The sequence below is a fragment of the Bradyrhizobium sp. CCBAU 11386 genome (assembly GCF_028128955.1).
Classification (GTDB): Bacteria; Pseudomonadota; Alphaproteobacteria; order Rhizobiales; family Xanthobacteraceae; genus Bradyrhizobium.
In genome coordinates, this window is record NZ_LBKA01000260.1 from 57,392 (window position 1) to 115,062 (window position 57,671).

The window sequence follows — 57,671 nt, forward strand, 5'->3', positions numbered from 1 at the left end:
GCTTGCCGGCTTCGCGGATATAGGGCCGGTCGAGGCGCTGGGTGCGCAGGCCGTCGACGATGTGACGGGTCTTGTCCGAGATCCACTCCTCGTTCACGGCCTCGTTGATGCGCGGCAGCACGCGCATCACCTCGCGGCCGCGGGTATCGACGCGGATCGCCGAGCCAATGCCGTCCATGACGTCGATCGACTGGGTCTTGCCGAGCTCCCACGGACGGGCCGCAAAAGCATAGGGCTTCGAGGTCAGCGCGCCGACCGGGCAGATGTCGACGAGGTTGCCCTGCAATTCCGACGTCAGCGCATGCTCCAGATAGGTCGTGATCTCCATGTCCTCGCCGCGACCGGTCGCACCCATCTCAGGCGCGCCGGCGACTTCCGCCGAGAAGCGGACGCAGCGTGTGCACTGGATGCAACGGTTCATCGAGGTCTTGACCAGCGCGCCGAGATACTTGTCCTCGACCGCGCGCTTGTTTTCGGCGAAGCGGCTGGTGTCCACACCATAGCCCATCGCCTGATCCTGGAGGTCGCACTCGCCGCCCTGGTCGCAGATCGGGCAGTCCAGCGGATGGTTGATCAGAAGGAATTCCATCACGCCTTCGCGCGCCTTCTTCACCATCGGCGAACGGGTGGAGATTTCCGGCGGCTCGCCCTTGGGACCCGGACGGCAGTCGCGCACGCCCCAGGCGCAGCTTGCGACCGGCTTCGGGCCGCCCTTCACCTCGACGAGGCACATCCGGCAATTGCCGGCGATCGACAGCCGCTCATGATAGCAGAAGCGCGGAATCTCGGCGCCGGCGGCCTCGCACGCCTGAAGCAGCGTGTACTCGGCCGGAACATCGATCTCTTTGCCGTCGATGATGAGCTTGGTCATGTCTCTTACTCCGCCGCGACCATGTTCACGGGATCGCGGACGCCGATATCGTCAACGTCGGCCTTGTGCGAATACTGGTCGATGCGCGCTTCGATCTCGTGACGGAAATGCGCGATCAGGCCCTGGATCGGCCAGGCGGCTGCGTCGCCGAGCGCGCAGATGGTGTGGCCTTCGACCTGCTTTGTGACTTCGAGCAGCATGTCGATCTCGCGCTTGTGGGCGCGGCCTTCGGCCATGCGGGTCAGGACGCGCCACATCCACCCCGTGCCCTCGCGGCACGGCGTGCACTGGCCGCAGCTCTCGTGCTTGTAGAAGTACGAGATGCGGGCGATGGCGCGGATCAAATCGGTCGACTTGTCCATCACGATCACGGCCGCGGTGCCGAGGCCCGAGCGCAGCTTGCTCAAGCTGTCGAAATCCATCGGCGTGTCGATGATCTGCTCGGCCGGCACCATGCGCACCGACGAGCCGCCGGGGATCACGGCCTTCAGATTGTCCCAGCCGCCGCGGATGCCGCCGCAATGCTTGTCGATCAGCTCACGGAACGGAATGCCCATGGCTTCTTCGACGTTGCAGGGCCGCTCGACATGGCCGGAGATGCAGAACAACTTGGTGCCGACATTGTTCGGACGGCCGATGCCGGCGAACCACGCCGCGCCACGGCGCAGGATGTCCGGCGCCACCGCGATCGACTCGACGTTGTTGACGGTGGTCGGGCAGCCGAACAGGCCGACATTGGCCGGGAACGGCGGCTTCAGGCGCGGCTGGCCCTTCTTGCCCTCGAGGCTTTCGAGCAGCGCGGTCTCCTCGCCGCAGATATAGGCGCCGGCGCCGTGCGCGACGTAGATGTCGAACGGCCAGCCGTTGACGTTGTCCTTGCCGACCAGCTTGGCCTCATAGGCCTGGTCGATCGCGGCCTGGAGATGCTCGCGCTCGCGGATGAACTCGCCGCGGACATAGATGTAGCAGGCATGCGCGTTCATGGCGCAGCTGGCGATCAGGCAGCCCTCGATCAGGAGATGCGGATCGTGCCGCATGATCTCGCGATCCTTGCAGGTGCCGGGCTCGGATTCGTCGGCGTTGACGACGAGATAGCTCGGCCGGCCGTCGGTCGATTCCTTCGGCATGAACGACCATTTCAGGCCGGTCGGGAAGCCGGCGCCGCCGCGGCCGCGCAGGCCCGACGCCTTCATCTCGTTGATGATCCAGTCGCGGCCCTTGTCGATGATATTCTTCGTACCATCCCAGGCGCCGCGGCGCCGCGCACCCTCGAGCCCCCAGTCATGGAGGCCGTAGAGGTTCTTGAAGATGCGGTCCTTGTCCTCGAGCATATCAGTGCTTTCCGATCAACGATTGGACTGCTTGTAGGCAAGTCCGGCGGCGCAGACGGCGAAGGTCAGCGCCCAGAGCAGGCTGGATTCCAGCGACGCGTTCAGGCTGAAACGCTGAAGCAGGAAGATGAAAATGGCCGCCACGGCGGCATGCATCGCGATGAAGCCCCACTTCTTCAAGGCACCGCTCCCCTGCACGGCCGGCGACGAGAGATCCCGCATCAGGTGATCTCCTTCAGCGTGGTCGGCCCGGTGATCGGCGCCGAGAACTGGCGGCCGTTCTGCGGACCGGGTTTTGGCGGATTGCCGGAGGCGAAGCCATCGAGCACCTTGCCAAAGCTCTCCTTGGTCAGGTCCTCATAGGTGTCCTTGCCGATCAGCACCATCGGTGCGTTCACGCAGGCGCCGAGACACTCGACCTCTTCCCAGCTGAAATTGCCGTCCTTGGAGAGATGGAAGGGCTCGTGGTGGATGCGGTGCTCGCAGACGTGGATCAGGTCCTCGGCGCCGCGCAGGCGGCACGGCGTGGTGCCGCAGACCTGGACGTGGGCCTTCTTGCCGACGGGGGCGAGCTGGAACATCGTGTAGAAGGTCGCGACCTCGAGCACGCGGATGTAGGGCATGTCGAGCAAGTCGGCGACGGCGCGGATCGCGGCTTCCGACACCCAGCCTTCGTGCTGTTCCTGGACGCGCCAAAGGATGGCGATGACAGCGGAGGCCTGGCGCCCGGCCGGATATTTCGCGATCTGCTGCTTGGCGAACGCGAGGTTCTCCTCCGTGAACGCAAAGCTCGCGGGCTGGACTTCCTTCGGTGCTAATCGGCGGACGGACATCTCTCAATCTCTCACTGCATGCGGCGCGCGGTCTTGGCATTCAGGGTCTTGGCATTCAGGGCATCGATCCTGTCCTGCCAGAATGCGCTTGCGGTGCCGAAAACGTTGTAGCCGACGTGGGTCGAGACCTTGATGCGGTCGAGGATCGACAGCTCCTTCACGGTCTCCATCCGGTTGCTGCGCGGATCGAACACGATCAGCTTCAGCGGGGTCTGTTCGAGGATGAAGCGCGACACCGCGTGGGTCGGATCGCTGCCGTGCTCCTCGCACATGATGACGCTGTCGGTCTCAAGCAGCCGGGCGCCGCCCTTGATCGCCTCGATCTCGACGCCCTCGACGTCGAGCTTGATCAGGTATTTGCCGCTCGCCGCAACCTTGCCGTCGTCGATGAGGTTGTCCAGCGCGATGACCGGAACCTCCTCGCCGCCCGACGACGGATCGCCGGCGATGCTGAAGGCCTCGTGCTTGGTGCCGGACAGCCGCGCGGTACCGCGAGCGGCGCCGATCGCGCATTTCAGGATCTCGAAGCGGCCAGCGTTGACGCGCGCGTTGTTGGCGAGCTTCGGATAGTTCTGCCCCGACGGCTCGATCGCGATCGCCTTGTGCGAGCCGAACGGCCTGCTCGACACCAGCACCGACCAGTAGCCGTAATTGGCGCCGCAATCGAGCAGCGTGTAATCGACGTCGATGGAGTCGGCGAACAGGAGCTCCAGCTCGTCCTCATAATTATAGGAGCGGTTGAGCAGCTTGCTCCAATAGCCGTCGCCATACGGGAATTCGAACACGGCGTCGGGATTGAGCCTGATCGCGATGTTGCGCTCGGGCAGCGTTTTCCGCAGCAGGTTCGCGCAGGCGATGTAGCCCATATGCGAGAAGTGCGACGAGATCTTCGACCCCGTCACCAGCGCCAAGGCAGCCGTCCGCTCCCACAGGTTGGCCCCTTCAAGGGCCCCCGAGGCACGGTCAAACTGGATTGGCGCTTGCGCCATCACCGATCGACCTCTCCGAACACGATGTCGAGCGAACCCAGGATCGCCGAGACGTCGGCGAGCAGATGCCCGCGGCAGATGTGGTCCATCGCCTGGAGATGGGCGAAGCCCGGCGCGCGGATCTTGCACTTGTAGGGCTTGTTGGTGCCGTCGGCGACGAGATAGACGCCGAACTCGCCCTTGGGCGCCTCGACCGCGGCGTAGACCTCGCCGGCCGGCACGTGGACGCCTTCGGTGTAGAGCTTGAAGTGGTGGATGAGCGCTTCCATCGAGCGCTTCATCTCGCCACGGCGCGGCGGCGCGACCTTGTTGTCCTCGACGACGACGGGGCCCTTGCCCTCAGGCGCGTTCAGCTTCTCGATGCACTGCTTCATGATGCGCACCGACTGGCGCATCTCTTCCATGCGGATCAGGTAGCGGTCGTAGCAGTCGCCGTTCTTGCCGATCGGAATGTCGAAATCCATCTCGGCGTAGCATTCATAGGGCTGCGACTTGCGCAGGTCCCAGGCCGCGCCCGAGCCGCGCACCATCACGCCGGAGAAGCCCCACTCCCAGGCTTCCTTCAGCGGCACCACGCCGATGTCGACGTTGCGCTGCTTGAAGATGCGGTTGGCGGTGAGCAGGCGGTCGAGGTCGTCAACCACTTTGAGGAACGGATCGCACCAGGCCTCGATGTCGTCGACCAGCTTCTGTGGCAGGTCCTGATGCACGCCGCCGACGCGGAAGAAGGCCGCATGCATGCGGCTGCCCGAGGCGCGCTCGTAGAACACCATCAGCTTCTCGCGCTCTTCGAAGCCCCACAGCGGCGGGGTGAGCGCGCCGACGTCCATCGCCTGCGTGGTGACGTTGAGCAGATGCGACAGGATGCGGCCGATCTCGCAATAGAGCACGCGGATCAGCTGGCCGCGGCGCGGCACCTCGATGCCGAGCAGCTTCTCCGCGGCGAGGCAGAAGGCGTGCTCCTGGTTCATCGGCGCGACGTAGTCGAGGCGGTCGAAATAAGGGATCGCCTGGAGATAGGTCTTCTGCTCGATCAGCTTCTCGGTGCCGCGGTGAAGCAGGCCGATATGCGGGTCGACGCGCGCGACCACCTCACCGTCCAGCTCCAGCACCAGGCGCAACACGCCGTGCGCCGCCGGATGCTGCGGGCCGAAATTGATGGTGAAGTTGCGGAGGTTTTCGGGTTGCTCGTTCATGACGCAGCTCCTGCTGCGAGGCGAATGGCGAATAGTGAGTGGCGAATGGTCATTTCGTGGACTTGTCCTGCAGAGAACGTATCAACGCGCGAAGCATTTTGCCCAAGCTCTCGCATCGACCTAAGACGGGCTCCAGATCGGAAGCAGTCAAAATCCCGACACGCTCCGCCAAGAGCAGATGAGTTTCCAGCTCCTTCAACGATCCCTGCGAAATTCGCAGCGATTGCACGAAACTGCCGGTGTTTTCGCGCCCATGTCCTTCCGCGACGTTTGCCGGAATGGACGTTGCCGCGCGCCTGATCTGCGAGGTCAGTCCGAACATTTCGTCGCGAGGGAATTGAGCCGTCAACCGATAGCAGGACGCCGCCAGAGACATGGCATCCTGCCATACCCTCAGGTCCCGATACGAATTGATCGACTGGTCGCTCAACTAACATCCCTATTCGCCACTCGCTATTCGCTACTCACTGCTTCGCCTTCTCGTCACCGGGAAGCGGATAGTCCGCCCCTTCCCACGGCGAGAGGAAATCGAACTTGCGGAATTCCTGGTTGAGCCTGACAGGCTCGTACACCACCCGCTTCTCCTGGTCGTCGTAGCGGACCTCGACGAAGCCGGTGGTCGGGAAATCCTTGCGCAGCGGATGGCCCTCGAAACCGTAATCGGTGAGGATGCGCCGCATGTCGGGATGGCCGACGAAGAACACGCCATAGAGGTCGTAGGCCTCGCGCTCGAACCAGTCGGCGCCGGGGAACACATCGATCAGCGACGGCACCTGGGTGGTCTCGTCGGCCTGGGCCTTGAGCCGGATCCGCGCGTTCAGGGTCGGCGACATCAGATGATAGACGACGTCGAAACGCTTCTCGCGCGACGGATAGTCCACCGCCGTGATGTCGGTGAAGTTGACGAAGCGGCAGCTCGGATCGTCGCGAAGGTACTTGACCACCTCGACGATCCTGGCGGCCTCGACATCCACCGTGAGCTGGTTGAAGGCCACCGAATGACCGGTGGCCGCGCCCGGAAGCGCGCTAACGATCGTTTGCCCAAGGGCGTCGAGCTTGCCATCGTCCATGACGTAAAACCTTAGCGTTCGATGGTGCCGGTGCGCCGGATCTTCTTCTGAAGCAGCAGCACGCCGTAGAGCAGCGCTTCCGCCGTGGGCGGGCAGCCCGGCACATAGATGTCGATCGGCACGATGCGGTCGCAGCCGCGCACGACCGAATAGGAATAGTGATAGTAGCCGCCGCCATTGGCGCAGGAGCCCATCGAGATGACGTAGCGCGGCTCGGGCATCTGGTCGTAGACCTTGCGCAGCGCCGGGGCCATCTTGTTGGTGAGCGTACCCGCGACGATCATCACGTCGGACTGGCGCGGCGAGGCACGCGGCGCGAAGCCGAAACGCTCGACGTCGTAGCGCGGCATCGACACCTGCATCATCTCGACCGCGCAGCAGGCGAGACCGAAGGTCATCCACATCAATGAGCCGGTGCGCGCCCAGGTGATGAGGTCGTCGGTCGCGGCCACGAAGAAGCCCTTGTCGGACAGCTCCGAATTGACCTCGAGGAAGAACGGATCATTGGCCCCGACCGGCTTGCCGGTCGACGGATCCAAAATGCCCTTAGGGGCCGGCGCGAGAACCGGACCAACGGACGGTACAGGCTGGTTCAATCCCATTCCAGTGCCCCTTTCTTCCATTCATAGGCGAACCCGACCGTCAGCACGGCGAGGAACACCACCATGGACCAGAAGCCGGTCGCGCCAAGCTTGCCGAACGCCACCGCCCACGGAAACAGGAACGCCACCTCGAGATCGAAGATGATGAAGAGGATGGCGACCAGGTAGAAGCGGACGTCGAACTTCATGCGGGCGTCGTCGAAGGCGTTGAAACCGCACTCATACGCCGACAGCTTTTCCGGGTCCGGCTGCTGGAACGCCACGATGAAAGGCGCGATCAGCAGCACGAGGCCGATGAGGCCCGCTACCCCTATGAAGACGACGAGTGGAAGATAGTTCTGTAGAATGCCGCTCATGGCGAGCCCTTTTTCCCGCGACGTCGGGGGAGCCGCGGATTCGTCCCGATTTGGAATTATTCTGAGCCTTAGCGCAGTGCACCAATGGGCGCAAGACACGCTCTTTTTAGGCCCTTTGCCGCCCCAGAACGGTGGAAATCCCGGAATCACCCCGCGGCTGGTATGGAGCAGATCGACCGCCCCAGCAAGGGCGATCCCGATCAGTCCATGTGCGCTCGGCGGTGAGATCCGCTGTTGGGGAAGCTCACTTTATCTAAGCCGCGCGGCAAAATCTACAACGAGGACAGGCGCCCAGCGTCACCCGGGTGACATACTGGCTGCGCCTTCCTCGGAGCAGCACAGCCAGGGGAGCCGGTGATGGTCGCGCCCGCGGTGCAAGAAAGACACGTATCCACAGGCGCGGATGGTCGGACGAGCCATGCATCACGACGGGACCGGGGCTCGTCCGGCGAATGCGTCGGCTGGCGCACCCGGACGGGCCGCGAGCGCGGCGTCGGCGACTTGCCGGGGCGTCGCACGCGCCGCGCTCGCATGAGCTCCGGGCCGGGGGCATCGCCCGCGAGCTCATCAATCTCCCGATGGAAGATCAGCGGTAACCGTCAGCGAAGCAGACAGACCGGTCGAGATCAGGCTGGTCCGAGGCCCGACAGGCACAGCTTCACGATGGCCTGCCCTCGCCCGTCCTCGTCATTTGCCTCACCATTTGTAGGAGACGCTGGCGGTGATGCGCCGGCGGTCGCCGTAGAAGCAGGACGAGGCCGAGGCGCAGCTCGCGACATAGACCTTGTCGGTCAGGTTGATCACGTTGAGCGCCGTGCGCCAGTTCTGCCATTCGTAGTGGAGCGCGAGGTCGCCGAGCACCACTGCGGGAACCTCGAGGGTGTTCGCCGTGTCCGCCCAGGACGAGCCGACGTAGCGGACGCCGCCGCCGAAGCCGAACCCCGTCAGCGGTCCTTCCTTGAAGGTGTAGTCGGCCCAGCCTGAGACCAGCATCTCAGGCGTGTTGGTCGGGGTCTTGCCGATCAGCGTCTGATCGAGATCCCTGCTGGTGAAGATGTGATAGCTGGTGAAGGCGCCAATCAGCTTCAGCTCCTTCGTAACATTGGCCACCGCTTCAAGCTCGATGCCGCGCGAGGTCACCTCACCGGTCTGGTTCTGCAGCAATGAATTCGACGGATCGGTCGTCAGCGCGTTCTGGCGCTTCAGGTCGAAAGCCGAAACCGTGAAATAGCCATCGAAGCCCTTGGGCTGCACTTTCAAGCCGACTTCGGCCTGCTTGCCGGTTTCCGGCAAGAGCAATTGGTTGCTGGCATTCAAGCCAATGACCGGGTTGTAGCTCGTCGAATAGGAGACGTAGGGCGCGATGCCGTTGTCGAAATTGTAGATGAGGCCTGCGCGTCCGCTGAACCTGCTGTCGTCGCGGCTGGCAACCGTGGCGCCCGTAAAGCGGTTGTCCTGGGTGGTCTCGACCCAATCATTGCGGCCGCTCAGCACCAGCGTGAAATTGCCGAGCTTGATCTGGTCCTGGAGATAGGTGCCGGCCTGCTTCTGCGTGATCCGGAAGTTTCGGAACGGATCGCCCGCGAACGGAATGTCGCTCAATCCGTAGGTGGGATTGAAGACGTTGATCGAGGGCACGCCGCCCCCGAAGAGCTGGTAATCGTCGATCTGGTAGCCCTTCAGGTCGACGCCGAACAGCATCGTGTGCTTCACCGGGCCGGTGTCGAAGCGATACTCCAGTTGGTTGTCGAGATCGGCCTGGTTGGCAGTGTTCTTCGCATACCAATTGTAGCGGTTGAGCGTGGCCGTGTTGACGTCGGCCCAACCATTGCCGACGTAACCGCGATAGGTCACGTCGACATGGGCGAAGCGCGCATTCTGCCGGAACGTCAGATCGTCGGTGAGATTGCGCTCGAACTGGTAGCCGAGCATCTTCTGCTCGCGCGTGAACTTGTCGACGCTGGGATCGCCGGCGAAGAAGCTGGTCGGGATCTTGCCGAAGGGGGCGTTGGTCACCGTGCCCTGGTAAGGCAGGAAGTTGATGCCGCGGGTTTCCTGCCGGGAAGCGGAGGCGAGCACCGTGAAGGTGGTGTCGGCATCGGGCTTCCAGGTCACCGACGGCGCGATGAAGTAGTTGTTGTCCGGCGTGAAGTTGACCTGGGTCGGGCCGTTCTGGACCTGGCCGACGACGCGATAGAACAGCTTGCCGTTCTCGGCTAGCGTCGCGACCGGCCCGCCGACATCGAAGCCGACATAGGCGTTGCCGAAATTGTTGACACCGGTCTCGACGTAGCGGATCGGCTCGGCCGGCGGCATCTTGCTGATGACGTTGACGATGCCGCTCGGGCTCGATCCGCCATAGAGCACCGCCGACGGGCCGCGCAGCACCTCGACGCGCTCCATGTTGGGCGTCTGGAGCTTCCAGCTCGCATAGGACGTGTAGAACAGCTGCATGCCGTCGAGGAACAGCCCGACGTCGTCGGACTTGAAGCCGCGGATCAGCCACCAGTCGTTGCGCGTATCCGCGCCGAAGGTCCCTGCCCGCACGCCGGCGGTGTAGCGCAACACCTCGTCGAGCTTGTTCGGCTTCTGGTCGCGAATCTGCTCCGCGCCGATCACCGAGACCGCCTGCGGCGTCTCCATGATCGGCGTGTTGGTTTTCGTGCCTGACGAACTGCGACCGGCGACGTAGCCATTCACCGGCCCGCGCGGCGTCTCGACGAAGCCGACATTGCGCTGCGGTTGCGGCTTGTTGCGATTGGCGGCCTGCACCGCCCGCCGCGGCGCGCTACGCACGGCCGAAGCGGGTGCGCGGCGGCGCGCCTCCGGCGCCGTGACGGTCACCGACGGCAGGCTCTGTGCGCCACTCTGCGTAGACGATTGTGCGAGCGATGCCTGCGGCACCAAGACCCAAGCCGACGCGGTCGCCAACACGGCGGACCGCAGCATTCCAAGACTGTTCAACGCGCCACCCCAAAGCTGCATGTTTGATGCATCATGCCGCCTGTCCCGGGACGGCATGCGCTTAAAGGTGACGCTTATGTGAGGGCGTGCGATTTCCCTAATTGAAAGCTTCTTAGAGAGACTCTTAGAAACGATCCATTATTTCCAGGGATTTCCGAGACATCAGCGCGAATTCTTTTCGGCCTCGAGCATCTCGGCGGCAATCGCGCTGAGCTGATCGATCTGCCGCAGCAGCGCGTCGAGCTCGGCTTCGCTCAGCTGTTCCAGCAGGCGCCGGTTGCGCTCCTGCGCGCCTTCGACGATCGCATCATGCGCGGCAAGGCCCGTTGCGGTCAGCGAGACCAGCACTTCGCGGCTGTCCTTCGGATTTGCCGATTTCGCGATCAGCTTGCGCGAGACCAGATTGGCCAGCGCGCGGCTGATCTGTCCCTTGTCCTGGCCGACGGCCTCGGCGAGCCGCGCCACGCTCATCGGCGGGCGCCGGCCGAGCGAGGCGACGAGACCGAACTCGACGGAGGACAATCCGGTGAGGCGCTTGTAGCGCAGGATGGCGCCGCGCTTGAGCAGATTGGCGAGCACCATCAGCCGCGACGACAGCATGACGGTGATCGGCGCCGGCTCGCTCTCGTCCGCCTCGGGCGTCGTCCACCCATCCCTCGGTGTCTGGTTCATGATCCACCTGTGCCAAGAAAGCGGTGGCCTGCCAAGCCCAAGTCCAAGCCCAAGCCCGAAGCAAGTCCCAAGCTCAAGGCAAGCCGCCTCCCACCTCATCCGAATGCGACTAAGAGGCATTCGGATGATCGTTGACATTGTCATCGAACTATTTTTCACTGGGGGCAAGGCATCAAAAAGGCCAGCCAGCACGGCCCACAGCGGGAGGACCAGCATGACCATCACCCAGCGGGATCGCGATCTCGGCACGGCCTATGCGATGAAGCCGGCGCAGACGCGCACGGAACTCACCTCGGTCGCGCGCGGCACGCCGATGGGCGAACTGCTCCGCCGCTTCTGGCACCCGGTCGGGCTCGTCGGTGATGCCACCGACACCCCGAAGAAGGTGCGCGCGCTGGGCGAGGATCTGGTGCTGTTCCGCGACAAGCATCGCCACGCCGGCCTGCTGCACGCACGCTGCTGCCATCGCGGCACCACGCTCTACTATGGCAAGGTCGAGGAGGACGGCATCCGCTGCTGCTATCACGGCTGGAAGTTCGACACCGAGGGCCACTGCCTGGAGCAGCCCTGCGAGCCCGACGGCGGCCAGTTCAAGGACAAGGTGCGCCAGCCCTGGTATCCGGTCGAGGAACGCTACGGGCTGATCTTCGCCTATATGGGCCCGGCCGAGAAACGCCCGGTGCTGCCGCGCTATGAGTGCCTCGAAAACATGGACGACGGCGAGTTCGTCGAGGCGGACGATTCCTCGATCGGCGGCGGCGGACCGGCAGTGATCCCCTGCAACTGGCTCCAGCATTTCGAGAACGTGGTCGATCCCTACCACGTGCCGGTGCTGCACGGCTCGTTCTCGGGCCCGCAATTCACTGACATGATGGCCTCGATGCCGGAGGTGAAGTTCGACAAGACGCCGCGCGGGATTGCCGTGCGCTCGATCCGCAAGCAAGATGACGGCAAGGTGTTTTATCGCGTCACCGAAGCCGCCCTCCCCACCTTGCGCGTCGTGCCCAATCCGCGCGTGGCGCAGTTCGCCCGCGTCGAGTCGATCGGCTGGACGCTGCCGATCGACGATACCTCCTTCCGCATCTACGTCGCCGGCCGCGTCAAGACATCAGGCGACATCGGCCGCATGCGCTCGAAGTTCAACGGAAAATTCTGGTGGGACATGACCGAGGCCGAGCACCAGCAATTCCCGGGCGACTACGAAGCCCAGGTCGGCCAGGGCGGGGTGACCGTTCACTCCGAGGAGCATTTCGGCCAGAGCGACCGCGGCATCCTGATGATCCGGCGCATGCTGAGCGAGCAACTGGAGGCGATGGAGGCAGATCGCGACCCGATCGGCGTGTCGTTCGATGCAAACGCGGCGCCGGTCGAATTCGAAGCGGGGAATTACATCCGCGACGCGTGAAGCTGCCAGCTCCAATCAGGGCTGGACCGACAACGATAACAAAGACAAATTGGGGGAAGCGATGGTCGATGTGACGTCACAAGTGTCGGTGCAAACGACTGCTGCGGCAACGCCGTCGGCGCGGCGTTATTACGTGCTGGGGCTGCTCACCATCATCTACGCGCTGAACTTCCTCGACCGCACGATCTTCAACGTCCTGATCGAGCCGATCAAGAAGGAGTTTCAGCTCAGCGACACCATGATGGGCCTGCTCGCCGGCTTCGGCTTCGCGCTGTTCTACTCCCTGCTCGGTATCCCCATCGCGCGCGTCGCCGACCGGCTCAACCGGCGCAACATCGTGGCCGTGGCCTTCGCGTTCTGGAGCGCGATGACGGCGCTGTGCGGCGCAGCCTCGAGCGTGACCTCGTTGGCGCTGGCCCGCATCGGCGTCGGCATCGGCGAATCCGCGGGCTCGCCCGCCTCGCAGTCGATCGTCGCCGATCTCTTTGCCAAGAACGAGCGCCCGCGCGCGCTCGGCATCTACGCCATCGGCACCTATCTCGGCGTCTTCCTCGGCTATTTCGTCGGCGGCTACGTCAACCAGCACTATGGCTGGCGGATGGCGTTCTATGTCGCGGGCTTGCCGGGCATCCTGCTCGCATTGGTCCTGTGGCTGACGATCTCCGAGCCGAAGCGCGGCGCCATGCAGGAAAGCTTCGTGCCCGAACCGCTCGGACCGACGCTGCGGTTCCTGGCCTCGCAGCGGAGCTTCGTCATCGTGCTGATCGGCTTCTGCCTCACCACCTACACGAACTATGCGACCGCGGCGTGGATCCCGCCGTTCCTGGCCCGGGTGCACAATCTGTCGAGCGCCGAGATCGGCACCTATGCCGGCACCTTCAAGGGACTGGCCGGCATGGCCGGCACCCTGCTCGGCGGCTTCGTGGTGGCGCTAGTGAGCCGCAGCGACGACCGCTGGAAGCTGTGGGCGCCCGCGATCACCTCGGGTCTCGCCGGCCCGGTGTTCGCGCTGTGCATGCTGACGCAAGATTTCGCGATGATGGTGGCGATGCTGGCGCTGACCTCGTTCCTGGTCGGCTTCCACCTCGGGCCGATCTTCGCGATCGCCCAGACCGTGGCAAAGCCGAGCATGCGGGCGCTGGCCTCCGCGCTGATCGCGCTCACCGCGACCTGCTTCGGCCAGGGCGTCGGCCCGCTCGCCGTCGGCATGGTCAACGATGCCCTGAAGGGGAGTTACGGCGCTGACGCCGTGCGTTACTCCCTGCTCTCGGCGGCGGTCACGACCATGCTGGGCGCCCTGCTGTTCGTCTGGGCCGCCCGCGCGATCCGGGACGATATCGGCCGGGCCGCGGCCTGAGGCCGGCCCGCATCCCGCCGCCCGGTGAAACCAGCCGGGCGGGCAGATGAAACCATTTTGCGGAACCCGCGAAACCATCCGGAAACAGACGGTCCTTAGAAGAAGAGCCATAGACGGCGGCAAAGCCCGTCGGGAGGCTCAGATGAACCACTCAATTCACTCTGCTGATCGTGCGACGCACCTGAAGATCGTGGTGGTGGCGCTGGTGGCCGGCATTGCGGTGGCCGGTTTCGGGATCGCAGCCCGCACCAACGCCGATTACAGCCAGACCGCCCAGTCGACCCACGTGATCAAGGCCGGCAAGCCGGTGGTGGTGACGAGCGTGGGCACGTCCGAGATTCGCTGACTGCGAAAAGGTCCGATTTGGTACCAAACGGCCGCCCTCCGGGCGGCCTTTTTGGTTTGAAGCCTGCGGGAAGATGGCCTCCGAGAAGTCGTCCAACGATTTAACATACGCAAGACGACCGCAAAAAAAGATGCCCGCCTGCGAGGCGGACATCTGTCTCCAACATCCCAAACCGCGTTACCAGGTGTAACGAAGCCCCGCCTGCGTACCCGCGATCGAGGTTCCAGCGCCGCCAGTCACTGGGAAGCCTGTCTTGGGCTGGGTGATGCTGCTGCCGTGCACTTCGAGGTAAGATGAAAGTTGCGGCGTCCAGAGCACGTTGATCTTGCCCGAACCACGCACGCCATACGTGCCTACGGTACCACCTACCAAGGCGCCTCCGACCAGAACCCCGCCAGCGGCGCCGCTCGCGTCAACGATCTCATAGTATTGAGCGGACACGGAGGGCTGGACCGTGAAGCCGATCCACTTCGTCTCGAAACCAGCGCGAGCACCTCCGTGAACTTCCGTCGAGTCGCCGGTCTTGGTACCGAAGTTCGCCGTGTAAGTCTCCGAGAAGGTCACACCGGCCGTCGGTTCGAACCACACCGTGTAGGGGAAGTCGAAGCGGTATTGGCCATTGACGGTGTATGCCACGCCGCTGGTGTCAGCTATCGCGCCGATGGCATTGCTCGTGTTGTGAGTCCAACTTGCGAGGGCCGTGAAGTCCGCCGAGAAGCCGCCATTGATGTAAGAGAGAGTGCCGGAGGTCGATGGAATCGAGCCGTCGGTCGCCAAAGGCCCCGCAAAGACAGAGCCTGCCGTGAAGCTGTGCACCCACGAGTGGGATCCCGTACCGATGAAGCTTAGCGCGTCGGAGGTCGTAAAGATGCCGATCTTGGTCACGTCGAATGCGCCGGTCACGGTCGCGACACTGACGTCAGTGCCGGTCGTCTGCGCCCTGTCGCCGCTGCCGACCAGGTTCACGCCATAGAGCCAGGCCGCCACGGGTGGTGCCGCAAGCGGTGGAGCCTTGGCATAGGCCAGCGCGCTGAACGGATTGCTGACACCCTTCGAAGCAAAGGGATCGCGGCCATCGAGGTCCGACGTCTCGCCGCTGAAGCGCAACGCTCCAGGCGAAGGGACGACCCTGCGGTGTTGAATCTGGTCACGAACATTCTGGATGATGTTCTGGATGACGTTGGTGGTGACTTCCTGCGGAATATTGGGTCCCGACTGGGCCGATGCAGGCCGCACCGAAAACAAACAAAGAACAACAAGCAAAGCGACGGCAAAGCCGCGACGGAGAAATCCAAGCTTCATGATATTCAGTTAGCCCCCAATCCTTTGGCCCCAGTATCGTCGCGGAGGAATTACTCCCGCGGAACGACATGCTGCAAACTATTAGCGCCGAAGCTCAAGCGTCTTCACCCGATTGGGTGATTCAGAGTGCATGTTCGCGAAACACTCCACCTGATGCCTGTTTGCAACACCCCCCTGAGCTTGAATAACAGACAATGCATGCTACGCACTCGGCGCCTGGAAACACCTAGACAACTTCCATTATTCAAATTTATCGTCCAAGTAGATTTTGAAAAACGAATTTGCAATGCCGAAATCGGACTTGCGCACAATTGAGAGCGCCTTCGGAGAAGCGGCTGTCGACTCGAGCAGATGGACGCGCGCTGAACATCTCGAAGGAGACGTCGAGGACACAGCTCAAGAGCGCCTTTGCGAAACTGGGGTCCATCGACAGGCTGAGCTTGTCGCCGTGCTTTCGACCCTCTTGAACGGTATCGTCTAGAGGCTGCACCATTCACCCGGTTGGGTGACGACGGCTGTCGCCGAACCGGCTAATTTAACAGGAGGGACCGACCTCAATTCGCGATCGACTGGTCCGCACCTACTTTCGCTTCTTCGCAGCACGACGAGTGATGGCTTGGCTGACCTCGGCTCGTCGAGAGCGCGCAGCTTCTTCGCGCATTGCCTGCTCGCGAATGTGCCGCCGCACGTCGTCCCGAACGCCTTGAATGATCGACTCCCGCGACGCTTCAGCGGGATCGTCGCAGCGGGCTGCGCCGCACAGCGTCAAAAGCAGTCCAAGGGCCAGAATAGGCGTGCGAAAAGACCGAGATATTCGCGTCAATTGGGGGTCTCCGAAACATTCGTCTGGCCGAGGCCACTCACGTCAACCCGGCCGCGGTGCTATTGGTTTCACCGCTCACCGCCCGCAGCCTTTCGTCAAGGCGAGACCGGTGTCGGTTCACGGAATCGTTGAGGGACGGGCTTTGATGTCGTCACCCACCTCATATTGAGGTAGAAAGAGCTGCCAATTTTGCTTCGTGCGCCGATCGGTATTTTTCGACTTTCGAGATCTTTCTGATGTTTGAAATTGGTTGTTTCGGAATCCACGCCCGACGAAAACGGCGCGACATTTCCCATTCCCTGACCTTTGTGCGACGCATCATCCTTTTTGGCTTCGCAACGCTGACGATCCTCCTTGCAGTGCAGCCGCAAGCCTCGGCCGGCGAGAAGATCGCGCTGGTGATCGGTAACAACGACTACCGCAAGGTGCCGAAACTGATCAATCCTGCCAACGACGCCGCCGACATGGCCACGTCGCTTGGGCGGCTCGGATACACCGTCAGGCACCTCGCCGACCTCGACTACAACCATTTCCGGCAGGCCTTGATCGAGTTTGGCAACGCCGCGAGGACGGCCGACAAGGCCGTGGTCTTCTTCGCCGGCCATGGCGTCGAGATCGACGGAAAGAATTGGCTGATTCCAGTGGACGCCGAGATCAAATCCGAGATCGATGTCTATGCCGAGGCGATCAATCTCGAGACCCTGATCGATATTTCGGTGATGCCGAAGATCATCGGCCTCGTGGTCCTGGACGCCTGCCGTAACGATCCTTTCGAGACGACCAAGGTCGCCGCCGCAGGGCGTGCGCTTTCTTCGCGAACGGCGCCGCCGAAGGGAGCGGGCGAGCCGACGTCCCGTACGCCGAGCTCCTCAACATCGACAGCCGGCGCACGCGGGCTCGCACCTGTCGAAGTCAACGACAACGTGCTCGTTGCCTTCTCGGCCGCCGCAGGCACCACGGCCAGCGACGGCTCAGGACGCAACAGCCCCTACTCCGGTTCACTGTTGCGCCACGTCGAAGCGCCTCAGCTCGAAATCAACTACCTTTTCCGGATCGTTCACGACGAAGTCTGGAAGGAGACCGGGACGCAGGAGCCCGCGATCTACGGGACCCTGCCAAAGGGGGACATCTATCTGAACGGCGACGCCACGACTGCAACGAGCGATGGCGGAGCAGATGCCGAACAGGTCGCCTGGGAATTCGTCCGCTCGACCACCGAGATCGCGACGTTGCGACGTTTCGCCGACCAGTTTCCAGCCGGCTCGCATACGGTCGAGATCAACGAGCGCATTGCGCAGTTGAAGGCCGCGGAAGAAAATGCATGGAAGATCGTCGAGCGACAGAAGTCGCTTGCGGCCTACCGCGCCTATCTGGATCTCTATCCGTACGGCGAGCATGTCGAGAACGCAAAGGTCACGCTGGCCTCACTCCAGAAATCAGCGAAGCCCGGGCAGGCCGGTGGACAGATCGATATGCCCGGGCCCCCGCCGGCGAGCTATCAACTCGCTTCGGCCGACACGACCACCAGCAGTTCGGACTCGGTCGAGAAGGCATGGGATGTCTTGAAGGAGGCGCACGATCAGAGCGTGGTCGGCCAATTTGCCGAACGCTATCCGAGCGCGCGCCGCAACCGCCCGGCTCCGGGAAGCGACCTCGCGCTACGCCCCGTCAATTCCACCGAATTGATGCTGCGCACGGCACAGGACAGCGACGTGAACGCCTGCTTCGACGGCGATGCCGGGGCATGCGCGACGTCGATCAAGAAATACCCTGACTACGTCCAGCTTCAGTTCCAGCTCTGCCGGTCCAAGGGAAATCCCAGGGGATGCATGGTCAACGCGGTGACAGAGGCACGCAAGCGAGGCTTATTGGTCTCGGCTTACACCCGCTCGGAAGAGGAGAAGGCTCGCAACCGCGAATATCGACGCGTCGTCGCGCGCGTGAACCAGAACGTCGGCAATGTGGTCAGTGGCGTTGTCAGCAACGTGGTCGGCAACGTTGTCAGCAATGCCGTTAGCGCCAGCGTTTCGGCCGCAGCCAGTAATGCTGCGGCCACCGCAGCGGCCAACGCGGCATCAGGTGCCGCGAGCCGGGCGGCATCGAGCGCGGCGAGTGCGTCTGCGTCGCACGCAGCCTCAAACGCGGCCAGCAGGGCCGCCTCCTCCGCAGCTTCAAACGCCGCGAGCAAGTCGGCCTCAAGTGCGGCGTCAAGCGCGGCCAGCAGAGCGGCGTCCGCGGCCGCTTCGAATGCGGTGGGCCGCATCCCAATTCCTTCCGACGTCCGCCTCAAGGAGGACGTCATCGCACTCGGCCAGACCGGCAGCGGTCTTCGTCTCTATCGCTACCGATACAAGGGGGACGCGACGTTGTATGTCGGCGTGATGGCGCAGGAAGTCGCGCAGCGGGTACCGGCGGCGGTTTCGCCAGGACTGGACGGGTATCTACAGGTTGACTATGGCTTGCTCGGTCTCGAATTCCTCACCTATCGCGACTGGATTGCGCGAAATCCCGTTTCGGAACTCAACTAAGGGACGCGACTTCGCCTTGCGCTTTCTGGGTCTGTTCATCGCCGTCGCCACAGGCCTTCTCTTCGGCGCGGATGCAAGAGCCGCCGGTGGTCGCGTCGCCCTCATCGTCGGAAACTCCAACTACAGGGATGCGCTGCGGCTCGCCTCTCCTGTCAACGATGCCGACGACATCGCGACCACCCTTGCCGGCCTCGGTTTCGACGTCGATCTGCGGAAGGATGCGACCTTCGAAGATCTGCGAACGGGGATCCGCTCCTTCACCGAGAAGTCCGCCAACGCCGACATTTCGATCTTCTATTTTGCCGGATACAGCGCGGCCGCCGGCGTCGGCGGCTATTTGATCCCGGTCGACGCGCGGCTCCCGACACTGCCGTCGTCCCGTGCCGACACGATTCCGTTGCCCGCGGCGATCGCAGGAGCCGCCCGCGCCCACAGGCTCGGGCTGGTGATCCTGGATGCCATGAGGGAAAACCCCTTCCCAGCCAGATCCGACGGCCGCAGCAGTGGCGATTCCGTCGCCGCTGCCAGAGGTGCGCCGACCCGCAATACGCTGGTGTTCTTTCCCACCGAGCCGGGCCGGATCGCTGAAGAAGGCAAAGGCCGCAACAGTGTGTTCGCGGCGGCGCTGCTGAAATATCTCCCTCAGGCCGATCTCGAGATCAACTTCGTGTTTCGCAACGTCCGCGACGACGTGCGGGAGGCAACGCAGCAGAGACAAACCCCGTACATGTATGGCCAGCTCTCCAGGGACAGAATCTATCTCAATCCCGTCAAGCAGGCCGCCGTCATGCAGGCAGATCCCGCTGTGGCGCGGCGCTGCGACAACCTCGCCGCCGCGTTGGAGGGTGCAAGAAAAGACACCGCCGGCCAGGGTGACGCGCGCGAGGATACAAAGGCGGCGGACGCGGTTGCGGCGTGCTCGGATGCGGTTAAGCAGTCCCCCGGCGCCGATCAGTTGCACTATCAGCTCGGGCGCTCGCTGTTCGCCACGCGCGACTTCACGGGGGCCGTGGCAAGCTACAAGACGGCATCCGAGCTCGGCAACGCGCGCGCGATCTACGAACTGGGGTGGATGTACGACAACGGCAACGGCGTGGTGAAGGACCCTGCCCTTGCACGATTCTATTACGAGATGGCGGCCGAGAAGAACATCGCCCCTGCGATCGTCAGTCTCGGCGTGCAGCAAGAGCGTGGAATAGGTGCGGCCAGTGATCCCGCGAAGGCCTATCTGCTCTACCAGCGCGCCGCCGGTCTCGGCGATCCGACCGCCATCAACAAGATGGGAGAACTCGCCGAGAAGGGACTGGGGGTCCCGCAGAACCTGAAACAGGCCCGCGCCCTCTACGAAAAGAGCGCGGCCATGGGCGCGCTGGAGGCGATGGTCAATCTCGCCCGATGCAACGCCAGCGGTATCGGCGGACGGCAAGACATCCCCGAGGCAAGGCGCCTCCTGGCCAAGGCGGCGCAGGCAGGAAGCGCAGACGCAAGGCGCATCCTTGCCCATATCGGGGATGCCAAGCCAAAATAGGACGGTTCAGGCTGAACAGGTGCGACGGCTTTGGGATCGGCCGCCCTCCGGGGCGGCCTTTTTCGTTTTCCAGAGCAATGCTTAGCCGATGCGTCCTGACGAAGCGCAACGTCCTTGACTTCACCAGGTCCCGCCTTTAAGTCCCCCCTCGTTCCGCGCGCTTTCAGCGAACCACGCGGGAGTAGCTCAGTTGGTTAGAGCGCCGGCCTGTCACGCCGGAGGTCGCGGGTTCGAGCCCCGTCTCTCGCGCCATTTTGGCAATCCCTTCATAGTCTTAGCCCGAACTCCTCGATGCCTTTCGCGGCCGTGCCGGCGGTCGGCTGGAACCGGGGCATAGTCAGCCTGCGCCCGAATCGTCTAGGCCTGCCAGGACTTTGAGGGATCCCCAGCATTTCCCCGACTTTTCCGGGGTTTCCCTGTCGATGGACATCCCAGGAGGCCAGACATGGCGAAGAAGGCAGCCGCTCCCGCCACCATCACCCTCAAGCACCTCGCCGCCGAGATCGCGGAAAGCCAGGACCTGTCGAAGAAGCACGCCGAGGCCGTCCTCACCGACATGATCGACCTGATCACCAGGCACCTGAAGAAGGGCGACCGCGTCCGGATCGTGGGGCTGGGTATCCTTCAGGTCCGCAAGCGCGCCGCCCGCACCGGCCGCAATCCCGCCACCGGCGAGCCCATCCACATCAAGGCCAGCAAGAAGGTCGCGTTCCGCCCGGTCAAGGAACTGAAAGAGGCGATCTAGAGCCATTTCCGTTCCGATGGAATCGGAACGGGCTCCAGATTCTTGTTTTGACGCGTTTTCCTCACGCGAACCGGTGTCCACTTCGCTCGAAAACGCTCTGGCCGCTCACGTTTCGTTAAACCTGATCCGCATCGTTCCGGCCGCATCAAAGCCCCGCTTTTCTGATATACCCGCCTGCATCCCCAAAAGACCCGGCGGTTTGACCAGAAATGTCCTCCCTCACCTTCACGCATACCGTGACCGAGCGCTTCCTGCGCTACGTCACCATCGACACCCAGTCCGATCCGGAATCCCCTAGCTCACCTTCGACCGAGAAGCAGAAGGACCTCGGCCACGTCCTCGTCACCGAGCTGAAGGCCATGGGCGTCGCGGATGCCCATCTCGACGACTACGGCTACGTTTACGGAACGATCCCGGCCAACACCGACAAGAAGGTGCCGGTGATCTGCTTCTGCTCGCACATGGACACTTCGCCCGACGTCACCGGCAAGGACGTGAAGCCGCAAATGGTGAAGAACTATCGCGGCGGCGACATCACTCTGCCGGGCGATACCAGCCAGGTGATCCGCTTCACTGAGCATCCCGCGCTGAAGAACCAGATCGGCAACGACATCATCACCACCGACGGCACCACGCTGCTGGGGGCCGACAACAAGGCCGGTGTCGCCGAGATCATGGATGCCGCGTATTTCTTCATCAACAATCCTGAGGTGAAGCACGGCACCATCAAGATCCTGTTCACGCCGGATGAAGAGATCGGCCGCGGCGTCGACAACGTCGACATCAGGAAGCTGGGAGCCGATTTCGGCTACACCATGGACGGCGAGAGCGCGGGCTCTGTCGAGGACGAGACCTTCTCGGCCGACGGCGCCACCATCACCATCAACGGTGTCAGCGCCCATCCCGGCTACGCCAAGGGCAAGATGGAGCACGCGATCAAGATCGCGGCCGCCATCGTCGAGCGGCTCCCGAAGGAAGGCTGTTCGCCCGAGACGACGTCAGGCAAGCAGGGCTTCCTGCATCCGATCAGCATCGACGGCGCGCTCGAGCAGGCGACGCTCTCCTTCATCGTCCGCGACTTCACCGAGGAAGGCCTGAAGGAGAAGGAGGTCCTGCTCGAGAACATCGTCAAGGACGTGATGAAGGACTATCCGCGCTCGACCTACACGTTCGAGGTCAGGGAGCAGTACCGCAACATGAAGCAGGTGATCGACCGTCACCCGCACATCCTCGAATACGCCATCGAGGCGATCCGCCGCGCCGGCTTGCGGCCGATGCGCACCGCGATCCGCGGCGGCACTGACGGCTCGCGCCTGTCCTTCATGGGCCTGCCCTGCCCCAACATCTTCGCCGGCGAGCACGCATTCCACTCGCGCCTGGAATGGGTCAGCCGGCAGGACATGGAGAAGGCGGTGCAGACAATCGTCCATCTCGCCATGATCTGGGAGGAGAAGGCGTAGGCACGCCGCCAATCCCGGCAACGGGCGCAAAAGCCTCCACGACGTCATGGCCGGGCTTGTCTCGCCGAAGCGGCTTTGGCCGCGCAGGCGGGACAAGCCCGGGCATGACGACCTCTGTGCGACTGCCCGGATGACGGGCGCAAAATAATTCCAAGCCCACGGAACGAGCCGGCGCGGGGCGCGTTAGTGATGCAAGTCCCAAGGATGAAGATTGTGAGCACAAAAGGCCTCAGCCGGTCAGCCCCGGGCTGGGGCCTTTCCGCGTTTGGCATGCCCCGTCCAGCGAGGCATCGCACAGTAGCATCGTACTCCGCGATCGTTCGAGACAGTTAACCACCCACGCGCCCTGCTCGCACACTCGTGAACCACCGGACTTTCCAATGTTGTTCCCGTGTGAGAGTGTCGCGCCATGACTGCTCGTCGCATCCTCAGGCTCGTGCTCGCGGTCCTCGTGACCGCGGGGCTGATGGTTGCGCCGCTGGTGACGCCAGCGGCGGCGGGACATCCGATGGCCAGCGACCTGCAGGTGACCGACGCGCAAGACATGTCGGCCGACATGCCTTGCTGTCCCGATCAGCAAGACAGCAAGCAATGCCAGGACTGCCCTCTCCTCGCGATCTGCATGTTGAAGGTGTTGCAGGCTGGGCCGGCGGTCGTGACGGCAACTCTCGATCCGCGTGCGCTCGAGCTGCTCCGGCCGCTCGATGATGCCATTGCCGACGGCCTTACCCGCCCACCTCCGGATCATCCACCTCGATCGATCGTCTGACCGGCGCCCCAGCGCCCGGTGAACATGCGTGCCGGAAGCGGCACGCATCGCTGCCTGCCGTCTGGCCGCGCGTCACGTCGTTGCGCGTGGTCCCGGCGGCTCCATCAGACCCATCGAGGAATTGACATCATGACAACGTCCAATGTTGCGCGCGCCGCCATCGCTGCGCTGATCGCCGCCGCGTTTGCGACTTCCGCACGCGCCGAAATCAAGAACTACGAATTCCAGCTCATGCAGCCGACCGTCAAGGCCGGCGCCGATCGCATCGTGACGGTGCGACTGGTCAACAAGGCCTCCGGCAAGTCCGTGCCGGATGCCGTGGTCTTCGCCAGCCGGCTCGACATGGCGCCCGACGGCATGCAGGAGATGGCCACCAAGGTCACGCCGGTGCCGGGCAGCGAGCCCGGTACCTACCGTTTCAAGGCCACCTTCGGCATGGCCGGGCGCTGGCAGCTTTCGCTCGGCGCCAAGGTGCAGGGCGAAACCGGCACGGTCGAAAACAAGCTCGTCGTCACGGCCGAGCAATGAGCAAGAACCGCCTCACCGGCCCTGCCGCTGCGCTTCTCGCAGCGGCGGGCGCCGCGCTGTTAGCCGGCAGCTTCTTGCCGGCGGATGGCGATCCGATCCTGTCTGCGGCGATTGCAGCGGATGCGGCCGCCCCGCTCTATTATCAGGACCCGGACGGCAAGCCGCTCTATTCGCCGACGCCGAAGAAGACCGAGGACGGCCGCGACTATGTCGCCGTGCCGGCGACGTCCGATGCTGACGAACCCAAAGGCGAGCACAAGGCTGATCGCAAGATCAAATATTACCGCAACCCGATGGGCCTGCCCGACACCTCGCCGGTGCCGAAGAAGGATTCGATGGGGATGGATTACATCCCCGTCTATGACGGCGACGACAGCGACGACGGCTCGGTCAAGCTCTCGCCCGGCAAGATCCAGCGCAGCGGCGTCAAATCCGAACCGGCCGAACTGCGCCGGCTGCGGACGCTGGTCCGCGCGCCCGGTACCATTCAGCTGGACGAACGCCGCGTCTCGGTGATCGCGATGCGCGCCGAGAGCTACGTGCAGAGGGTTGCCGACGTCACCACCGGAAGCCGCGTGACCAAGGCGCAGCCGCTGATGGAGATCTACAGTCCAGCGGTGTCGTCGGCCGCGGCCGAATATCTCGCGACCATCACGTCGAAGGCGACCGCGGGCATCGAACCCTACGGCCGCGGCTCGCGGCAGCGACTGGTCAATCTCGACGTTCCCGAGCCCGCCATCGCCGAGATGGAGCGAAGCCGCGCGGTCCCGATCACCATTCAATGGTCGTCGCCGCGCGACGGCATCGTGCTCCAGCGTAACGCGGTCGACGGCATGCGCGCGCAGCCCGGCGACATCCTGTTTCGCATCGCCGACATCTCGCTGGTGTGGGCCATCGTCGACGTCGCCGAGCGCGACCTCGGCGGCATTGCCGTCGGCCAGCCCGTGACGGTGCGGGCGCGCAGCTATCCCGGCCGGGATTTTGGCGGCCGGATCAGCGTCATCTATCCGCAGGTGAACAAGGAGACGCGTACGGCCCGGATACGGATCGAACTCGCCAACGCCGATCTCGCGCTGCTTCCCGACATGTATGTCGATGCCGAGATCGATACCGGCAATCCGGCGCCGGTGCTGGTGGTCGCCGAAAGCGCAGTGCTGGACACCGGCAGCCGCCAGGCCGTTCTGGTCGACAAGGGACAGGGCCGCTTCGAGCCGCGCGAGGTGAAGCTCGGACGCCGGGGTGACGGCTATGTCGAAATCCGCGACGGGCTTGCCGAGGGCGATACGATCGTCACCTCCGCCAACTTCCTGATCGACGCCGAGAGCAATTTGAAGGCGGCCCTCAAGGGGCTTGCCGAAGGCGGCAACGCCCAAGGCACAAACGTCCAAGGCACTAACGCGCAAGGCACTGACGCGCACGGCAGCCACGCCATGGGAGGCAAGCCATGATCGCGCGCATCATCGCCTGGTCGGCCCGCAACCTGCTGCTGGTGCTGTTCGGCACCGGCTTTGCCACTGCTGCCGGCCTCTATGCCTTGCTCCATCTGCCGCTGGACGCCATTCCTGATCTCTCCGACACCCAGGTCATCGTCTACACCGAATATCAGGGTCAGGCGCCCCAGGTGATCGAGGACCAGGTCACCTATCCCCTCACCACCGCCATGCTGACGGTGCCGAAGTCGAAGGTGGTGCGCGGCTTCTCCTTCTTCGGCGTCTCCTTCGTCTACGTCATCTTCGAGGACGGTACCGACATCTACTGGGCCCGTTCGCGCGTGCTCGAATTCCTCAACGGCGCCGCGGCACGGCTGCCGGCCGGCGTCGCGCCCACGATCGGCCCTGACGCCACCGGCGTCGGCTGGGTCTACCAATACGCGGTGATGTCCAAGGAGCTGAACCTCGCCGAGACCCGGACGATCCAGGACTGGAACCTGAAATTCGCCCTCGCCAAGGCCGAAGGCGTGGCGGAGATCGCCAGCGTCGGCGGCTTCGTCAGGCAGTACAACGTCATCCTCGATCCGCAGCGCATGCGCGACCTCGGCATCACCATGCAGAAGATGCGCGACGCCATCCGCGCCAGCAATGCCGACGTCGGCGGCCGCACCGTCGAGCTCTCCGAGTTCGAATATGTCATCCGCGGCAAGGGCTATCTGAAAAACGTCGACGATCTCGGCAGCATCGTGCTGAAGACCGACAACGGAACGCCGGTCAAGCTGCGCGACGTCGCCCGCGTCGAGCTCGGGCCGGACGAGCGGCGCGGCATCGCCGAGCTCAACGGCGAGGGCGAGGTGGCGAGCGGCATCGTGCTCCAGCGCTTCGGCATGAACGCGCTCGACGTGATCGAGAGCGTCAAGAAGCGATTCAGGGAGATCGCAACCAGCCTGCCGAAATCGGTGGAGATCGTTCCGGTCTACGACCGCTCCAACCTGATCAAGGCCGCGATCGAGACGCTCAGGCACACGCTGCTCGAGGAGAGCATCGTGGTGGCGCTGGTCTGCATAGTGTTCCTGCTGCATGTCCGCAGCGCGCTGGTCGCCATCCTGATGCTCCCCGTCGGGGTGCTGATGGCGTTCGGGGCGATGAAGCTGCTCGGGATCGGCTCCAACATCATGAGCCTCGGCGGCATCGCGATCGCGATCGGCGCCATGATCGATGCCGCGATCGTCATGATCGAGAACGCGCACAAGCATCTCGAGCGAGCCGAGCCCGGCCATTCGCGGGTGGCGATCCTGATCGAGGCCGCCGCCGAGGTCGGACCGGCGCTGTTCTTCAGCCTGCTGATCATCACCGTCTCGTTCATGCCGATCTTCACCCTGGAATCGCAGGAGGGCCGGCTGTTCAGCCCGCTCGCCTTCACCAAGACTTTTGCGATGGCGGCGGCGGCGCTGCTGTCGGTCACGCTGGTGCCGGCGCTGATGGTGATCTTCGTTCGCGGCAGGATCATCCCGGAGCACAAGAACCCGATCAACCGTTTCCTGATCTGGACCTACCGGCCGGTCATATCAGGCGTGCTGCGGGCGCGGATCCCGGTGATCCTGCTCGCGCTCGGCGTGCTCGCCGCCTCGATCTGGCCGGCCGGCCGGCTCGGTTCCGAGTTCATGCCGAACCTCAACGAAGGCACCCTGCTCTACATGCCGACGACGCTTCCCGGCATTTCCGTGACCAAGGCGGCCGAGCTGATGCAGACCCAGGACCGCATCATCCGCTCGTTTCCGGAAGTCGCCTCGGTCTACGGCAAGGCCGGTCGCGCGGCCACCGCAACCGATCCGGCGCCGTCGGAGATGTTCGAGACCATCGTCGACCTCAAGCCGAAGAACGAGTGGCGCGCTGGCGTGACCATCGACAGCCTGATCGCCGAGATGGACAAGGCGCTGCAGTTTCCGGGCGTCTCCAACGCCTGGACCATGCCGATCAAGGCCCGCATCGACATGCTCTCGACCGGCATCCGCACCCCCGTTGGCGTCAAGGTCATGGGCACCGATCTCGCCGGGATCGACAGGCTGGCCCGGCAGATCGAGCAGGTGCTCAAGGCGGTGCCCGGCACGTCCTCGGCCTATGCCGAGCGGAGCCTCGGCGGCTACTATCTCGAGATCACGCCGGACCGCGAGGCGCTGTCGCGCTACGGCATCATGGTGCAGGACGTGCAGGACACGATTGCGACCGCGCTCGGCGGCCAGACGGTGACGACGACCGTCGAGGGCCGGCAGCGCTTCACCGTCAACATGCGCTATCCGCGCGACCTGCGCGACAATCCGAAGGCAATCGCCAGCGACATCCTGGTGCCGATGCCGGGCGGCGGCGCCGTTCCACTCGGCGAGGTCGCGAGCGTCACGCCGGCGCGCGGGCCGACCTCGGTCCGGACCGAGAACGGACAGCTCGCCACCTACATCTACGTCGACATCCGCGACCGCGACCTCGGCGGCTATGTCGCCGATGCGAGGGTCGCGGTGCAGGCGAGCGTCCAGTTCCCATCCGGTTATTATGTGGTCTGGAGCGGGCAATACGAATATCTGGAGCGCGCCACCGCGCGGCTGAAGATCGTGGTGCCGGTGACGCTGCTGATCATCTTCCTGCTGCTCTATCTCAACTTCCGCTCGATCACCGAGACCCTGATCGTGATGCTCTCCCTGCCCTTTGCCCTCGTCGGCGGACTGTGGCTGATGTGGTGGCTCGGCTTCAACCTCTCGGTCGCGGTCGCGGTCGGTTTCATCGCACTCGCGGGCGTGGCGGCAGAGACCGGCGTGGTGATGCTGATCTATCTCAACCAGGCGCTCGCCGAGGCCAAAGCGCGCTGCGCACGCGCGGGCCGCGCCCTGACGCGCGACGATCTCGACAAGGCGATCATGGAAGGCGCGGTCGAGCGCGTCCGCCCGAAGATGATGACGGTGGTTGCGATCATGGCCGGCCTGCTGCCGATCATGTGGAGCAGCGGAACGGGATCGGAGATCATGCAGCGGATTGCCGTGCCGATGATCGGCGGCATGATCTCGTCGACGCTGCTGACGCTGATCGTGATCCCCGCGATCTTCGGGCTGGTGAAGGGCTTTGGGCTGCATTCAGGCGACGTGGCCATCACGTCGGAGCAGATTCCGGAGGCCGCCGAATGAACGCGTAACCGCCGTATGTTGCGAGCCGGTCGCAGTCGCATCGTGAGCTGCAACTGCGACGTTGAGTTCCCCACACGTAACATTATTGCGGGTCGACACTGTTCCCGCCGCCATGCTAGGCCAGCCGAACCGACAGCGAGAGTGAATTCGTGGTCCTGAACCGCCGGCCCTTCAGACTGAGCTCCACGCGCAACTGGCGTGGGCTCGTGGCTGTGCTCGTCGCGGTCATGTATCTTCTCTCGGGCGCGCTCCACGGCGCCCACGACGTCGATGTCACCAACCCGTCCGGCGGCTCGGAGATCGCCTCGATGCTCGAAGACGGCACGGCCGGGCATGGCGATCACAAGGCGCTTGCCGGCCATCACTGCCACGGCTGCTTCTCCGTCGCCGTCGTGCAACCGGTGCGACCGGAAGCCGCGGCCGACGTGATGGCCGCGCCGGTCCCGCAGCGGCAGCCGGCGCTCGCCGGCATCGCTCCCGATACAGACTCTCCTCCCCCCAAGCACCTGACCTGAACGGATCAGCCGGGCGCCCCATCGCGCCCATCGGTTCTCCTTCACAGGTTCTGTTCATGTTTTGCAGGCGACTGGCCGCGCGCATCGCGTGCGCGACGGCTATTCTCATCAGCCCAGCCCTGGTGCTGACGTCACACGCCCAGACGCTGACGATGCGCGCGGCGCTCTCGCGCGCGCTGGCCGCGAGCCCGCGCCTGACGGCGGCGGAGCGCGACGTCGGCATTGCCACGGGCCAACGCATCCAGGCAGGCGCACTTCTCAATCCGGAACTGTCTTATGAACAGGACAATTCATTCGGGTCGGGCATCTATCGCGGCACGCGATCGGCCGAGACCACGCTCCAGATCAGCCAGGCCTTCGAGCTGTTCGGCAAGCGGGACGCCAGGATCGCTGCCGGACAGGCCGGCATCGAGGTCGCCGCGATCCAGCGCAAGGCTGTCAGGTTGGAGGTGCTGTCGGAGACTGCGATCGCCTTCCTGAGCGTGCTCGGCGCGCAGCGGCGCATCCAGATCCTCGACGAGCAAATTGTCGCGATCGACCGGCTGACGCCGCTGCTCCGCCGCCGCGTCGAGGCCGGCGCCTCCTCCCCGGCCGAGACCGGCCGCGCCGAGGTCGCTTCCGCCCTGGTGAAGGCCGATCGTGAGCGCTTCAAGGTGACGCTGGCGAGCGCCCGGCGCGAGCTTGCGGTGCTGATGGGCGATGCTGCGGCGAAGTTCGGCGAGGTCTCCGGCCGGCTCGACACCACGGGACGCCCGCCCACGTTCCAGTCGGTCGTCGCTGCCATCGATGCCAATCCGCAACTGGTGCGCTGGACGGCGGTCTTTGCCCAGCGCAATGCCGAACTATTGATGGCGCGGCTCAAGCCCTATCCGGACGTGCGGATCGCGGCCGGCTGGCGCCATTTCAACGAGACCAATGACGATGCGGCGCGCCTCACCGTCTCGGTGCCGATCCCCGTGTTCGACCAGAACCAGGGCAACATCCTCTCCGCGCAGGAAAGCCTCGCCAAGACCAGGGCCGAGCGCGAGGCCAACCGCAACACGCTGATCGTGATTGCGGGCCGCGCCTATGACTCGCTCCAGGGCTCGCTGCGCGAGCTCGCCGTGCTGCGCGAGACCGCCATCCCCAAAGCCACTGAGGCCGCGGAAGCGATCTCGCAAGGTTACGGCCAGGGCCGCTTCACCCTGCTCGAAGTGCTCGATGCCCAGGCCAGCGTCGCGCAGGCGCGGCTGCGCGAGCAGGAGGCGCTCCAGAATTTCCATGCCGGGGTGGCGACCATCGAAGGTCTCGTCGGCAATCCCTTTGCACTGGCCCGGGAGGGCGCACGATGAAGACATCCTCCACCATCCTCGTCGCGATCGTGACCGCAGCGCTCGGCGCCTATGGCTACGCCATGCTCGCGCCGGCCAGGGTCGCACCGACCGAACATGCCGCCGACAAGAAGCCGGAGAAACCAAACGACCATGTCGAGCAGGACGAGCACGGCGCCGACCGCATCCGCATCTCCGACGTCAAGCTGGCCGCCGCCGGCGTCACGCTGGCGGAGGCGGCGGGCGCCACGCTGACCGACACGCTGGCCTTCAACGGCATCCTGCGCGCCAACCAGGAGGCGGTCGTTCAGGTCACACCCCGCTTTCCCGGAATCGCAAAATCGATCCAGAAGCGCATCGGCGACAAGGTCGCCAGGGACGATCTGCTCGCCGCGATCGAGAGCAACCAGAGCCTCACCGTCTATGAGCTGAAGGCGCCGATCGCCGGCACCGTCATCGAGCGGCAGATCTCGCTCGGCGAATACGCCTCCGAGCAGAAACCGGCCTTCGTCGTCGCCGACCTCTCCAGCATCTGGGTCGATCTGTCGATCTACCGGCAGGACCTCCGGCGCGTCCGTCTCAACGACGAGGTGCTGATCGATCCCGACGATGGCCGCGGCGAGATCAAGGGCGCGATCTCCTACATGGCACCGATCGGCTCGAGCGAGACCCAGACCGCGCTGGCGCGCGTGGTGCTGCCAAATCCCGATGGCCGGCTTCGCCCCGGCCTGTTCGTCACGGCGCGGCTGATCCTCGCCGCCCGCAACGTCGCAGTTGCCGTGCGCCGAAGTGCGATCCAGACGCTGGAGAACAGGACCATCGTGTTCGTCCGCGAGGACGGCGACAAGATCGAGGCGCGTCCGGTGGAGCTCGGCGACTCCGATCCGAAATTCGTGGAGATCCGCGCAGGGCTCTCCGTCGGCGAGCGCTACGTCGCCGAGAACAGTTTTGTGGTCAAGGCGGAGATGGGCAAGGGAGACGCCGACCTTGATTGACGCCCTCCTAGGCTTCTCCATTCGTCAACGGTGGCTCGTGGTCCTGTTCGCGCTCGCGGCCGGCGCCTTCGGCGCCTGGAATTTCACCCGCCTGCCGATCGACGCGGTGCCTGACGTCACCAACGTCCAGGTCCAGATCAACACGCGTGCGCCGGGGCTGTCGCCGCTCGAAGCCGAGCAGCGCATCACCTTCCCGATCGAGACCGCGATGGGCGGCCTGCCCAGGCTCGACTACACCCGCTCGATCTCACGCTACGGCCTGAGCCAGGTCACCGTCGTATTCCAGGACGGCACCGACATTTATTTTGCGCGCCAGCTCGTCAACGAGCGCATCCAGCAGGCAAAGGACCAGCTGCCTGCAAGCACCGAGGTCGCTATGGGGCCGATCTCGACCGGGCTCGGCGAGATCTATGTCTACTCGGTCGAGGCCAAGGCCGGCGCGAAGTCGCCGTCCGGCGCCGAGTTTACGCCGACGGAACTGCGCACCATCCAGGACTGGATCATCAAGCCGCAGCTGCGCACCATTCCCGGCGTGATCGAGGTCAACTCGATCGGCGGTCATGAGCGGCAATTCCACGTGCTGCCGATCCCCGGCCGCCTGATGGCCTACAAGCTCGGCTTCCGCGATATCATGACGGCACTGGCCGCCAACAACGCCAATGTCGGCGCCGGCTATATCGAGCGCAACGGCGAGCAATATCTCGTCCGCGCGCCCGGCCAGGTCGCCAATATCGAGGAGATCCGCGACATCGTGATCGGCTCGCGCGGCGGCGTGCCGGTGCGTATCCGCGATGTCGCCGACGTCCAGGAAGGCCAGGACCTGCGCTCGGGCGCTGCGACAACGAACGGCAGCGAAACCGTGCTCGGCACCGCCATGCTGCTGATCGGCGAGAACAGCCGCACCGTGGCCCAGCGCGTGAAGGCCAGGCTCACGGAGATCGCGAAATCGCTCCCCGACGGCGTGATCGCGCGCGCCGTCTACGACCGCACGCATCTCGTGGAAGCCACCATCCAGACCGTCGAGAAGAACCTCATCGAGGGCGCGGCGCTCGTGATCGCGGTGCTGTTCCTGATCCTCGGCAACATCCGCGCCGCGCTGATCACGGCCTGCGTCATCCCGCTGTCGATGCTGTTCACGATCACGGGCATGGTCGAGAGCAAGGTCAGCGCCAATCTGATGAGCCTCGGCGCGATCGACTTCGGCATCATCGTCGACGGCGCGGTCATCATCGTCGAAAACTGCCTGCGGCTGCTCGCTGCCGAACAGCACCGGCGTGGTCGGCTGCTGTCGCTCGAGGAACGGATGGAGACGATCCGCGCCGCCAGCAGCGAGGTCATCAAGCCGAGCCTGTTCGGCACGCTCATCATTGCCGTGGTCTACCTGCCGGTTCTGACCCTGACGGGGACCGAGGGCAAGATGTTCACGCCGATGGCCCTGACCGTGCTGATGGCACTCGCGGGCGCGGCGCTGTTGTCGATCACCTTCGTCCCGGCCGCGGTGGCGATTGTCGTCACCGGCAAGGTCTCGGAGACAGAGAACGCCTTCATGCGAGCGGCCAAGCGATTCTATGTGCCGCTGCTCGATCGGTCCATCCGCTACCGCGGCAGCGTCGCGTTTGGCGCCATACTGATCGTCGCCGGCAGCGTCTTCGCCGCGACGCGCATGGGCGGCGAATTCATTCCGAGCCTGGACGAAGGCGACATCACCATCGAGACCATAAGGATTCCCGGCACCAGCCTGACCCAGAGCGTCGACATGCAGCTCCGGCTGGAAAAGACGATCAAGCAGGTCCCGGAGGTCGCGACCATCTTCTCCAAGATCGGCACCGCCGAGATCGCCAACGATCCGATGCCGCCGAATATGACCGACACCTACGTCACGCTCAAACCACGCGACGAATGGCCCGATCCGGGCAAGCCCAAGGACGAGGTGGTCGCCGAACTTGAACGCGCCGCCAACACCCTGCCCGGCACGGCCTACGGCATGACCCAGCCGATCCAGATGCGCTTCAACGAGCTCATCGCCGGCATCCGCAGCGACGTCGGCGTCAAGATCTTCGGCGACGATCTCGACGTGCTCGCCGGCATCGCCCAGCAGGTCAACGGCGTGGTCCGCGGCATCGAGGGCGCCGCGGACGTCAAGACCGAGCAGGTCGCGGGCCTGCCGATCCTCACCGTCAGGCTCGACCGTCAGGCGCTGTCGCGCTACGGCCTCAGCCTGAGCGAGGTGCAGAACCTGGTCGAGATCGCGATCGGCGGCAAGCCGGTCGGAAAGCTGTTCGAGGGAGATCGCCGCTTCGACATCGTGGTGCGGCTGCCGGAAAGCCTGCGTGCCAACCCCGACACGATCAAGTCGCTGCCGATCCCGCTGCCGCCGGGGGAGGATACCGCGGCCGTCACCAAAACCGCCTGGCCAGGTGCATCGGGAACGACGCTGCGCTACGTCCCCCTGTCCTCCGTTGCGGCGATCGAGATCGCGCCCGGGCCGAACCAGATCAGCCGCGAGAACGGCAAGCGCCGCGTCGTCGTGATGGCCAATGTCAGGGGACGCGATCTGCGCTCCTTCGTCGCCGAGACCCAGGCCGTCGTTGCAGAGAAGGTCAAGCTGCCGCCCGGCTACTGGATCGGCTGGGGCGGACAGTTCGAGCAGCTGGTCTCCGCCACCAAGCGGCTGACCATCGTGGTGCCGGTGGCGCTGCTGCTGGTATTCCTGCTGCTGTTCATGGGCATGGGATCGGCGGCGGATGCCGCGCTGGTGTTCTCCGGCGTGCCGCTGGCGCTGACCGGCGGCGTCGCGGCGCTGTTGCTGCGCGGCATCCCGCTGTCGATCAGCGCCGGCGTCGGCTTCATCGCGCTGTCCGGTGTCGCCGTGCTCAACGGCCTCGTCATCATCGCCTTCATCGAGCGGCTGCGCAGCGAGGGGCGGCCCATTGCGGAGGCCGTGCGCGAGGGCGCACTGACCCGGCTGCGGCCGGTGCTGATGACCGCGCTCGTCGCCTCGCTCGGCTTCGTGCCGATGGCACTCGCCACAGGTGCCGGCGCCGAGGTGCAGCGGCCGCTTGCGACCGTGGTGATCGGCGGCATCATCTCCTCGACCGTGCTGACGCTGCTGGTGCTGCCGGCGCTCTACGTGCTGTTCCGGCGTGACGGGGCTACCGAAACGCCTACAATGGCGCCTGATTTGGCGGCTTCCGGGGAGCGCTAGGTTTGGGCAGCCACGACCACCACGGCCATCACCATCATGACCATGCCGGCCATTCGCATGATCATGGTCACGACCACAGCCATGGTCATGACCATGGTTTTGGCCACGCGCATATCCACGCGCCCGCCAACTTCGGCAAGGCGTTTGCGATCGGCATCGCGCTCAACACCGCACTGGTCGTGGCCGAAGCGGTCTATGGTTACATCGGCAACTCCACCGCCCTGCTTGCAGATGCCGGCCATAATCTGTCTGACGTGCTCGGTCTGGTCGTAGCCTGGGGCGCCTCGATCGCGGCGCGGCGCGCGCCGAGCGGCCGCTTCACCTACGGCTTTCGCGCCTCCACCATCCTGGCGGCACTGGCCAACGCGGTGTTCCTGCTGGTCGCAACCGGCGCGATCGGCTGGGAGGCGATCTTGCGCCTGCGCGAGCCGGAGCCGGTCGCGGGTGTCACCGTAATGGTGGTCGCTGGCATCGGCATCCTCATCAATGGTTTCACCGCCCTGCTGTTCGCGAGCGGACGCAAGGACGACATCAACATCGAAGGCGCCTATCTGCACATGGCCGCCGATGCCGCGGTTTCGCTCGGCGTCGTCGTCTCGGCGGCGCTGATCATCTGGACCGGCTGGCTCTGGCTCGATCCCGTCACCAGCCTCGTCATCTGCGCCACCATCCTCTGGAGCACCACCAGCCTGCTCCGCGGCTCCATCGACATGTCGATGGCGGCCGCGCCCAAGGGCACTGACCTCGCCGCGATCAGGATGTTTCTGCTGGAGCGGCCGGGCGTCTCAGGGATCCACGACCTCCATGTCTGGCCGATCTCGACCACCGAGACGGCGCTGACCTGCCATCTCGTCATGCCCGCAGGTAGCGGCGATGCATTCCTGATGGAGACGGCGCAGATGCTGAAGGCCACCTTCCGCATCGGCCACACCACGCTTCAGGTGGAAACGCATCCGGACAATGGCTGCGCGCTGGCGCCGGATGATGTGGTGTGAGGCATTCTGCCTCCACACCGTCATTGCGAGCGAAGCGAAGCAATCCAGACGACCACCGCGGAGACATTTCTGGATTGCTTCGTCGCAAGAGCCCCTCGCAATGACGGCGCGGTGAGAGTCGCGCCTTAAGCCGCCTTCGCCGTCACGATCCAGATCGCCCCCTGCAGCGCCACGCTCTGCCCCTTCAGGAACGGCGTCAGCATCTCGCGGATCGAGGCTTTTGCGGCCTGGTACGTCTCCGGCGGATGGCCCTGGAGCGCGCGGCTGGCCGGGCCAATCTGCAAGGCGCCGTCGACGGCCGCATCGAGACCACCGCCGATCGCGACATCCATCGCGAGATTGTGCGGCTCCATCGCCACATCGACGAAGCCTGCACCTTTCAGGATGCGCGTCACGCGCTCCTCCAATGCAAAGGCGAACGGGCCCGGCTCCTCCGGCCCGACCGGCGGCATCTTCGGCACGTGTTTGTAGACCGCCATCAGCGGCGCCATCATCCACGGGTTTTCCTTCGGCTCGCGCCAGCAGGCGAAGGCGAGCCGTCCCGTCGGCTTCAGCGCGCGGCGGAGGTTGGTGAAGGACGCGATGGGATCGGCGAAGAACATGACGCCGAAGCGCGAGGCCAAGAGATCAAAACTCGCCGGCTCGAACGGATGGACCGTCGCATCTGCCTGCACGAACTCGAGCGCCAGGCCCTTTGGCGCGAACGCGCGTGCCTGCGACAGCATCGGTTCGGAGACGTCGAGGCCGAGCGCAAATCCGTCAGGCGCCACCGCCTTGGCGAACGCGAACGTCGTCGCACCGGAGCCGCAGCCGACATCGAGAACGCGTTCCCCCGGCTTCGGCCTGGCACGGTCGATCAGCACGTCGGCAATGGGACCGAGCAGGCTCTCCTGCGCCGTGTGGCGGTCGGCCCAGCGCTGCCCGCTCGGCCCGTTCCAATAGGCGATCTGGTCGGCGTTCTCTGCGTGTCCGCTAGGCTGTTGCATTGGAGCCCCCCGCTCATATGCGCTTGACGAGTTGCGCCGGATTTCCGCCCATCATGACATTCGGCTCGACATCGGCACTGATCAGGCTGCCAGCCATGACCTGAACATTGTCGCCGATGATCCTGTTCGGAAAGACGCCGCTCTTCATGCCAAAGAAGCAATTGGCGCCAACTCTGACCCCGCCGCCGAACGTCACGCCGACCGTCACCTGGGACAGCGCACCGAGAACACAATCGTGGTCGACGCTGGAAAGGGTGTTGACGATGGTGTCACGCCCGATCAGGGCTCTGGAGCCGATCACAGCACCGGCCCCAATCACGGCGCCGCTCTCGATTTCGGCATCCCTCGCGACAAAGGCCGTCGGAGCGACGCACGGCGGCATATTCACCTTGGCTGCCCGCAAGCGCGATGCACAGAGTTCGCGCACCGGGTTGGCCCCTATTCCAAGGTAGGCATCCCCGGGCGGGAGCTCACGGAAATAGTCGTCCTCGGACATCATGCTTCCCGGCAGCGCCGCCTGGCCGTCCAGGCTGCGAACGACAAAGACGGGCGCAACATCGAGGAACGAGGCGATCACGCGCGCATGGCCACCCGCACCGAAGATATATGCCTTAGCCATGGGATTTCTTCGTCATCATATGGGCCAACACGACACCATCGCTCTTGGAAGCACTCCCTTGACCAGGGGTCACATAACCCGATGCGGATGGCCGGATAGACCGCATCAGCGAGCGCATCTGGTGGGCGGTCACGGATTCGAACCGCGGACCCTCTCGGTGTAAACGAGATGCTCTAACCAGCTGAGCTAACCGCCCCTCGCCGCCTCTTTATCCCTACCCGCCCTCGGTGGGCAAGTACGGAACATCAATCCCCCGGCCTCCCCGGCAGCGCCGGCACGGCGTCGATCCATACCGCCGCCGACTGGCACCAGATCTGTCGGCTGGGCCTCAGAGCGTCGCGCTGGCGGATGCTGCCCCAGCGGATGCCCCAATCGTCGGCCTGGTCGCGCTCGCCACTGGTGAACAGCGGGGAACCGCAGTCGGCGCAAAAATGCTGGAAGCGCATCCGGCCGTTGTCGCCGCGCTTACCGTAGATTTTCGGGGTTCCGCCGGTGAGCCTGACGTCGCCGGCGGAACAGATCGCGGTGACCCGGAACGGCGATCCCGTCAGCGTCTGGCAGTCCCGGCAGTGGCAGATCGAGACCGCCTCGGGGTCGATCTCGGCCTCAAAGGTGATCTGCCCGCAATGGCATTGCCCGTCGATCCGCATCGCCCTCGTTCCCTTGCCTCAAAACAAAAACGGCGCCCGAAGGCGCCGTTTTATCATCTTTCGCTGGAGATCAGTGAGCGGTCAGGCCACCGGCGGCTTCGTCGCCGTCCGGCTTCACCGTCACCTTGGTGTCCTCTTCCCAGACGATCGGCACCGGCTTCCTCACCAGCGCCTTGGCGACGACATCGTCCAGCCGCGAGACCGGAATGATCTCCATGCCGCCCTTGATCGCATCGGAAATCTCCGTGAGATCCTTGGCGTTGTCCTCGGGGATCAGCACCGTCTTGATGCCGCCGCGGGCAGCGGCCAGCAGCTTCTCCTTCAGACCGCCGATCGGCAGCACACGACCGCGCAGCGTGATCTCGCCGGTCATCGCGACATCGTGGCGGACCGGGATGCCGGTCATGACCGAGATGATCGCGGTGGCCATCGCCACGCCCGCCGACGGACCGTCCTTCGGCGTCGCGCCTTCCGGCACGTGCACGTGGATGTCGCGCCGGTCGAACAGCGGCGGCTCGATGCCGTAGACGATCGCGCGCGAGCGGACATAGGACGCCGCCGCCGAGATCGATTCCTTCATCACGTCGCGTAAGTTGCCCGTGACCGTCATCTTGCCCTTGCCCGGCATCATGACGCCTTCGATGGTCAAGAGCTCGCCGCCGACATCGGTCCAGGCAAGGCCGGTGACGATGCCGACCTGCGGCTCGCTCTCGATCTCGCCGAAGCGGTACTTCGGCACACCCAGAAGCTCTTCGAGAGACTTCTCGGTGACCTTGACCGACTTCTTCTTGGAGATCATGAGCTCCTTCACCGCCTTGCGGGCGAGTGTGGAGAGCTCACGCTCCAGGTTACGCACGCCCGCTTCGCGGGTGTAGCGGCGGATCAGCAGCAGCAGCGCGTCGTCGTCGATCGAGAACTCCTTGGAGTCCAGGCCATGCTTGGACACCGCGTTCGGGATCAGGTGCTTGCGTGCGATCTCGACCTTCTCGTTCTCGGTGTAGCCCGCGATCCGGATGATCTCCATGCGGTCCATCAGCGGTCCCGGAATATTGAGCGTATTCGCGGTCGTGATGAACATCACGTTGGACAGATCGTAGTCGACCTCGAGATAGTGGTCGTTGAAGGTCCCGTTCTGCTCGGGGTCCAGGACCTCGAGCAAAGCCGAGGACGGATCGCCGCGGAAGTCGGCGCCCATCTTGTCGATCTCGTCCAGCAGGAACAGCGGATTGGACGACTTGGCCTTGCGCATCGACTGGATGATCTTGCCGGGCATCGAGCCGATATAGGTGCGGCGGTGACCGCGGATCTCGGCCTCGTCGCGCACGCCGCCGAGCGAGACGCGCACGAACTCGCGCCCGGTCGCCTTCGCGATCGACTTGCCGAGCGAGGTCTTGCCGACGCCGGGAGGTCCGACGAGGCACAGGATCGGTCCCGTCAGCTTGTTGGCGCGCGACTGCACCGCGAGATACTCGACGATACGTTCCTTGACCTTCTCCAGACCGTAGTGATCGGAGTCCAGGATGGCTTGCGCCGATTCCAGGTCCTTCTTGACCTTGGACTTCTTGTTCCACGGGATCGACAGCAGCCAATCCAGATAGTTGCGCACGACGGTCGCTTCCGCGGACATCGGCGACATCTGGCGCAGCTTCTTCAATTCGTGCTGCGCCTTCTCGCGCGCTTCCTTGGAAAGCTTGGTCTTGGAGATCTTCTCTTCGAGATCGGCGAGCTCGTCGCGACCGTCGTCGTCGCCGAGTTCCTTCTGGATCGCCTTCATCTGCTCGTTGAGATAGTACTCGCGCTGGGTCTTCTCCATCTGGCGCTTGACGCGCGAGCGGATGCGCTTCTCGACCTGGAGCACCGAGATCTCGCTCTCCATCAGGCCCAGCACCTTTTCGAGGCGCGTGGTGACCGACAGCGTCTCCAGGATGCCCTGGCGATCCGCGATCTTGACGGCGAGATGCGAGGCGACGGTGTCGGCGAGCTTGGCGAAATCGGTGATCGCCTGCACGACGCCGACGACCTCCGCCGAGATCTTCTTGTTGAGCTTCACGTAGCTCTCGAAGTCGGACACGACCGAGCGCGCCAGCGCCTCCGCCTCGACCGACTTCGCATCGGTATCGGCCAGCGCAATGGCGGTCGCTTCGTAATAATCGGCGCGATCGGTGTATTTCTGCACGCGCGCACGCTCGAGCCCTTCGACCAGCACCTTCACGGTGCCGTCGGGAAGCTTCAGGAGCTGGAGCACGCTGGCAAGCGTACCGGTCTCGTAGATCGCATCGGGCGCCGGATCATCGTCGGACGCGTTCTTCTGCGTTGCGAGCATGATCAGCGCGTCGTTCTTCATCACCTCTTCGAGCGCGCGGATCGACTTCTCGCGGCCGACGAAGAGCGGCACGATCATGTGAGGGAAGACGACGATGTCGCGCAAGGGAAGCACGGGATAAGCGTGCGTCTCGCCATGGACGATGGTTGGCCGGGGTTTTGGATTAGTCATGGCCTTTTCCTTTTGCTTTGCCCCCCTGCACGCAGTCCGCCATGCTCATGCGCAACCGCCACAAGGTGCCGAGGTGATCCACAAAACCGGTCTACCATTCTATGGTTGGACCGGGCTTGCCGGATCGGAACTGAGGCGAATCTTGAAGAGAACTCACGCTCGCCGCCGACATTAGGTGGCTATCGACCGGGGGGGTGTCAAGTCATTGAAAAACGCGCGCCATCAGGCGCTTACGCACACGGGTAAGCGACGCAACGTCGGCTGCGGAGATACATTCCGCAGCCGTCACTTCTCAGGACGATTGGAGCGTTCCAGCGCCGCAAATCAGGCGCTGGCGTTCTCGACGGCACGATCGGATCGATCGGCGTAGATGTAGAGCGGACGGGCCGTGCCTTCCACGACTTCGCGCGAAATCACGACTTCTTCCACACCTTCCAGACCCGGCAGGTCGAACATGGTCTCGAGCAGGATCGCCTCGAGGATCGAACGCAGGCCACGCGCGCCGGTCTTGCGCTCGATCGCCTTGCGGGCGACCGCGCCAAGCGCCTCGTCGGCGAAGGTCAGCTCGATGTTCTCCATCTCGAACAGGCGCTGGTACTGCTTCACCAGCGCGTTCTTCGGCTCGGTCAGGATCTTCTTCAGCGAGGTCTCGTCCAGATCCTCGAGCGTCGCCACGACCGGCAGACGGCCGACGAATTCGGGGATGAGGCCGTACTTCAGGAGATCCTCAGGCTCGACGTGACGGAAGATCTCGCCGGTACGGCGGTCCTCCGGCGCGAGCACCTGGGCGCCGAAGCCGATCGAGGTCGACCGCCCGCGCGCCGAGATGATCTTCTCGAGGCCGGCGAACGCACCGCCGCAGATGAACAGGATGTTGGTGGTATCCACCTGCAGGAACTCCTGCTGCGGATGCTTGCGGCCGCCCTGCGGCGGGACCGAAGCCACCGTGCCCTCCATGATCTTGAGCAGCGCCTGCTGCACGCCCTCACCCGACACGTCGCGCGTGATCGAGGGATTGTCGGACTTGCGGCTGATCTTGTCGATTTCGTCGATGTAGACGATGCCGCGCTGGGCGCGCTCGACATTGTAGTCGGCGGACTGGAGCAGCTTCAGGATGATGTTCTCGACGTCCTCACCGACATAGCCGGCTTCGGTCAGCGTCGTCGCGTCCGCCATCGTGAACGGCACGTCCAGGATGCGGGCGAGCGTCTGCGCGAGCAGCGTCTTGCCCGAACCAGTCGGACCGATCAGCAGGATGTTCGACTTCGCGAGTTCGACGTCGTTGTGCTTGGTCTGGTGGTTGAGGCGCTTGTAGTGGTTGTGCACCGCGACCGACAGGACCTTCTTCGCATGGCTCTGGCCGATCACGTAATCGTCCAGCACCTTGCAGATTTCCTTCGGCGTCGGGATGCCGTCGCGCGACTTGACCAGCGAGGACTTGTTCTCCTCGCGGATGATGTCCATGCAAAGCTCGACGCACTCGTCGCAGATGAAGACCGTGGGACCCGCGATCAGTTTGCGGACTTCGTGCTGGCTCTTGCCGCAGAACGAGCAATATAGCGTGTTCTTGGAGTCGCTCGTGCCGACCTTACTCATTCATGTCTCCGTCCGCGGTTCGATCTCGTTCCGCTCGATCGCTCCATCCCGACACACCGGTCGGTATGAAGCTCAAATAGAGCAAATTCCGTACCAAAAAAGACCCTACGCGTTACATCCCGTGCGAATCACGGTCACTCGATTCTCCCGCGATCATAGCGGATCATTCGTAGCCAACCATGCTGTCACCCGACTATCAAGAATTCGCTAATCGGGGGTCGCCGGCTACCCGTGACAATACCGTGATTTCAGGTCTTGGCACGGGCGAAGTGATCGAAATCACCCCGGCGTTGCTGGATTGCCACGAAAAACAAGCACGAAAGCGGAACTTTCTGCCTGTCGCGGGGCGCAAAACGGCGTTTTGCGGCGCGCACACGAGTCCTAAACGTGAACGCTCCCCTGAAGGTACCCGGCGACCCCGAGGGATCGCCGTTGCCGACCGGTGGTGCTACTGGGTCTTCGCTGCCGCCGGCTCTTCGGCGCGCTTGTCGATGACCCTGTCGACCAGGCCGAACTCCTTGGCGTCGTTGGCTGTCAGGAACTTGTCGCGTTCCAGCGCATCCTCGATCGTCTTGTAGGTCTGGCCGGTGTGCTTCACGTAGATCTCGTTGAGCCGCTTCTTCAGGTTCAGGATTTCCTGCGCGTGCAGCATGATGTCGGTGGCCTGGCCCTGGAAACCGCCGGAGGGCTGGTGCACCATGATGCGCGCGTTCGGCAGCGAGAAGCGCATGTCCTTCTCGCCGGCGGCGAGCAGCAGCGAGCCCATCGAGGCCGCCTGCCCCGTGCACAGCGTCGAGACCGGCGGGCGGATGAACTGCATGGTGTCGTAGATCGCAAGGCCCGACGTCACCACGCCGCCCGGCGAGTTGATGTACATCGAGATTTCCTTCTTCGGATTTTCCGCCTCGAGGAACAACAGCTGCGCTACGACCAGCGTCGACATGCCGTCCTCGACCGGTCCGGTCAGGAAAATGATGCGCTCTTTCAGCAGGCGCGAGAAAATGTCGTAGGCGCGCTCGCCACGGTTGGTCTGCTCGACCACCATGGGCACGAGGTTCATGTAGGTTTCAACCGGATCGCGCATGAGTCACCTAGGGTTTTCGGAGGCGGACATCGCCAGTCTTGGCTGCCAGTTTGGCTGGATCTTGCCGGAAGGCCGATGGACGCCCGTGATGCAGGAAGTTGGTAGCGGTAGAAGATCGGGTACAGGATGTATCGACAGATATAGCCCAATTCGCGCCAGACAAGTGCGGAGCGAATTAAGGCTTAATCCACCGGGCACTTGAAGCTGATTCTCGCAAAAAGGCCCAGCCAGCCACATGGCTAGCCGGGCCCTTCCGCTGATCATCCTTAATAGAAGACTGTCTCAAAGCCTTCAGGCCGCGGTCTTTTCCGCCTCGTCGTCCTTGTAGAGGTCCTCGCGCGAGACCTTCTTCTCGGTCACGTTGGCGAGCTCGAGGATGAAATCGACGACCTTGTCCTCATAGATCGGTGCACGAAGCTGGGCCAGCGCCTGGGCGTTGCTGCGGTAATAGTCCCAGACTTCCTTCTCGCGGCCGGGCATCTGGCGCGCCCGCTCGATCACGGCGCGGCCGACCTCGTCGTCGGTCACGGTGATCTTGTTCTTCTCGCCGATCTCGGAGAGCACGAGGCCGAGGCGCACGCGGCGGTCGGCGATCTTGCGGTATTCTTCCTTGGCGGCGTCTTCAGTGGTGTCCTCGTCGGCAAAGGTCTTGCCGGCCGAGTCCATCTCGGCCTTGACCGAGTTCCACATCAGATTGAACTCCTCGTCGACGAGCGAAGGCGGCGCCTCGAAACGATGCGCCTCGTCGAGACGGTCGAGCAGCGCACGCTTGACGCGCTGGCGCGTCGCACCCGCGAACTCGGCAACCAGACGCTCGCGCGCGGCTTCCTTCAGCTTGTCCAGCGATTCAAGGCCGAGCGTCTTGGCGAACTCGTCGTCGATCGCGATGTCCTGCGGCGCTTCGATCGAGGTCGCGGTGGTCTCGAACTCGGCTGGCTGGCCGGCGAGCTTGTCGTTCATGTAGTTCTTGGGGAACGACACTTTCAGCGTGCGCGTCTCGCCCGCGCCGATGCCGGTGAGCTGCTCCTCGAAGCCGGGGATGAAGGTGTTGGAGCCGATCACGACCTGAATGCCCTCGCCGGTGCCGCCTTCGAAGGCTTCGCCGTTGATGGTGCCCTTGAAGTTGATGGTGACGCGGTCGCCGGACTCGGCCTTGGCGCCCTCGGCCTTCGCGGCATAGCCGCGGTTGCTGTCGGCGATGCGCTTGATCGCCTCGTCGACGTCGGTGTCGGTGACGTCAGCCACGGGCTTCTCGACCTGGAAGGTCTTGAAGTCGGCCAGCGCGATCGACGGCACCACCTCGATCGCGACCGTGTAGGTCAGATCGGTCTTGCCGCTCAGCAGTTCCTCGACCTCGGCCTGCTCGCTCGGCATCGTGATCTTGGGCTCGGTCGCAAGGCGGAAGCCGCGCTCGGAGAACAGCTGCGTGTTGGTGTCGCGGATGGTCTGGTCGATGGTCTCGGCCATCACCGAGCGGCCATAGACCTTCTTCAGGTGAGCGACCGGCACCTTGCCGGGACGGAAGCCGTTGATGCGGACCTTGTCCTTGAGGTCGACGAGCTTGGCGCCGGCCTTGGCGTCGAGATCAGACGCGGGAACGCTGATCTTGAACTCGTGCTTCAAACCTTCCGAGAGGGTTTCTGTGACCTGCATGGCGTCCAATCTTCTTCTCGTTCGGTCCCGGCACGCTCTCGCGTCGGGACGCTGTCATTAATCGATCCGGCGCGAGGCGAACGCCTCAACGCCGGTGGTTCATCGGACCGCTCCCGCCGGAAACACTCCGTAAGGAAGCAGCCCTTCGGTAATCCGTGCAAACGCTGAAAGCGCTTGGTGCGGGCGGAGGGACTCGAACCCCCACAACTTTCGTCACTGGAACCTAAATCCAGCGCGTCTACCAGTTCCGCCACGCCCGCGTGAATTTGCATCAAGACCGGCCGCGATGCCGCGGGCGGCCGGGCTTATAGCATGTGCTTGACTGTTCGCAGCAAAAAAATGGCCTGATGGAGGCAGGCTTCAAGTAGGCACGATGGCTGGACTTATCCAGCGCGGCGTGGTCCGGATCGGACCATGAAACCGCGGATCTTTGACCCTAATCGGCGCGAGGTTTTGGCCGGCCTTTTTGGCGGCCTTGGAGCCTCGGCGGCCGGGTTGATGGCCGGTGGCGCAGTCCCGCCCGTGACCGCCCAGCTCGCCCTTCAGGCCCGCCTGGCGACCCTGGCCTTGAGGCCGGGTCAGCCGCCGACACCCATCTGGGAGCTGGCCGCCGTAAGCCACACCAGGGGCGTCCATCTCAAGCGTGGCGACCGCTGCGAGGTGGTGTTCCGTAACGACCTGCCTGTGCCACTTGCGCCAGTCTGGTACGGCCTCAACGGCCCGGCCGCGGCCGACCCGCTGCGGGGGCGCGCGCCGACAGCGCCGGATGCAACTGAAACTTCAATTATTTCAATACCAAACGCCGGAACCCTGCTGACCGACTTTCGCCTCTTCGAGGACGGCCTGAAGCAGCCGGCGCGCCCACTTCCGATCATCGCGGAGGAGACGAGCCGCGTCGCCGTCGATCGTGACGAGGTCCTGCTGATCGAGGAATGGCGCCTGCGGCCGGATGGGACAGCGCTGCCCCCAGGCCGCGACCCGAAGGACACGACCCCGCTCTATACGATCAACGGGCAGACTTCATGCGAGCTCTCAGCCGCGGCCAATGAGCGGCTGCGGTTGCGCTTTATCAACGGCTCCCAACGCACTGTTCTGGCAATCAAATTGGAAAGTCACGACGTCCGCGTGATGGCCCTGGACGGACAGCCGGCCGAGCCGTTCCCGGCCCGCAACGGCGCCTTGGTGCTGGCCCCCGGCGCGCGTGCCGACGCCTTTGTGGATGCAGCCACATCGGCCGCATTCCTGCTGCATGACGGCAAGGAGGCGCGCCCGATCGGAAATCTCACGATCTCCGGCACGATGGAGCGGCGCGCGCCGCTGTTGCCGCCACAGCCGCTCCCTGCGAATGCCCTGCCCGACCAGCTCGACCTCAGGGGCGCCCTGCGGTTCGATGTCGCGCTCGGTGCGCCCGACACCGGCTGGGCGCGGCCTGCGAATTTCTCCACCTCCTCGGCGCCGGCCTTCCGCGCCAGGACCGGCCGCACCGTCGTGCTGACCCTCAAGAACCCCGCGCCCCTCACCGCCGTGTTCCACCTGCACGGCCACCACTTCCGCCTGCTCGACCGCCTCGACGATGGCTGGAAGCCCTACTGGCTGGACACGCTCGCGATCGAGCCCGGCCAGACCCAGCGCATCGCGTTCGCTGCGACCTCACCGGGACGCTGGCTGATCGAATCCGTCGTGACCGACTGGGCCGCGCCGCGGCTGGTGCGCTGGTACGGGGTGGAGTGAGGTTTCGTCGGATGGGTAGAGCGAAAGCGAAACCCATCCTACCCGCCGTAGCGAACAGCTCAGTACTCGATCCCCAGCGCATTATAGATCCGCCGGTGCACGGCCGGCAGCGTCTCGGTCAGGTCCTCCGCGATCAACCCCGGCCCCGCCTCGCTTGCCGCCTCGCCATGCATCCACACGCCGATGCTGGCGGCTTCGAACGCCGGCACGCCCTGCGCCAAAAGCCCTGCGATGATGCCGGAGAGCACGTCGCCGGCACCGGCTGTGGCCAGCCAGGGCGGCGCGTTGGCGGCGATGGTGGCGCGGCCGTCGGGCGCGGCGATGGTGGTATCCGACCCCTTCAGCAGCACCACGGCGCCGGAACGTTCGGCGGCGGCGCGGACGCGCTCGAGCTTGGAGCGGCCGGGATGCTTGTTGCTGAGATCGGAGAACAGGCGCGGAAACTCGCCCTCGTGCGGCGTCAGCACCACCGCATTGTCCTGCGAGGACTTGATCGATTCAAACAGGCGCTCGGGATTCGCGGCAAAGCTCGTCAGCGCATCCGCGTCCAGCACCAGACGCCGCTGCGCGTTAAGCGCCGTGTGGACGAAATCGCAGGTGCGATCGCCGACGCCCGCGCCGGGGCCAATGATGCAGGTGTTGTAGCGCTTGTCGCCGAGCAGCTCGCCGAACTCGATCGCGGTGTCGACGGGACGAACCATCACGGCAGTCAGCGCGGCCGCATTGATCGCGAGCGCATCGCGCGGGCTCGCCAGCGTCACCAACCCGGCACCGGCCCGTAGCGCGCCGCGCGCGGCGAGCCGCGGGGGGGGGGGGGGGGGGGGGCGCCGGTCGCGGCTGCGTCGCCCGAGACCGCCAGCACATGCCCTCGCGCATATTTGTGGCCGTCGATCCGCGGCACCGGAAAGGCCGCACCCCAGAAATCCGGCTCGTTCTCGAAGGTCTGCGGCCTGATCTCGTCCAGCACCTGTGCATCGATACCGATGTCGGCAACGCGGACGCGGCCGCAATGCATCCGCCCCGGCAGCAGCAGGTGCGCCGGCTTCTTGCGGAAGAAGGTGACGGTCTCGGTGGCGTTGACCGCATCGCCAAGCACGGCGGCGCTGGTGCCGTTGATGCCGCTCGGCAGATCGACCGCAAGCACCGGCGCACCGTTGGCGTTGATCGCCGCGATCATCGCGCGCGCCTCACCGTCGACGGGGCGGCCGAGGCCCGCGCCGAACAGCGCATCGATGATCAGCGCAGGCTTTCCGATCGCCTGCGGATTGAACGGGAGCACCGGGTGTTTCCAGCCGCGCGCGGCGGAGGCCGCATCGCCCTGGAGCTGGTCGCGCTCGCACATCAGGATCACCGAGACCTCGCGGCCCTGGGCGGCGAGCTCGGCGGCTGCGACAAAACCGTCGCCGCCATTGTTGCCGGGGCCGGCCACGATCAGGATCGGCCCCTCCTCCACCAGCGCATTGGCGGCCTCAGCGACCGCCTGGCCCGCGCTCAGCATCAGCTTGAAGCCGGGCGTACCGGCCGCGATCGAGAGCTGGTCGGCGCGCTGCATTTCGGCGTTGGTCAGAACTTCCATGCCACTTCCCTGTACAAACGCCTCTTCAACAGGCATCTTCCGTGCCGATCCGACAGACGGAACACCGATCTGCATATATATTGAACCGTTTGCCTATTTCGTAGTCTTCGGTATTTTGGGCCGGTCGGCTCCACCTATCAGAGATGCTCGTTAAAAGGCTGATAACGCTCCAATAATCAGGGCATTTGCAACTTGGCATAGACCCTGCTTTCGAGGAAGCCGCTTCGGTTCGTCGTGCTCACTGACGTCTATCAGGGTGTGGCCGGCCGTTGGTGCCGGACTGGTCAGGGATCCCGGCATAGCGAAGACAAGATCGTGCGTGAGAAAAGCGCATCCTGACGAAGACGTTGCTATTTGATCGAATGCCGGGAGGCGCGCAGTGAAGAAAATCGAAGCCATCATCAAGCCGTTCAAGCTCGACGAGGTGAAGGAAGCGCTTCAGGAAGTCGGCCTTCAGGGCATCACCGTCACCGAAGCCAAGGGCTTTGGCCGGCAGAAGGGGCACGCCGAACTCTACCGCGGCGCAGAATACATCGTCGACTTCCTGCCGAAGGTAAAGATCGAGATCGTGATCGGCGACGATCTGGTCGAGCGTGCCATCGACGCGATCCGCCGCGCTGCGCAGACCGGTCGCATCGGTGACGGCAAGATTTTCGTCTCCAACATCGAAGAGGCGATCCGCATCCGAACCGGCGAATCCGGGCTGGACGCTATCTGAGCCGGGTGCTATCCCGCATTTTGCGACACTCTGACAAGAAATAAGGCTGCTTCGGCGGCCTGAATTCGTTTGTGCGGTCGCGCGCGAACTCGCCAAAAGCGAGAACAATCCTGCTCATCTGGAAACCGACCCGCAGAGCCAAAAGGGGTATGCATGAAGACCGCCAAAGACGTCCTGAAATCGATCAAGGACAACGACGTCAAGTACGTCGACCTGCGCTTCACCGATCCGCGCGGCAAGTGGCAGCATGTGACGTTCGACGTCAGCATGATCGATGAAGACATATTTGCCGAAGGGACGATGTTCGACGGCTCCTCGATCGCCGGCTGGAAGGCGATCAACGAGTCCGACATGTGCCTGATGCCCGATCCGGTGACCGCGACGATCGATCCGTTCTTCGCCGAGACCACCATGGTCATCACCTGCGACGTGCTCGAGCCGACCACCGGCGAGCCCTACAACCGCGACCCCCGCGGCATCGCCAAGAAGGCCGAAGCCATGGTGAAGTCGATGGGCGTGGGCGACAGCGTGTTCGTCGGCCCCGAGGCCGAGTTCTTCGTGTTCGACGACGTGCGCTTTTCCTCCAGCCCCTACAACACCGGCTTCAGGCTCGACTCCTCGGAGCTGCCGACCAACACCGACACCGAATATGAAGGCGGCAATCTCGGCCACCGCGTCCGCACCAAGAGCGGCTACTTCCCTGTGCCGCCGCAGGACTCGGTGCAGGACATGCGCTCGGAGATGTTAGGGGCCATGGCCAAGATGGGCGTCAAGGTCGAGAAGCATCACCACGAGGTCGCCTCCGCCCAGCACGAGCTCGGCATGAAGTTCGACACGCTGACGCTGATGGCCGACCATCTGCAGATCTACAAATACTGCATCCACCAGGTCGCGCACATCTACGGCAAGACCGCCACCTTCATGCCGAAGCCGGTCTATGGCGACAACGGCTCGGGCATGCACGTGCACCAGTCGATCTGGAAGGACGGCAAGCCGGTGTTCGCCGGCAACAAGTACGCCGACCTGTCGGAGACCTGCCTCCACTACATCGGCGGCATCATCAAGCACGCCAAGGCGATCAACGCCTTCACCAACCCCTCGACCAACTCCTACAAGCGCCTGGTCCCGGGCTATGAGGCCCCCGTGCTGCTCGCCTACTCCGCGCGCAACCGCTCGGCCTCCTGCCGCATCCCCTACACCGCGTCGCCGAAGGCCAAGCGTGTCGAGGTGCGCTTCCCCGATCCGCTCGCCAACCCCTATCTCGGCTTCGCCGCGATGCTGATGGCCGGCCTCGACGGTATCAAGAACAAGATCGATCCGGGTCCGGCGATGGACAAGGACCTCTACGACCTGCCGAAGGAAGAGCTGAAGCAGATCCCGACGGTGTGCGGCAGCTTGCGCGAGGCGCTCGAAAACCTCGACAAGGACCGCGCGTTCCTGAAGGCCGGCGGCGTGTTCGACGACGACTTCATCGACAGCTACATCGAGCTGAAGATGACCGAAGTCGAGCGCTTCGAAATGACCCCGCATCCGGTCGAGTTCGACATGTACTATTCGGGCTAAACGGCCCGAACTGAATGCGACAGGCAAAAGGCGCCCCGCGAGGGGCGCCTTTTCGTTTTGGGCCGTTCGCAGGGCGGAGCAGCCGAGGGGCAATCCGTCCTGCACGCTGGAACAGGTTTCGCTTCGCCCTACCCGTCCTGCAGCTCACTTACGGATATCGGATGGGGACGCGCCGTAGACGCGGCGAAAGGTGCGATTGAAGTACGAGATGTCGTTGAAGCCGGACTGGTGTGCGATTTCGCTGATCGAGCGGCCTGCGAGGCTCACATCGGTCAGCATCTTGTAGGCCGAGGCCAGCCGCTGATTGAGGACGAACTCGGTAAAGCTCGTACCTTCGAGCTCGAACAGCCTCCGGACATAGGATTTTGAAATGCCCTGCTTGGCCGCCACAGTGTCCAGGCTGAAGCCGGGATTGCCGGACTGGGCGCGAATGTGGGCTTTGATGTTCCGCATTCGGGCGGCCGCAACGCCGCCCTTGTTCGCCATCTCGGCGGCATCCGGAGTGGCGCCCAGCAACAGGGCACCGAGATCAAGCATATGGCTCACGACGGCCCGCCGCATGGCGGCGTTCGCGAGCGTCTGTCTCTCATTGACGATGCCGAGATAATCCAGAAAGAGCGAAAGCGCCGGATTCTGCCTGTCGAGCGGTCTGCCGATGGCGTCGTCGAAGTTTCTGACCAAGGGCGCAATCAGCGCGCGGCTGATCCGCAAGGTCACCACACGCCTCGTCGTGCAATTGGTCGCTGTCCCCGGCAATCCATTCGTAGTCAGAATCGCGTCGCCGGGACCTAGATGCGTCTCGTGACCATTTTGGTTATGGGTCGCCACACCATCGCGGTTGAGCACGATCACCGGATCGTCGTTGTCGATCATCGATTCGGTGTGGCGACAGAAAATCGGAGAAACGGTCGCGACCGCCACGGACATTCCGGGCAAGGCGCGCAATTTCATATCGATCTGTAGCGCCGTATCGGGCAACGGCTCGATATCCAGCTTGAGAATTTCACGACCGTAGATTTGGTGAAAGGCTTCCGTCCTGTCGCGCTCGGCAAATGCGGAGCTGGACAGCTCCAATGCGATCAATTCGTCGCCCGTGTCCAACGCAGCGCTCCATAAGAGTGAGATTGCCCGGCGCTCTTTTTGTCGCAGGAAATCTCGCACCGTTCAAAGCCCTTTCATTGCCGGCCTGCTTCGTCTCGCGCGGCGATGCAGGCACGGCCTGATGCGACGTCGGCGCCGGACCGACGCGTCCGCCGATGTGGCAACGCGATCACAGATGATGGCAATCGTCGGACTTGTGGTGATCTGTCCAAGTCGGTGTAGCGCGTGCCCCAAGCCGAAGCAGCCCACTCCCGGTATAGCTCCTTGACGTCGCTCCAGATGCGCGCGCCGGTTGCAGAGGGCTCAATGGCAATCACGGGAAGACTTATTTCGGCTGCTACACTTGGTCTCGCATTGACGCAGGCGGCTTCAGCCGCGGATCTCCCCGTCAAGGCGGCTGCGCTGCCAGTCCCCGCTTTCGACTGGAGCGGCGTCTACGTCGGCGTGCATGCCGGCTATGGCGGCGGCATGAAGGATTGGACGAACGAGCAACTTAACTTTCCCGCCCGGGGCTTTTTGGGCGGCGCGCAAATCGGCATCAACAAGCAGATCGCTAGCCTCGTGTTCGGCGTCGAACTGGAGGGATCCTGGGCCGACATCAGCGGCTCGCAAACGCTTACGACCGGCAGTATGGGGCCGTTCTTCCTGGGAACGCTCACGGCCTCCAGCAATTCCAGAATCGAGGGGATGGCCACCATCACCGGGCGCGCCGGCCTCGCCGCTGACCGCTGGTTCGTCTTTGCCAAGGGCGGGCTGACCGGAGCCTGGGAGAAGCATTCGTACAACCAGGCGCTCAACGACGCTTTCGGCGGAACGATTGTCGAGCATCTGGACGCCCGCGAATTTCGCTGGGCCCCCACGATCGGCTTTGGCGCCGAATACGCCCTTGATGGCCGTTGGTCGGTCAAGGCGGAGTATAACTACGTGGGCTTCGGCACGCGGACGACGCCCCTCATAGGTCCGGCCACGTTCAATGGCGTGACCCTGCCCTCCTTCAAGGTGAATGAGCCGATCGCGCAGGATGCGATCCACCTGCTCAAGGTCGGAGCGAACTACCGGCTCGGCCCAACGGCAGTCGATCCGATCTATCCACCAGTCAAACCAGCGCTGGGCACCGACTGGACCGGTGCCTTTCTGGGCGCGCAGGGCGGTTACGGATTCGGCCACATGCAGCGTTCGACCTTCGTCGATCCCGCCAATCCCGGCAGCGGCGCCTACGACATGAAGGGCTGGCTCGGCGGCGTCGATGGCGGCGTCAACGTCCAGTCCGGTGTGTTCGTCTTCGGCGTCGAAGGCGAGTGGATGTGGACGGGCCTGCGCGGCGGCCAGACTCTCAGCGGCCCCGACCCGTTCTTCGGCGGTACCGCGGTCACCAGGCTCGACAGCTCGATCGACTGGCTGGCCATCGCCAGCGCCAGGGCCGGTTTCGTCGCCGGCGACCGGCTGATGATCTATGGCAAGGGCGGCATAGCGATTGCCAGCGAGAGACACGCAGGCAGTACCGTCGAACCGCTTCCTGCCGGCGGCGGCCTCGTCACCGAATCCACCAGCGGAAGGGCCGTGCATTCCGGGATCGTCCTCGGCGTCGGTGCCGAGTACGCGCTCGGCGGCAACTGGTCGATCAAGGGCGAGTACGATTACATCAAGATGATCGCGCAGCAGCACACCGACCCGGGTGTCCTGACGATCAACGCAGGCCCTGCAACGGACCAGGGCAATATCGCCCCGGGCGTCGACAAAGTCGGTCAGACGCTAAATCTGTTCAAACTGGGCGTGAACTACCACTTCAGTCCGCTGCCCGGAGCCGTCACCGCACGCTACTGATCGAACGACGTCTGGCTCTATCCACCCTGCCCCTGTCCACCGAGCAGCGGCTTCAACCATTCGCGCGTCAGGCCAATGTCGTCTTCCGTGATCCCGTGGCCTGTCGGCAGCAGGTGGTGCGTCACGTCTGCCCCCATGCGCGCCAGCCGTTGTGCCAGGCGGGCGCCATCGCCGCGCAGCCGCCGCTCGTCATCGTCACCATCGATCAGGAGAGCCGGAACGCTCGGGAGGCGTGTGTCCGGATCAACGGCGAACGGCGATAGCGGCCTGAGAAGGACGGCTCCGGAGAGACAGCGAGGATAGAGCATGACCAACGCAGCGGCCATGATGGCGCCGTTCGAAAAACCGATCGCGACCGGCGGCCTCGGAAAGCGATAGCTCATCCCGATCCGGACCACGTCGCCAGCCAGCAGATCGGCCCGGGCAAGCAGATCGCGTTCGTCGATGGAACGATCCTCGAACCGGCGAAAGAACGCGAAACCGCCCTCCCAGGGCACGGTGCCTCGAAGCGCAACCGCCATCGAGGCCGGCGCGAGCCGTCCGGCCAGCGGCACCATGTCCCGCTCGGACCCGCTCGAACCATGAAGCATCAACAACGGAGTATGATCCGGCGCGGCCCCCTCGATGAAACAATAGTCATGGGCCGGCAATCGCAATTCCTCGGTCGGACCGAATGGTGGAGACGGCAGAGAGAGTCCCATCCCCGTGAGCCGTGCACGAGGATGGGATTCGTTTCACTCTACCACGTCGCCGTGAACGCCTTCTGGAGCTCGGCCGGAGCCGTCACGCCGCTCGCGATCAGCAATTGGGCGAGAACGCGTGCCTTCTGGGGATTGAGGTCCTCGGAGACGACGAAGCCGTTCTTGTCGTCGTCGACCTCGACGTTCCGCGTGACGAAGCCGGACCGAACCCGCGTGGAACGGATGACGAGGATGCCCTTCTTCGCAGCCGCTTCGAGCGCATCGAGGGCCGGCTTCGACGTATTCCCGTCACCGACACCGGCCAGCACGATGCCTTTGGCGCCGTGGGAAATGGCGTCCTCGATCGGAACGGCGTCCATGTTGGCGTGCGAGTAGACGATCTCGACGCGGGGCAATTGCTCGCCGGCCGGGAGCTGATAGGTCGCGCGCTTGAGACCGGCAGCCTGGGCCATGAAACGAATGCCGCCCGCGGTGTCGACATAGCCGATCGGCCCGCCGTTGGGAGAATTGAACGTCTCGATGCTCGTGGTGTTGGTCTTGGTGATCGAGCGCGCCCCCTCGATCTTGTCGTTCAGCACGGCCATGACGCCGCGACCGCGGGAGCGGGGATCGGCGGCCACCTGGACCGCTTCGTACAGATTGCCGGGGCCATCCGCGCTGACGGCTGAAGCCGGACGCATCGAGCCGACGATGACCACCGGCTTGTCGCCGCGCACCACGTTGTCGAGAAAGTATGCCGTCTCCTCCAGCGTATCCGTGCCGTGGGTGATGATGACGCCGTCGGCCTCGTTCTTGTCAAAGACCTCCTGAATGCGGCGGGCCAGCGCAAACCAGACCTTGTCGTTCATGTCCTGGGATCCGATCGACGAAATCTGCTCGGCGTTCAGCTTTGCGAGCTTGTCCAGGCCCGGCACCGACTGCATCAATTGTTCGCCCGTGATCTGGCCCGATTTGTAGGCACCGGTCGCACGCGCGTCGGCCTGGCCTGCGATGGTGCCTCCCGTCGCAAGCACGAGAATGCGCGGCAGGCTGGCAGCCGAAGCGTCCTTGCCCGGCTCTGCAGCCTGCGCCGCGGCGATCCCCCACGACCAAAGTGCGAGGGCGACCAGCGGAACGGCGAGGATCAATGGCTGATTTCGGCGGCGGATTGCTGGACTGGCGGCATGCTTCATCATCGAATTCTCCTCCCGTTTAAGTTGGGATCGATATTCGACGCGCCCAATGGGGCCGAAGATGGGTCATCCTGCTGCTTATGGCTAAGGATTGTCGCGCCGCGGCAGAAAATGGTCGAGCAAACCCGTCGGCAGGGGAAAGACGACGGTCGAAGACCGCTCGCCCGCAATGTCGTGCAGGGCCGCGAAGTAACGTAGCTGCATCGCCTGCGGCTCCTGCGCGAGAATCCGGCCGGCCTCGACGAGCTTTTCGGCAGCCTGCTGCTCGCCCATCGCGTTGATCACCTTCGCACGCCTCAACCGCTCCGCCTCGGCCTGCTTGGCAATCGCGCGCACCATGGTTTCGTTGAGATCGATGTCCTTGATCTCGATCCCGGTGACCTTGATGCCCCAGACGTCGGTCTGCTTGTCGAGGATCTCCTGGATGTCGGCGTTCAACCTGTCGCGTTCGGCAAGCATCTCGTCGAGCTCGTGCTTGCCAAGCACCGAGCGCAGCGTGGTCTGGGCGAGCTGACTGGTCGCTACCATGTAGTCGCCGACCTTGATGACGGCCCGCTCGGGATCGACGATGCGGAAGTAGAGAACGGCATTGACCTTGACGGAGACGTTGTCCCGCGAAATCACGTCCTGGGGCGGCACGACCTGCACCATCACCCTGAGATCGAGCTTGACGAGCTGCTGCACGACCGGAATGAGGATGACGAGGCCCGGCCCCTTCACCCCGGTGAAGCGGCCGAGCGTGAAGATGACGCCGCGCTCGTATTCCCTGAGGATACGAACGGCCTGGGTGAGAAACAGGATGACGATCAGCGCAAGCACTGCGTAAATCGAATATTCAATCATCAGAGTTGACCTCCCTCGCCGCTCGCGGGGCCCGGACGCCGAACCACCAGCGTCAAGTCGACGATATTGGCGACCTCGACCCTCTCGCCGGGCGTGAAGGCGTCGGCGCCGCGCGCTTGCCAGCGTTCGCCATGCGTAAAAACGTGCCCCTCGTTCTCGTTCCAGTCGAGGACCTCGGCGGTCAGGCCTCGCATGGCTTGCGCGCCGACCCGTGGCTGACCGTGGCGGGCGCGCCGAAGCGCGCCGAGCACAACCAGAACGAAACCTGTGAACATCGCCGCGACGATGGCAATGACCGACCACGACAACCGGTAGCCCGGCGCTTCGACCCTGACCAGCATGAGGGCGCCCAGCACAAAGGCGACGACGCCTCCAAGGCCGATCACGACGGTCGGATTAAACGCCTCGATGGCGAGGAGTGCGATCCCGACCAGCATCAAGCCGAGGCCGGCATAATTGATCGGCAGCAGGTTGAGGGCATAGAGGCCGAGCAACAGGCAGATCGTCCCGACCACTCCCGGAGCGACTGCACCGGGGGACATGAACTCGAAGATCAGGCCGTAGATGCCGACCATCAGGAGAATGAACGCGACGTTGGGATCGGTGATGACCGCCAGGAATCGGGAGATCCACCCGGGATCGACGGCTTCGATCACAGCGTTCTGCGTTGCCAGGCGTTGCGTCTTGCCATCCCCGACCTCGACCACGCGACCATCGATTTGCCTGAGCAAGTCGGCCGGATCGCGCGCGACAAGGTCGATGGCGTGTGCCTGCAACGCGCCGTTGGCGGACAGCGTGGCGGCTTCACGGACCGCCTTCTCGGCCCAGTCGGCATTGCGGCCGCGCAGTTCGGCGAGGCTACGGATAAAGGCGACGGCATCGTTCGTCACCTTCGCCGTCATCGCGTCCTTCGGTTCATCCCTCTTGTCTTTGCTGTCCTTGTCGGGTGTGCCGCCCGGCAGGCCCGGAAGCGGTCCGCCAATCTGCACCGGCGTCGCGGCACCAATATTGGTGCCTGGAGCCATCGCCGCGATGTGGGTCGCATAGAGGATATACGTCCCGGCGCTCGCCGCATGGGCGCCTGCCGGCGCGACGTAGCCGACGACGGGAACGGACGAGCCGAGCACATCCGCGATGATCTCGCGCATGCTGGAGTTGAGACCACCGGGCGTATTCATTCTCAGAATCACGATCTCGGCGTGTCGCTCGCCTGCCTTGACCAAGGCCTCCTTCACGTAGCTCGCCGACGCCGGGCCAATGGCCCCGTCGATCGAAACAATCAGTGCAAGACGGCTGTTCTCCTCCGCTGAACTGGGAAGGAGGCAGCAGATCAAAGCCACGACGCCAATCGCCGTAACGAGGGCCGCCTTCATGGTCTGCACGGCAGGGCTCCCTTGCAGAGCATATGGTGTTCGTCTCTTGAACCTCAATGCAGCCGTGTGCAGGCCCTTGTCTGATTGTGCGATGCAATGGAAATCACCCCGCGGATCGGTTGAGCACAGGGCGGTGGCGGACCATGCCTTGGGGACCATGCCTTGGGCTGATCCGCCCGCGCACTCGGCGCTGCTACGGCCTCGCGATCCGCACCCCGTCCGCTCCGATCGCGCCGAACGTGCCGGCGATGATCTCGCTCGTCGGCTGCATGCCGCCGAGCGACCAGTGCGAGGGCTCCTGCTCCTCGATCCTGACCCAGACGTTCCGCCGGAAATCCGGATTGCCCTGCCCTTCGACCTCGACCAGAAGGTCGGTGACCCGTTCGAGCAGCGTCTTCTTCTGCGCGGCATCCAGGATGCCGCGGACGGTGGAAATGGTGACGTAAGGCATGTCTTTCTCCAATCATGTGGTGTGACGACGGAGCGAATTTGGACCTTACACCCCCCAAGAAGGCAGTGGCAGATAAGCCAGAGATCGGGCAATTTCCGCCACGCATCGCCGGCGCCGATCGGATAGGATCGGCCGGCCACTGCCCGGAGATCCCATGAAGCTCGCAGTTCTCGCGTTGGAAGGTTGCATGCATTCGGCGATCGCCGGGATCGCCGACGTCCTATCGCTCGCCAATCAT

The 57,671-nt window shown here is 64.2% G+C and carries 47 protein-coding genes, 3 tRNA genes and 1 pseudogene (2 of these 51 running past the window's edge); 22 read left to right on the top strand and 29 right to left on the bottom strand.

Annotation, left to right across the window (positions count from 1 at the left end):
* The 12 genes from nuoG to XI09_RS42215 form a co-directional block, all read right to left on the bottom strand.
* A protein-coding gene (nuoG, locus tag XI09_RS42160) for an NADH-quinone oxidoreductase subunit NuoG (RefSeq protein WP_271572216.1) crosses the window boundary here: on the bottom strand, positions 1-871 show its start. The gene continues 1,205 nt to the left of window position 1, outside the view; the window shows 871 of its 2,076 coding nt (coding positions 1-871); it begins with the start codon at positions 869-871; its stop codon lies off the left edge, out of view.
* 5 nt (positions 872-876) lie between these two features.
* On the bottom strand, positions 877-2,202 hold the full coding sequence (nuoF, locus tag XI09_RS42165) for an NADH-quinone oxidoreductase subunit NuoF (RefSeq protein ID WP_018320146.1): 1,326 nt from the start codon (positions 2,200-2,202) through the stop codon (positions 877-879).
* Positions 2,203-2,217: 15 nt separating this feature from the next.
* On the bottom strand, positions 2,218-2,424 hold the full coding sequence (locus XI09_RS42170; protein WP_271572217.1) for a hypothetical protein: 207 nt from the start codon (positions 2,422-2,424) through the stop codon (positions 2,218-2,220).
* Positions 2,424-3,035, bottom strand: coding sequence for an NADH-quinone oxidoreductase subunit NuoE (nuoE, locus tag XI09_RS42175; RefSeq protein WP_027559486.1), 612 nt, complete (start codon positions 3,033-3,035; stop codon positions 2,424-2,426). Before nuoE ends, XI09_RS42170 begins: the two co-directional genes overlap by 1 nt.
* 11 nt (positions 3,036-3,046) lie before the next feature.
* Positions 3,047-4,024, bottom strand: a complete 978-nt coding sequence (locus XI09_RS42180; protein WP_271572218.1) for an FkbM family methyltransferase — start codon at positions 4,022-4,024, stop codon at positions 3,047-3,049.
* Complete coding sequence (locus XI09_RS42185) at positions 4,024-5,220, bottom strand: NADH-quinone oxidoreductase subunit D (protein ID WP_271572219.1); 1,197 nt, start codon at positions 5,218-5,220, stop codon at positions 4,024-4,026. Before XI09_RS42185 ends, XI09_RS42180 begins: the two co-directional genes overlap by 1 nt.
* Before the next feature lie 49 nt (positions 5,221-5,269).
* Entirely contained in the window at positions 5,270-5,650 is a 381-nt protein-coding gene (locus XI09_RS42190) for a four helix bundle protein (protein ID WP_271572220.1), read from the bottom strand.
* A gap of 34 nt (positions 5,651-5,684) precedes the next feature.
* On the bottom strand, positions 5,685-6,290 hold the full coding sequence (locus XI09_RS42195; RefSeq protein ID WP_271572221.1) for an NADH-quinone oxidoreductase subunit C: 606 nt from the start codon (positions 6,288-6,290) through the stop codon (positions 5,685-5,687).
* An 11-nt stretch (positions 6,291-6,301) separates the two neighbouring features.
* Positions 6,302-6,913: a NuoB/complex I 20 kDa subunit family protein gene (locus XI09_RS42200; RefSeq protein WP_442869660.1), complete on the bottom strand. Its 612-nt coding sequence runs from the start codon at positions 6,911-6,913 to the stop codon at positions 6,302-6,304.
* Positions 6,883-7,248 (bottom strand): NADH-quinone oxidoreductase subunit A, encoded by a 366-nt coding sequence (locus XI09_RS42205; RefSeq protein ID WP_008136158.1) that lies wholly within the window; start codon positions 7,246-7,248, stop codon positions 6,883-6,885. Before XI09_RS42205 ends, XI09_RS42200 begins: the two co-directional genes overlap by 31 nt.
* 696 nt (positions 7,249-7,944) lie before the next feature.
* The gene (locus XI09_RS42210) at positions 7,945-10,197 is read right to left on the bottom strand and encodes a TonB-dependent siderophore receptor (protein WP_271572223.1); all 2,253 of its coding nucleotides are present in this window, start codon (positions 10,195-10,197) and stop codon (positions 7,945-7,947) included.
* 177 nt (positions 10,198-10,374) lie between these two features.
* The gene (locus tag XI09_RS42215) at positions 10,375-10,884 is read right to left on the bottom strand and encodes a MarR family winged helix-turn-helix transcriptional regulator (protein WP_271572224.1); all 510 of its coding nucleotides are present in this window, start codon (positions 10,882-10,884) and stop codon (positions 10,375-10,377) included.
* A gap of 214 nt (positions 10,885-11,098) precedes the next feature.
* On the opposite strand from XI09_RS42215, the gene XI09_RS42220 reads away from it, so the two are divergent.
* From XI09_RS42220 to XI09_RS42230, 3 genes are all read left to right on the top strand, one after another.
* Positions 11,099-12,289, top strand: a complete 1,191-nt coding sequence (locus tag XI09_RS42220; protein WP_271572225.1) for an aromatic ring-hydroxylating dioxygenase subunit alpha — start codon at positions 11,099-11,101, stop codon at positions 12,287-12,289.
* Between the two features lie 61 nt (positions 12,290-12,350).
* On the top strand, positions 12,351-13,646 hold the full coding sequence (locus XI09_RS42225) for a spinster family MFS transporter (RefSeq protein WP_271572226.1): 1,296 nt from the start codon (positions 12,351-12,353) through the stop codon (positions 13,644-13,646).
* A gap of 142 nt (positions 13,647-13,788) precedes the next feature.
* Complete coding sequence (locus tag XI09_RS42230) at positions 13,789-13,992, top strand: hypothetical protein (RefSeq protein WP_271572227.1); 204 nt, start codon at positions 13,789-13,791, stop codon at positions 13,990-13,992.
* Positions 13,993-14,169: 177 nt separating this feature from the next.
* On the opposite strand, the gene XI09_RS42235 is transcribed toward XI09_RS42230, so the two are convergent.
* Positions 14,170-15,294 (bottom strand): hypothetical protein, encoded by a 1,125-nt coding sequence (locus XI09_RS42235; RefSeq protein ID WP_271572228.1) that lies wholly within the window; start codon positions 15,292-15,294, stop codon positions 14,170-14,172.
* 1,059 nt (positions 15,295-16,353) lie between these two features.
* Between XI09_RS42235 and XI09_RS42240 the strand changes: the two genes are divergently transcribed.
* The 14 genes from XI09_RS42240 (at position 16,354) to XI09_RS42305 (ending at position 35,298) form a co-directional block, all read left to right on the top strand.
* Complete coding sequence (locus tag XI09_RS42240) at positions 16,354-18,645, top strand: caspase family protein (protein WP_271572229.1); 2,292 nt, start codon at positions 16,354-16,356, stop codon at positions 18,643-18,645.
* Between the two features lie 16 nt (positions 18,646-18,661).
* Positions 18,662-20,173, top strand: coding sequence for a caspase family protein (locus tag XI09_RS42245; RefSeq protein ID WP_271572230.1), 1,512 nt, complete (start codon positions 18,662-18,664; stop codon positions 20,171-20,173).
* Positions 20,174-20,348: 175 nt separating this feature from the next.
* Positions 20,349-20,425: transfer RNA gene (locus XI09_RS42250), tRNA-Asp, on the top strand.
* Between the two features lie 193 nt (positions 20,426-20,618).
* Complete coding sequence (locus XI09_RS42255; RefSeq protein ID WP_271572231.1) at positions 20,619-20,918, top strand: HU family DNA-binding protein; 300 nt, start codon at positions 20,619-20,621, stop codon at positions 20,916-20,918.
* 209 nt (positions 20,919-21,127) lie between these two features.
* Positions 21,128-22,378 (top strand): peptidase T, encoded by a 1,251-nt coding sequence (pepT, locus tag XI09_RS42260; protein ID WP_271572232.1) that lies wholly within the window; start codon positions 21,128-21,130, stop codon positions 22,376-22,378.
* A gap of 409 nt (positions 22,379-22,787) precedes the next feature.
* On the top strand, positions 22,788-23,147 hold the full coding sequence (locus XI09_RS42265) for a hypothetical protein (protein WP_271572233.1): 360 nt from the start codon (positions 22,788-22,790) through the stop codon (positions 23,145-23,147).
* Positions 23,148-23,276: 129 nt separating this feature from the next.
* Positions 23,277-23,675 (top strand): FixH family protein, encoded by a 399-nt coding sequence (locus XI09_RS42270; protein WP_271572234.1) that lies wholly within the window; start codon positions 23,277-23,279, stop codon positions 23,673-23,675.
* On the top strand, positions 23,672-25,123 hold the full coding sequence (locus XI09_RS42275) for an efflux RND transporter periplasmic adaptor subunit (protein ID WP_271572235.1): 1,452 nt from the start codon (positions 23,672-23,674) through the stop codon (positions 25,121-25,123). The genes XI09_RS42270 and XI09_RS42275 overlap by 4 nt, the downstream gene beginning before the upstream one ends.
* Positions 25,120-28,278 (top strand): efflux RND transporter permease subunit, encoded by a 3,159-nt coding sequence (locus XI09_RS42280; protein WP_271572236.1) that lies wholly within the window; start codon positions 25,120-25,122, stop codon positions 28,276-28,278. The genes XI09_RS42275 and XI09_RS42280 overlap by 4 nt, the downstream gene beginning before the upstream one ends.
* Before the next feature lie 149 nt (positions 28,279-28,427).
* Entirely contained in the window at positions 28,428-28,793 is a 366-nt protein-coding gene (locus tag XI09_RS42285) for a hypothetical protein (protein ID WP_271572237.1), read from the top strand.
* A 56-nt stretch (positions 28,794-28,849) separates the two neighbouring features.
* Positions 28,850-30,124 (top strand): divalent metal ion exporter subunit IhpA, encoded by a 1,275-nt coding sequence (ihpA, locus tag XI09_RS42290; protein ID WP_271572238.1) that lies wholly within the window; start codon positions 28,850-28,852, stop codon positions 30,122-30,124.
* A complete protein-coding gene (gene ihpB / locus XI09_RS42295) occupies positions 30,121-31,098 on the top strand; it encodes a divalent metal ion exporter adaptor subunit IhpB (protein ID WP_271572239.1) in 978 nt (325 codons plus the stop codon). The genes ihpA and ihpB overlap by 4 nt, the downstream gene beginning before the upstream one ends.
* Complete coding sequence (ihpC, locus tag XI09_RS42300) at positions 31,091-34,303, top strand: divalent metal ion exporter subunit IhpC (protein WP_271572240.1); 3,213 nt, start codon at positions 31,091-31,093, stop codon at positions 34,301-34,303. Before ihpB ends, ihpC begins: the two co-directional genes overlap by 8 nt.
* A 2-nt stretch (positions 34,304-34,305) precedes the next feature.
* Positions 34,306-35,298 carry a cation diffusion facilitator family transporter gene (locus XI09_RS42305; RefSeq protein WP_271572241.1) on the top strand — a complete coding sequence of 331 codons (993 nt, stop codon included), beginning with the start codon at positions 34,306-34,308 and terminating at the stop codon, positions 35,296-35,298.
* Between the two features lie 125 nt (positions 35,299-35,423).
* On the opposite strand, the gene XI09_RS42310 is transcribed toward XI09_RS42305, so the two are convergent.
* The 9 genes from XI09_RS42310 to XI09_RS42350 all read right to left on the bottom strand — a co-directional run bounded on the left by XI09_RS42310 (position 35,424) and on the right by XI09_RS42350 (position 44,640).
* Positions 35,424-36,284: a class I SAM-dependent methyltransferase gene (locus XI09_RS42310; RefSeq protein WP_271572242.1), complete on the bottom strand. Its 861-nt coding sequence runs from the start codon at positions 36,282-36,284 to the stop codon at positions 35,424-35,426.
* A 13-nt stretch (positions 36,285-36,297) separates the two neighbouring features.
* Positions 36,298-36,861, bottom strand: a complete 564-nt coding sequence (locus XI09_RS42315; RefSeq protein ID WP_271572243.1) for a DapH/DapD/GlmU-related protein — start codon at positions 36,859-36,861, stop codon at positions 36,298-36,300.
* 161 nt (positions 36,862-37,022) lie between these two features.
* A tRNA-Val gene (locus tag XI09_RS42320) sits at positions 37,023-37,099 on the bottom strand.
* Positions 37,100-37,148: 49 nt separating this feature from the next.
* Complete coding sequence (locus tag XI09_RS42325) at positions 37,149-37,553, bottom strand: GFA family protein (RefSeq protein ID WP_271572244.1); 405 nt, start codon at positions 37,551-37,553, stop codon at positions 37,149-37,151.
* 70 nt (positions 37,554-37,623) lie between these two features.
* Positions 37,624-40,047, bottom strand: a complete 2,424-nt coding sequence (gene lon, locus XI09_RS42330) for an endopeptidase La (protein WP_271572245.1) — start codon at positions 40,045-40,047, stop codon at positions 37,624-37,626.
* A gap of 324 nt (positions 40,048-40,371) precedes the next feature.
* The gene (clpX, locus tag XI09_RS42335) at positions 40,372-41,643 is read right to left on the bottom strand and encodes an ATP-dependent Clp protease ATP-binding subunit ClpX (RefSeq protein WP_025576640.1); all 1,272 of its coding nucleotides are present in this window, start codon (positions 41,641-41,643) and stop codon (positions 40,372-40,374) included.
* 448 nt (positions 41,644-42,091) lie between these two features.
* Positions 42,092-42,727 (bottom strand): ATP-dependent Clp protease proteolytic subunit, encoded by a 636-nt coding sequence (locus XI09_RS42340; protein ID WP_011087708.1) that lies wholly within the window; start codon positions 42,725-42,727, stop codon positions 42,092-42,094.
* A 291-nt stretch (positions 42,728-43,018) separates the two neighbouring features.
* Entirely contained in the window at positions 43,019-44,380 is a 1,362-nt protein-coding gene (gene tig, locus XI09_RS42345; RefSeq protein ID WP_271572246.1) for a trigger factor, read from the bottom strand.
* 175 nt (positions 44,381-44,555) lie between these two features.
* Positions 44,556-44,640: transfer RNA gene (locus XI09_RS42350), tRNA-Leu, on the bottom strand.
* Between the two features lie 154 nt (positions 44,641-44,794).
* Here XI09_RS42350 and XI09_RS42355 point away from each other — a divergent pair.
* Positions 44,795-46,111 carry a multicopper oxidase family protein gene (locus XI09_RS42355; RefSeq protein ID WP_271572247.1) on the top strand — a complete coding sequence of 439 codons (1,317 nt, stop codon included), beginning with the start codon at positions 44,795-44,797 and terminating at the stop codon, positions 46,109-46,111.
* Between the two features lie 59 nt (positions 46,112-46,170).
* Here XI09_RS42355 and XI09_RS42360 read toward each other — a convergent pair.
* Positions 46,171-47,687: pseudogene (locus XI09_RS42360) on the bottom strand (NAD(P)H-hydrate dehydratase).
* A 379-nt stretch (positions 47,688-48,066) separates the two neighbouring features.
* Between XI09_RS42360 and XI09_RS42365 the strand changes: the two are divergent.
* Together XI09_RS42365 and glnA are read left to right on the top strand one after the other, a co-directional pair.
* On the top strand, positions 48,067-48,405 hold the full coding sequence (locus XI09_RS42365) for a P-II family nitrogen regulator (RefSeq protein ID WP_007603495.1): 339 nt from the start codon (positions 48,067-48,069) through the stop codon (positions 48,403-48,405).
* Positions 48,406-48,558: 153 nt separating this feature from the next.
* Complete coding sequence (gene glnA, locus XI09_RS42370; RefSeq protein ID WP_271572248.1) at positions 48,559-49,968, top strand: type I glutamate--ammonia ligase; 1,410 nt, start codon at positions 48,559-48,561, stop codon at positions 49,966-49,968.
* A gap of 144 nt (positions 49,969-50,112) precedes the next feature.
* Here glnA and XI09_RS42375 read toward each other — a convergent pair whose 3' ends face one another.
* Complete coding sequence (locus XI09_RS42375; protein WP_271572249.1) at positions 50,113-51,069, bottom strand: helix-turn-helix domain-containing protein; 957 nt, start codon at positions 51,067-51,069, stop codon at positions 50,113-50,115.
* Positions 51,070-51,375: 306 nt separating this feature from the next.
* On the opposite strand from XI09_RS42375, the gene XI09_RS42380 reads away from it, so the two are divergent.
* Positions 51,376-52,893: an outer membrane protein gene (locus XI09_RS42380; protein ID WP_271572250.1), complete on the top strand. Its 1,518-nt coding sequence runs from the start codon at positions 51,376-51,378 to the stop codon at positions 52,891-52,893.
* 17 nt (positions 52,894-52,910) lie between these two features.
* Here XI09_RS42380 and XI09_RS42385 read toward each other — a convergent pair whose 3' ends face one another.
* The 5 genes from XI09_RS42385 to XI09_RS42405 form a co-directional block, all read right to left on the bottom strand.
* Positions 52,911-53,543: an alpha/beta hydrolase gene (locus XI09_RS42385; RefSeq protein ID WP_271572251.1), complete on the bottom strand. Its 633-nt coding sequence runs from the start codon at positions 53,541-53,543 to the stop codon at positions 52,911-52,913.
* Between the two features lie 89 nt (positions 53,544-53,632).
* Positions 53,633-54,769 carry an asparaginase gene (locus XI09_RS42390; protein WP_271572252.1) on the bottom strand — a complete coding sequence of 379 codons (1,137 nt, stop codon included), beginning with the start codon at positions 54,767-54,769 and terminating at the stop codon, positions 53,633-53,635.
* Between the two features lie 81 nt (positions 54,770-54,850).
* Positions 54,851-55,612 (bottom strand): slipin family protein, encoded by a 762-nt coding sequence (locus XI09_RS42395; RefSeq protein ID WP_271572442.1) that lies wholly within the window; start codon positions 55,610-55,612, stop codon positions 54,851-54,853.
* Positions 55,609-56,991 carry an NfeD family protein gene (locus tag XI09_RS42400; RefSeq protein WP_271572253.1) on the bottom strand — a complete coding sequence of 461 codons (1,383 nt, stop codon included), beginning with the start codon at positions 56,989-56,991 and terminating at the stop codon, positions 55,609-55,611. Before XI09_RS42400 ends, XI09_RS42395 begins: the two co-directional genes overlap by 4 nt.
* Positions 56,992-57,175: 184 nt before the next feature.
* A complete protein-coding gene (locus XI09_RS42405) occupies positions 57,176-57,433 on the bottom strand; it encodes a tautomerase family protein (RefSeq protein WP_271572254.1) in 258 nt (85 codons plus the stop codon).
* A 154-nt stretch (positions 57,434-57,587) separates the two neighbouring features.
* Between XI09_RS42405 and XI09_RS42410 the strand changes: the two genes are divergently transcribed.
* Positions 57,588-57,671, top strand: partial view of a GlxA family transcriptional regulator gene (locus XI09_RS42410; protein ID WP_271572255.1) — the 5' portion only. 894 nt of this gene lie beyond the right edge of the window; only the first 84 of its 978 coding nucleotides appear in the window; the start codon lies at positions 57,588-57,590; its stop codon lies beyond the right edge, outside the window.

Bases quoted from the DNA above. Each gene is read 5' to 3' on its own strand.
- XI09_RS42270 (WP_271572234.1), top strand. From the start codon at position 23,277: ATGACAACGTCCAATGTTGCGCGCGCCGCCATCGCTGCGCTGATCGCC.
- XI09_RS42405 (WP_271572254.1), bottom strand. From the start codon at position 57,433: ATGCCTTACGTCACCATTTCCACCGTCCGCGGCATCCTGGATGCCGCG.
- XI09_RS42205 (WP_008136158.1), bottom strand. From the start codon at position 7,248: ATGAGCGGCATTCTACAGAACTATCTTCCACTCGTCGTCTTCATAGGG.
- clpX (WP_025576640.1), bottom strand. From the start codon at position 41,643: ATGAGTAAGGTCGGCACGAGCGACTCCAAGAACACGCTATATTGCTCG.
- tig (WP_271572246.1), bottom strand. From the start codon at position 44,380: ATGCAGGTCACAGAAACCCTCTCGGAAGGTTTGAAGCACGAGTTCAAG.
- XI09_RS42225 (WP_271572226.1), top strand. From the start codon at position 12,351: ATGGTCGATGTGACGTCACAAGTGTCGGTGCAAACGACTGCTGCGGCA.
- XI09_RS42230 (WP_271572227.1), top strand. From the start codon at position 13,789: ATGAACCACTCAATTCACTCTGCTGATCGTGCGACGCACCTGAAGATC.
- XI09_RS42200 (WP_442869660.1), bottom strand. From the start codon at position 6,913: ATGGAAGAAAGGGGCACTGGAATGGGATTGAACCAGCCTGTACCGTCC.
- lon (WP_271572245.1), bottom strand. From the start codon at position 40,047: ATGACTAATCCAAAACCCCGGCCAACCATCGTCCATGGCGAGACGCAC.
- XI09_RS42380 (WP_271572250.1), top strand. From the start codon at position 51,376: ATGGCAATCACGGGAAGACTTATTTCGGCTGCTACACTTGGTCTCGCA.
- XI09_RS42235 (WP_271572228.1), bottom strand. From the start codon at position 15,294: ATGAAGCTTGGATTTCTCCGTCGCGGCTTTGCCGTCGCTTTGCTTGTT.
- XI09_RS42180 (WP_271572218.1), bottom strand. From the start codon at position 4,024: ATGGCGCAAGCGCCAATCCAGTTTGACCGTGCCTCGGGGGCCCTTGAA.
- XI09_RS42240 (WP_271572229.1), top strand. From the start codon at position 16,354: ATGTTTGAAATTGGTTGTTTCGGAATCCACGCCCGACGAAAACGGCGC.
- ihpB (WP_271572239.1), top strand. From the start codon at position 30,121: ATGAAGACATCCTCCACCATCCTCGTCGCGATCGTGACCGCAGCGCTC.
- XI09_RS42215 (WP_271572224.1), bottom strand. From the start codon at position 10,884: ATGAACCAGACACCGAGGGATGGGTGGACGACGCCCGAGGCGGACGAG.
- XI09_RS42280 (WP_271572236.1), top strand. From the start codon at position 25,120: ATGATCGCGCGCATCATCGCCTGGTCGGCCCGCAACCTGCTGCTGGTG.
- XI09_RS42275 (WP_271572235.1), top strand. From the start codon at position 23,672: ATGAGCAAGAACCGCCTCACCGGCCCTGCCGCTGCGCTTCTCGCAGCG.
- XI09_RS42340 (WP_011087708.1), bottom strand. From the start codon at position 42,727: ATGCGCGATCCGGTTGAAACCTACATGAACCTCGTGCCCATGGTGGTC.
- ihpA (WP_271572238.1), top strand. From the start codon at position 28,850: ATGTTTTGCAGGCGACTGGCCGCGCGCATCGCGTGCGCGACGGCTATT.
- XI09_RS42185 (WP_271572219.1), bottom strand. From the start codon at position 5,220: ATGAACGAGCAACCCGAAAACCTCCGCAACTTCACCATCAATTTCGGC.
- XI09_RS42170 (WP_271572217.1), bottom strand. From the start codon at position 2,424: ATGCGGGATCTCTCGTCGCCGGCCGTGCAGGGGAGCGGTGCCTTGAAG.
- XI09_RS42325 (WP_271572244.1), bottom strand. From the start codon at position 37,553: ATGCGGATCGACGGGCAATGCCATTGCGGGCAGATCACCTTTGAGGCC.
- XI09_RS42255 (WP_271572231.1), top strand. From the start codon at position 20,619: ATGGCGAAGAAGGCAGCCGCTCCCGCCACCATCACCCTCAAGCACCTC.
- XI09_RS42390 (WP_271572252.1), bottom strand. From the start codon at position 54,769: ATGATGAAGCATGCCGCCAGTCCAGCAATCCGCCGCCGAAATCAGCCA.
- glnA (WP_271572248.1), top strand. From the start codon at position 48,559: ATGAAGACCGCCAAAGACGTCCTGAAATCGATCAAGGACAACGACGTC.
- nuoE (WP_027559486.1), bottom strand. From the start codon at position 3,035: ATGTCCGTCCGCCGATTAGCACCGAAGGAAGTCCAGCCCGCGAGCTTT.
- XI09_RS42265 (WP_271572233.1), top strand. From the start codon at position 22,788: ATGACTGCTCGTCGCATCCTCAGGCTCGTGCTCGCGGTCCTCGTGACC.
- nuoF (WP_018320146.1), bottom strand. From the start codon at position 2,202: ATGCTCGAGGACAAGGACCGCATCTTCAAGAACCTCTACGGCCTCCAT.
- XI09_RS42195 (WP_271572221.1), bottom strand. From the start codon at position 6,290: ATGGACGATGGCAAGCTCGACGCCCTTGGGCAAACGATCGTTAGCGCG.
- XI09_RS42210 (WP_271572223.1), bottom strand. From the start codon at position 10,197: ATGCTGCGGTCCGCCGTGTTGGCGACCGCGTCGGCTTGGGTCTTGGTG.
- XI09_RS42355 (WP_271572247.1), top strand. From the start codon at position 44,795: ATGAAACCGCGGATCTTTGACCCTAATCGGCGCGAGGTTTTGGCCGGC.
- XI09_RS42220 (WP_271572225.1), top strand. From the start codon at position 11,099: ATGACCATCACCCAGCGGGATCGCGATCTCGGCACGGCCTATGCGATG.
- pepT (WP_271572232.1), top strand. From the start codon at position 21,128: ATGTCCTCCCTCACCTTCACGCATACCGTGACCGAGCGCTTCCTGCGC.
- XI09_RS42310 (WP_271572242.1), bottom strand. From the start codon at position 36,284: ATGCAACAGCCTAGCGGACACGCAGAGAACGCCGACCAGATCGCCTAT.